At 70.5% G+C, this 55,206-nt stretch carries 58 protein-coding genes (1 of these 58 only partly in view); 26 read left to right on the top strand and 32 right to left on the bottom strand.

The window, feature by feature from the left end; translation table 11 throughout:
• Positions 1–126: 126 nt before the first annotated feature.
• The 3 genes from HJC40_RS21640 (at position 127) to HJC40_RS45390 (ending at position 1,864) form a co-directional block, all read left to right on the top strand.
• Positions 127–945, top strand: a complete 819-nt coding sequence (locus HJC40_RS21640; protein WP_250003094.1) for a hypothetical protein — start codon at positions 127–129, stop codon at positions 943–945.
• Between the two features lies 1 nt (position 946).
• Positions 947–1,387, top strand: coding sequence for a type II toxin-antitoxin system VapC family toxin (locus tag HJC40_RS21635; protein ID WP_250003093.1), 441 nt, complete (start codon positions 947–949; stop codon positions 1,385–1,387).
• 348 nt (positions 1,388–1,735) lie between these two features.
• Positions 1,736–1,864, top strand: a complete 129-nt coding sequence (locus tag HJC40_RS45390) for a hypothetical protein (RefSeq protein ID WP_284043527.1) — start codon at positions 1,736–1,738, stop codon at positions 1,862–1,864.
• Between the two features lie 98 nt (positions 1,865–1,962).
• Here HJC40_RS45390 and HJC40_RS21630 read toward each other — a convergent pair whose 3' ends face one another.
• The 3 genes from HJC40_RS21630 to HJC40_RS21620 are packed head-to-tail and all read right to left on the bottom strand — an operon-like array spanning position 1,963 to position 3,539.
• A complete protein-coding gene (locus HJC40_RS21630) occupies positions 1,963–2,541 on the bottom strand; it encodes a Uma2 family endonuclease (RefSeq protein ID WP_250003092.1) in 579 nt (192 codons plus the stop codon).
• Positions 2,542–2,601: 60 nt separating this feature from the next.
• Positions 2,602–3,054 (bottom strand): GNAT family N-acetyltransferase, encoded by a 453-nt coding sequence (locus tag HJC40_RS21625; protein WP_250003091.1) that lies wholly within the window; start codon positions 3,052–3,054, stop codon positions 2,602–2,604.
• The gene (locus tag HJC40_RS21620; protein WP_250003090.1) at positions 3,051–3,539 is read right to left on the bottom strand and encodes a MarR family winged helix-turn-helix transcriptional regulator; all 489 of its coding nucleotides are present in this window, start codon (positions 3,537–3,539) and stop codon (positions 3,051–3,053) included. Before HJC40_RS21620 ends, HJC40_RS21625 begins: the two co-directional genes overlap by 4 nt.
• A gap of 131 nt (positions 3,540–3,670) precedes the next feature.
• On the opposite strand from HJC40_RS21620, the gene HJC40_RS21615 reads away from it, so the two are divergent.
• The 5 genes from HJC40_RS21615 (at position 3,671) to HJC40_RS21595 (ending at position 7,808) form a co-directional block, all read left to right on the top strand.
• On the top strand, positions 3,671–4,234 hold the full coding sequence (locus HJC40_RS21615; RefSeq protein WP_250003089.1) for an NADPH-dependent FMN reductase: 564 nt from the start codon (positions 3,671–3,673) through the stop codon (positions 4,232–4,234).
• Between the two features lie 118 nt (positions 4,235–4,352).
• The gene (locus tag HJC40_RS21610) at positions 4,353–5,519 is read left to right on the top strand and encodes a G5 domain-containing protein (RefSeq protein WP_250003088.1); all 1,167 of its coding nucleotides are present in this window, start codon (positions 4,353–4,355) and stop codon (positions 5,517–5,519) included.
• Entirely contained in the window at positions 5,516–6,250 is a 735-nt protein-coding gene (locus HJC40_RS21605) for a class I SAM-dependent methyltransferase (RefSeq protein WP_250003087.1), read from the top strand. The genes HJC40_RS21610 and HJC40_RS21605 overlap by 4 nt, the downstream gene beginning before the upstream one ends.
• Complete coding sequence (locus tag HJC40_RS21600; protein WP_250003086.1) at positions 6,247–7,080, top strand: nucleotidyltransferase domain-containing protein; 834 nt, start codon at positions 6,247–6,249, stop codon at positions 7,078–7,080. Before HJC40_RS21605 ends, HJC40_RS21600 begins: the two co-directional genes overlap by 4 nt.
• Positions 7,077–7,808 carry a Type 1 glutamine amidotransferase-like domain-containing protein gene (locus HJC40_RS21595; RefSeq protein ID WP_374272374.1) on the top strand — a complete coding sequence of 244 codons (732 nt, stop codon included), beginning with the start codon at positions 7,077–7,079 and terminating at the stop codon, positions 7,806–7,808. The genes HJC40_RS21600 and HJC40_RS21595 overlap by 4 nt, the downstream gene beginning before the upstream one ends.
• Positions 7,809–7,848: 40 nt before the next feature.
• On the opposite strand, the gene HJC40_RS21590 is transcribed toward HJC40_RS21595, so the two are convergent.
• Entirely contained in the window at positions 7,849–8,211 is a 363-nt protein-coding gene (locus tag HJC40_RS21590) for a PH domain-containing protein (protein WP_250003084.1), read from the bottom strand.
• Positions 8,212–8,228: 17 nt separating this feature from the next.
• Positions 8,229–8,546, bottom strand: coding sequence for a 4a-hydroxytetrahydrobiopterin dehydratase (locus tag HJC40_RS21585; protein WP_250003083.1), 318 nt, complete (start codon positions 8,544–8,546; stop codon positions 8,229–8,231).
• A gap of 183 nt (positions 8,547–8,729) precedes the next feature.
• On the opposite strand from HJC40_RS21585, the gene HJC40_RS21580 reads away from it, so the two are divergent.
• On the top strand, positions 8,730–9,164 hold the full coding sequence (locus HJC40_RS21580) for a (deoxy)nucleoside triphosphate pyrophosphohydrolase (RefSeq protein ID WP_250003082.1): 435 nt from the start codon (positions 8,730–8,732) through the stop codon (positions 9,162–9,164).
• On the opposite strand, the gene HJC40_RS21575 is transcribed toward HJC40_RS21580, so the two are convergent.
• Together HJC40_RS21575 and HJC40_RS21570 are read right to left on the bottom strand one after the other, a co-directional pair.
• Positions 9,132–10,688, bottom strand: coding sequence for a long-chain fatty acid--CoA ligase (locus HJC40_RS21575; protein ID WP_250003081.1), 1,557 nt, complete (start codon positions 10,686–10,688; stop codon positions 9,132–9,134). The genes HJC40_RS21580 and HJC40_RS21575 overlap by 33 nt on opposite strands.
• 46 nt (positions 10,689–10,734) lie before the next feature.
• Positions 10,735–11,907 carry an acyl-CoA dehydrogenase family protein gene (locus tag HJC40_RS21570; protein WP_250003080.1) on the bottom strand — a complete coding sequence of 391 codons (1,173 nt, stop codon included), beginning with the start codon at positions 11,905–11,907 and terminating at the stop codon, positions 10,735–10,737.
• A 63-nt stretch (positions 11,908–11,970) separates the two neighbouring features.
• Between HJC40_RS21570 and HJC40_RS21565 the strand changes: the two genes are divergently transcribed.
• From HJC40_RS21565 to HJC40_RS21550, 4 genes are read left to right on the top strand one after another with little or no spacing between them, the layout of a single operon-like run.
• Entirely contained in the window at positions 11,971–12,597 is a 627-nt protein-coding gene (locus HJC40_RS21565; RefSeq protein WP_250003079.1) for a TetR/AcrR family transcriptional regulator, read from the top strand.
• Complete coding sequence (locus HJC40_RS21560) at positions 12,597–13,994, top strand: aldehyde dehydrogenase family protein (protein ID WP_250003078.1); 1,398 nt, start codon at positions 12,597–12,599, stop codon at positions 13,992–13,994. Before HJC40_RS21565 ends, HJC40_RS21560 begins: the two co-directional genes overlap by 1 nt.
• On the top strand, positions 13,991–15,082 hold the full coding sequence (locus tag HJC40_RS21555; protein WP_250003077.1) for an alcohol dehydrogenase catalytic domain-containing protein: 1,092 nt from the start codon (positions 13,991–13,993) through the stop codon (positions 15,080–15,082). The genes HJC40_RS21560 and HJC40_RS21555 overlap by 4 nt, the downstream gene beginning before the upstream one ends.
• 59 nt (positions 15,083–15,141) lie before the next feature.
• Entirely contained in the window at positions 15,142–15,750 is a 609-nt protein-coding gene (locus tag HJC40_RS21550) for a DUF6886 family protein (RefSeq protein WP_250003076.1), read from the top strand.
• 106 nt (positions 15,751–15,856) lie between these two features.
• Here the strand turns inward: HJC40_RS21550 and HJC40_RS21545 are convergent, their stop codons facing one another.
• From HJC40_RS21545 to HJC40_RS21490, 12 genes are all read right to left on the bottom strand, one after another.
• Complete coding sequence (locus HJC40_RS21545) at positions 15,857–16,441, bottom strand: TetR/AcrR family transcriptional regulator (RefSeq protein WP_250003075.1); 585 nt, start codon at positions 16,439–16,441, stop codon at positions 15,857–15,859.
• On the bottom strand, positions 16,438–17,640 hold the full coding sequence (locus HJC40_RS21540; protein ID WP_250003074.1) for an acyl-CoA dehydrogenase family protein: 1,203 nt from the start codon (positions 17,638–17,640) through the stop codon (positions 16,438–16,440). The genes HJC40_RS21545 and HJC40_RS21540 overlap by 4 nt, the downstream gene beginning before the upstream one ends.
• Positions 17,640–18,635: a phosphotransferase family protein gene (locus HJC40_RS21535; RefSeq protein ID WP_250003073.1), complete on the bottom strand. Its 996-nt coding sequence runs from the start codon at positions 18,633–18,635 to the stop codon at positions 17,640–17,642. The genes HJC40_RS21540 and HJC40_RS21535 overlap by 1 nt, the downstream gene beginning before the upstream one ends.
• Positions 18,632–19,408: an SDR family oxidoreductase gene (locus HJC40_RS21530; protein ID WP_250003072.1), complete on the bottom strand. Its 777-nt coding sequence runs from the start codon at positions 19,406–19,408 to the stop codon at positions 18,632–18,634. Before HJC40_RS21530 ends, HJC40_RS21535 begins: the two co-directional genes overlap by 4 nt.
• Positions 19,405–20,148 (bottom strand): SDR family oxidoreductase, encoded by a 744-nt coding sequence (locus HJC40_RS21525; RefSeq protein WP_250003071.1) that lies wholly within the window; start codon positions 20,146–20,148, stop codon positions 19,405–19,407. The genes HJC40_RS21530 and HJC40_RS21525 overlap by 4 nt, the downstream gene beginning before the upstream one ends.
• A 45-nt stretch (positions 20,149–20,193) precedes the next feature.
• Positions 20,194–21,459 (bottom strand): ABC transporter substrate-binding protein, encoded by a 1,266-nt coding sequence (locus HJC40_RS21520; RefSeq protein WP_250003070.1) that lies wholly within the window; start codon positions 21,457–21,459, stop codon positions 20,194–20,196.
• Entirely contained in the window at positions 21,456–22,466 is a 1,011-nt protein-coding gene (locus HJC40_RS21515; RefSeq protein WP_250003069.1) for a branched-chain amino acid ABC transporter permease, read from the bottom strand. Before HJC40_RS21515 ends, HJC40_RS21520 begins: the two co-directional genes overlap by 4 nt.
• Positions 22,467–22,509: 43 nt before the next feature.
• The gene (locus HJC40_RS21510; RefSeq protein ID WP_250003068.1) at positions 22,510–23,388 is read right to left on the bottom strand and encodes a branched-chain amino acid ABC transporter permease; all 879 of its coding nucleotides are present in this window, start codon (positions 23,386–23,388) and stop codon (positions 22,510–22,512) included.
• A gap of 1 nt (position 23,389) precedes the next feature.
• Positions 23,390–24,094, bottom strand: a complete 705-nt coding sequence (locus tag HJC40_RS21505; RefSeq protein ID WP_250003067.1) for an ABC transporter ATP-binding protein — start codon at positions 24,092–24,094, stop codon at positions 23,390–23,392.
• Positions 24,091–24,816, bottom strand: a complete 726-nt coding sequence (locus HJC40_RS21500) for an ABC transporter ATP-binding protein (protein ID WP_250003066.1) — start codon at positions 24,814–24,816, stop codon at positions 24,091–24,093. The genes HJC40_RS21505 and HJC40_RS21500 overlap by 4 nt, the downstream gene beginning before the upstream one ends.
• 465 nt (positions 24,817–25,281) lie before the next feature.
• The gene (locus HJC40_RS21495; RefSeq protein ID WP_250003065.1) at positions 25,282–25,929 is read right to left on the bottom strand and encodes an alpha-ketoglutarate-dependent dioxygenase AlkB; all 648 of its coding nucleotides are present in this window, start codon (positions 25,927–25,929) and stop codon (positions 25,282–25,284) included.
• Between the two features lie 81 nt (positions 25,930–26,010).
• A complete protein-coding gene (locus HJC40_RS21490) occupies positions 26,011–27,522 on the bottom strand; it encodes an MFS transporter (protein WP_250003064.1) in 1,512 nt (503 codons plus the stop codon).
• Between the two features lie 102 nt (positions 27,523–27,624).
• Here HJC40_RS21490 and HJC40_RS21485 point away from each other — a divergent pair, with 102 nt between their 5' ends.
• A complete protein-coding gene (locus HJC40_RS21485) occupies positions 27,625–28,380 on the top strand; it encodes a TetR/AcrR family transcriptional regulator C-terminal domain-containing protein (RefSeq protein WP_250003063.1) in 756 nt (251 codons plus the stop codon).
• An 81-nt stretch (positions 28,381–28,461) separates the two neighbouring features.
• On the opposite strand, the gene HJC40_RS21480 is transcribed toward HJC40_RS21485, so the two are convergent.
• From HJC40_RS21480 to HJC40_RS21445, 8 genes are all read right to left on the bottom strand, one after another.
• Positions 28,462–29,511 (bottom strand): succinate dehydrogenase/fumarate reductase iron-sulfur subunit, encoded by a 1,050-nt coding sequence (locus tag HJC40_RS21480; RefSeq protein ID WP_250003062.1) that lies wholly within the window; start codon positions 29,509–29,511, stop codon positions 28,462–28,464.
• Positions 29,511–31,478: a fumarate reductase/succinate dehydrogenase flavoprotein subunit gene (locus tag HJC40_RS21475; protein WP_250003061.1), complete on the bottom strand. Its 1,968-nt coding sequence runs from the start codon at positions 31,476–31,478 to the stop codon at positions 29,511–29,513. The genes HJC40_RS21480 and HJC40_RS21475 overlap by 1 nt, the downstream gene beginning before the upstream one ends.
• Before the next feature lie 14 nt (positions 31,479–31,492).
• Complete coding sequence (locus HJC40_RS21470; RefSeq protein ID WP_250003060.1) at positions 31,493–32,314, bottom strand: hypothetical protein; 822 nt, start codon at positions 32,312–32,314, stop codon at positions 31,493–31,495.
• Between the two features lie 280 nt (positions 32,315–32,594).
• Entirely contained in the window at positions 32,595–33,482 is an 888-nt protein-coding gene (locus HJC40_RS21465) for a hypothetical protein (protein ID WP_250003059.1), read from the bottom strand.
• Positions 33,483–33,545: 63 nt separating this feature from the next.
• Entirely contained in the window at positions 33,546–35,000 is a 1,455-nt protein-coding gene (locus tag HJC40_RS21460; protein WP_250003058.1) for a TldD/PmbA family protein, read from the bottom strand.
• The gene (locus tag HJC40_RS21455; RefSeq protein WP_250003057.1) at positions 34,997–36,433 is read right to left on the bottom strand and encodes a TldD/PmbA family protein; all 1,437 of its coding nucleotides are present in this window, start codon (positions 36,431–36,433) and stop codon (positions 34,997–34,999) included. The genes HJC40_RS21460 and HJC40_RS21455 overlap by 4 nt, the downstream gene beginning before the upstream one ends.
• Positions 36,434–36,478: 45 nt before the next feature.
• Positions 36,479–37,069 carry a Uma2 family endonuclease gene (locus HJC40_RS21450; RefSeq protein WP_250003056.1) on the bottom strand — a complete coding sequence of 197 codons (591 nt, stop codon included), beginning with the start codon at positions 37,067–37,069 and terminating at the stop codon, positions 36,479–36,481.
• 76 nt (positions 37,070–37,145) lie between these two features.
• Positions 37,146–38,915, bottom strand: coding sequence for a prolyl oligopeptidase family serine peptidase (locus tag HJC40_RS21445; RefSeq protein WP_284043566.1), 1,770 nt, complete (start codon positions 38,913–38,915; stop codon positions 37,146–37,148).
• Positions 38,916–39,042: 127 nt separating this feature from the next.
• Here HJC40_RS21445 and mshB point away from each other — a divergent pair, with 127 nt between their 5' ends.
• From mshB to HJC40_RS21425, 4 genes are all read left to right on the top strand, one after another.
• Positions 39,043–39,969 (top strand): N-acetyl-1-D-myo-inositol-2-amino-2-deoxy-alpha-D-glucopyranoside deacetylase, encoded by a 927-nt coding sequence (gene mshB / locus HJC40_RS21440; RefSeq protein ID WP_250003054.1) that lies wholly within the window; start codon positions 39,043–39,045, stop codon positions 39,967–39,969.
• Positions 39,966–40,550 (top strand): hypothetical protein, encoded by a 585-nt coding sequence (locus HJC40_RS21435; protein ID WP_250003053.1) that lies wholly within the window; start codon positions 39,966–39,968, stop codon positions 40,548–40,550. The genes mshB and HJC40_RS21435 overlap by 4 nt, the downstream gene beginning before the upstream one ends.
• 139 nt (positions 40,551–40,689) lie before the next feature.
• The gene (locus tag HJC40_RS21430) at positions 40,690–42,438 is read left to right on the top strand and encodes a VanW family protein (RefSeq protein WP_284043565.1); all 1,749 of its coding nucleotides are present in this window, start codon (positions 40,690–40,692) and stop codon (positions 42,436–42,438) included.
• A gap of 27 nt (positions 42,439–42,465) precedes the next feature.
• Positions 42,466–42,936, top strand: a complete 471-nt coding sequence (locus HJC40_RS21425; protein ID WP_250003051.1) for a hypothetical protein — start codon at positions 42,466–42,468, stop codon at positions 42,934–42,936.
• Here HJC40_RS21425 and HJC40_RS21420 read toward each other — a convergent pair.
• Positions 42,933–43,898, bottom strand: a complete 966-nt coding sequence (locus HJC40_RS21420) for a GNAT family N-acetyltransferase (protein WP_250003050.1) — start codon at positions 43,896–43,898, stop codon at positions 42,933–42,935. The genes HJC40_RS21425 and HJC40_RS21420 overlap by 4 nt on opposite strands.
• An 83-nt stretch (positions 43,899–43,981) precedes the next feature.
• On the opposite strand from HJC40_RS21420, the gene fdxA reads away from it, so the two are divergent.
• The 8 genes from fdxA to HJC40_RS21380 all read left to right on the top strand — a co-directional run bounded on the left by fdxA (position 43,982) and on the right by HJC40_RS21380 (position 51,677).
• Positions 43,982–44,308 carry a ferredoxin gene (gene fdxA, locus HJC40_RS21415; RefSeq protein WP_250003049.1) on the top strand — a complete coding sequence of 109 codons (327 nt, stop codon included), beginning with the start codon at positions 43,982–43,984 and terminating at the stop codon, positions 44,306–44,308.
• Positions 44,305–45,411 carry a succinyldiaminopimelate transaminase gene (gene dapC / locus HJC40_RS21410; RefSeq protein ID WP_250003439.1) on the top strand — a complete coding sequence of 369 codons (1,107 nt, stop codon included), beginning with the start codon at positions 44,305–44,307 and terminating at the stop codon, positions 45,409–45,411. Before fdxA ends, dapC begins: the two co-directional genes overlap by 4 nt.
• Before the next feature lie 119 nt (positions 45,412–45,530).
• Positions 45,531–45,941 carry a hypothetical protein gene (locus HJC40_RS21405; protein WP_250003048.1) on the top strand — a complete coding sequence of 137 codons (411 nt, stop codon included), beginning with the start codon at positions 45,531–45,533 and terminating at the stop codon, positions 45,939–45,941.
• Positions 45,938–47,860, top strand: coding sequence for a hypothetical protein (locus HJC40_RS21400; protein ID WP_250003047.1), 1,923 nt, complete (start codon positions 45,938–45,940; stop codon positions 47,858–47,860). Before HJC40_RS21405 ends, HJC40_RS21400 begins: the two co-directional genes overlap by 4 nt.
• 158 nt (positions 47,861–48,018) lie before the next feature.
• Entirely contained in the window at positions 48,019–49,050 is a 1,032-nt protein-coding gene (locus HJC40_RS21395) for a S8 family serine peptidase (RefSeq protein WP_250003046.1), read from the top strand.
• A 77-nt stretch (positions 49,051–49,127) separates the two neighbouring features.
• Complete coding sequence (locus HJC40_RS21390) at positions 49,128–49,595, top strand: hypothetical protein (RefSeq protein ID WP_250003045.1); 468 nt, start codon at positions 49,128–49,130, stop codon at positions 49,593–49,595.
• 52 nt (positions 49,596–49,647) lie between these two features.
• On the top strand, positions 49,648–50,292 hold the full coding sequence (locus HJC40_RS21385; protein WP_250003044.1) for an SIMPL domain-containing protein: 645 nt from the start codon (positions 49,648–49,650) through the stop codon (positions 50,290–50,292).
• A gap of 71 nt (positions 50,293–50,363) precedes the next feature.
• Complete coding sequence (locus HJC40_RS21380; RefSeq protein WP_250003043.1) at positions 50,364–51,677, top strand: DUF4407 domain-containing protein; 1,314 nt, start codon at positions 50,364–50,366, stop codon at positions 51,675–51,677.
• A 4-nt stretch (positions 51,678–51,681) separates the two neighbouring features.
• Here the strand turns inward: HJC40_RS21380 and HJC40_RS21375 are convergent, their stop codons facing one another.
• From HJC40_RS21375 to HJC40_RS21360, 4 genes are all read right to left on the bottom strand, one after another.
• The gene (locus HJC40_RS21375) at positions 51,682–52,356 is read right to left on the bottom strand and encodes a hypothetical protein (protein WP_250003042.1); all 675 of its coding nucleotides are present in this window, start codon (positions 52,354–52,356) and stop codon (positions 51,682–51,684) included.
• Positions 52,357–53,463: 1,107 nt separating this feature from the next.
• Entirely contained in the window at positions 53,464–53,811 is a 348-nt protein-coding gene (locus tag HJC40_RS21370) for a hypothetical protein (RefSeq protein WP_250003041.1), read from the bottom strand.
• An 89-nt stretch (positions 53,812–53,900) separates the two neighbouring features.
• Positions 53,901–54,404, bottom strand: a complete 504-nt coding sequence (locus HJC40_RS21365; protein ID WP_250003040.1) for a hypothetical protein — start codon at positions 54,402–54,404, stop codon at positions 53,901–53,903.
• A gap of 516 nt (positions 54,405–54,920) precedes the next feature.
• Positions 54,921–55,206, bottom strand: partial view of a RidA family protein gene (locus HJC40_RS21360; RefSeq protein WP_250003039.1) — the 3' portion only. It continues 107 nt past the right edge of the window; the window shows 286 of its 393 coding nt (coding positions 108–393); the start codon falls outside the window, past its right edge; the stop codon is at positions 54,921–54,923.

The raw sequence follows: 55,206 nt of genomic DNA, 5'->3' as shown, positions 1-55,206 counted from the left end.
TCGCAGGCTTCGGCGATCGAGTAGAGATACCCGCGTGCGCGTCGGGACGGGCTCGAAACCAAGCACCGCTTGGCTTCGGTTGAGTTGCTGTTCCCCTGGGCAGATTGAGTGTGCGAAGGTGGTGCGGTGGGGGACGGTCTTCGTGTGATCCTGCCCGGGCCGGAGGGCTCGGGTGATGCGCGTCGCGCCTTCACCGTCATGGGGCAGATTCTTGAGCTGCTTGGAGAGCTGGAGGACAAGGCCCTCAATAAGCAGTCTGGTCGAGCGGACGATCGGACCAGTTGGGGTCTTACGGAGCTCAGCTTGGGGAGCATCGTCACCACGCTGGCACCGAATATGCCCAGGCGAGGAGCAACGTCGAAGACGCTCTCCGGCGTGCTGGCCAGTGCCGTTGACGGCTTCGCGCAGGCGGAGGAGCACGAGGGTCTGCCCGAAGGGTGGGACATCCGGTCCGCGCGAACAGCTGCCGACTTGACCCGGCTGCTCGGCCTGATCTCGTCCGATGGTATGCAGATCCAACTCTTGAGAGACGATCACCCGGTCCGCGCCGTCACGGTCACTCATCGTTCCGCTGAAAATCTGAGCGCCACTCTCAAGACGAGGAGGGAGTCCATCGGCTCCGTCATCGGTCGTCTCGACAGTCTGTCGCTTCATGATCGACGCGAGGCCGGCCTGTGGCCTGAGCGAAACGGCCCTCGGGTGGCTGTTCGATTCGAGGTCGGCCAGGTTGATGAGTTGAAAGCAGCCTGGGGTAGGCGTGTCGAGGTTTCTGGACTCATTGTCAGAGACATCGAGGACACAGTTCTTACGGTACGGATGCGCAGAATCGAACTGTTGCCGGATGCGGCCGATGCGCCGGCTGTTGCACTATCCGGATTAAGTTTGGACATGGCCGGCGATCGGGCGCCAGGGGAGCATCTGGAGGACATTCGCGGTGCGTCCTAAGATGCCCAAGTCGGTCTACCTTGAGTCCAACGCTCTTATTACTGTTGTTACCAAAAGTCCGGGTCACGAGCCTATCGCAGAAGCTCTCCGACTCGCCGACGCCAAGAAGCTGACCGTGCTCATCAGCATGCTGGCGTACGTCGAGGTTCGTGGATGGAGCCTGAGGGACCCGTACCCTCAAGACCTTGACGATGAATGCGTTCGCCTGCTCGACAGCCCAAATCTTCTGAGGGTAGAACTCTCACGCGGTGTAGCCGTTCGCGCCCGGCGCTGTGCACACGCCTACGGACTGAAGAACTATGACGCGATCCATCTCGCAAGCGCTCTTGAGTATCCGGCTGATGTGATGATGACGTCAGACAAGGGCTTCAAAGGTCCCCGAAGCATCGAGGGTGTCTGGATCGATGAGCCTTACGAGCTTGGCGATCCGACGTTGATCTAGGAACGATCGAGACCTGCCTGGGAATTATGCAGGCGGATGCCTATCTGTTTGGCTTTCAGTCAATAGGCTACAGCATCATGCGACGCGATGAAGTTCCGATTCAACTTCTGACCTGCTCTGCTGAGTCACGCGATGCTGTGCCGGTTCGCAATGACGCGGTGGCGTTTTCCTATTCGTTTGACACACTGGGTTGGTGGGCGACGCGGTGTACAACATTGGGGAAGGGCTGGCGACGCGGGTGACTCTGTCGATGCCCGAGGGAACGATGGAGGTTATCCGCGCACGGGTGCGCAAGCGTGAGTTCTCCGCGTTGATCGCCGATGCGGTCGAGCAGGAGTTACGCGGCAGGTGCTCGATGAGTATCTGGCCGATTACGAGAGCCGCAAGGGGCTGGTCTCGGAGCGCGCTCGTCAGCAGGCGCGGCAGGTCTTCGACGAGGTATCTGCCGACGAGGGCGAATGGCCCGCTGCAGGCTGATCCATGAAGGGACGCCGGTCCTCGACAGCCAGGGGCTGGCCAAGCTGCTCGCTGGCGATGAGTGGGTGGTGAGTCTGCTGCGCGATCGCCGGCCGAAACTAGCTCTTGCGGCCGGGCACGAGGCCATCGAGGTCGAGCTCGATCGGAAATGGGGTAGTAGTGCGGAGCTCGCGTCGGTGGATTCCGGTCGGCACGTACGACCGGGTGGGTCCGTCCAGTTCGTAGGCGTGGACCACCGGTGATCCGTCCGCTTCCTCGACGCGCCAGTAGTTCGCGATGCCGGCCTCCGCGTACTTGCGAACTTTGACGTCGCGGTCACGGTGGGCCGACTCCGGTGAGACCACCTCCACGACCAGAAGGGTCTCTTCGGGCAGGTAGAACGTGCGGGACGGGTCGTAGGGCGCCGTCGTGGCCAGGAGATCAGGCTCGGGCCGGTTCCACCTGTCGAGCCGGATCGTAATCTCCCGGTCGACCTCGATGCCTTCCGGCGCCTGGGTCGTCAACGCGTTCACCAGAGCGGTGATCATCCGGGCGTGCCAGACCCGCTGGGGAGGCACGAAGACGAGCGCTCCGTCGATCAGTTCGGTGTGGCGGGGTGCTTCGGCAAGCTCGTCGAGGTCCTCGGAGTACCAGCCTTCGGGCCGAGGCGGTCGTATCCACTCGGGCACCGCAGTCATGTCATCACGGTAATACCGGGGTAACGGCGTCGTCCTGGGCGTCGTTTCTGTCTCGTATGTCTAGAGGGTGCGCTCGTAGCAGCGTGAGATCTCCGACCCCACGTACGGGCCGTAGAGAGGGATCTCCCGGTAACCCTCGCGCTCGTAGAAGCGGATCGCTTCCGGCTGCTCAGTGCCGGTCTCCAGGCGCAGGGTCGTCCAGCCGCGGGTGACGGCGGCTGACTCCAGCGCCCGCAGCACGGCCGTGGCGATGCCCTTGCCGCGGAGGTCGGGCAGGACGTACATGCGCTTGATCTCGGCGCTTCGGTCGTCCAGGCGGCGTAGGGCCCCGCAGCCCAGGGCGGCGCCGTCGGGGCCGAGGGCGACCAGGAACAGGTCGATGTCGGCCGCCGAGGGGGCGGCGCCGGGCTCGTGGTCGTCGCTGCCGTAGCGCTCGTCCAGCTCGGCCCGCTGGGCGGCTCGCAGGGCGGCGCCGGCCGGGTCGTCCCAGGAGCGTTGCTCGATGGTGGTCATCGCAGGTCCGAGTCGGTGGCCATCTTGTTCAGGGCGGTGGCCAGGTCTTCCAGGTCGATCTGGCCCAGGTGGTCGAAGATGTGGCGGCGGACGCTGGACAGGTGGGTGACCCAGGCCTGGCGCAGCCGGGCCAGGCCGTCCGCGGTCAGCACGGCGTTCCAGCCGCGGGCGTCCTGCTCGCACTTGACCCGGTTGAGGTAGCCGAGGGACTCGAGCTTGGCGGCCAGCCGGGTCATGCCGCTGAGCGACATGTCGCAACTCTGTGCGAGCTCGCTCATGCGCATGCGACCGTGGGGGGACTCGGACAAGTGCCGCAGAACGCTGTATTCGCTCAGCGTCATGCGTTGCTCGGTCTCCAGGTCGGCGTTCATCGCCCGTGGCAGCACGAGCAGGATCCGGCCGAGCGCCCGCATGACCGCTTCTTCCTTAGCGGAGAGCGCGGTGAGGTCCGGCGGGAGGACCGGTTCGGGTGATGTGGCGGACATGGGGTTGATCGTAGGCCCGCGTCGCAGGAATAGTTGCTTGACGTAGCAAGTTAAGGCGCAAGGACGCACCGACAGCGCAATGGGTTACCACGGCGCGAGAGCACACCACCAGCGCAGGCGAGGAAAACGCAATGACCAAGATCGGAATTATTCTCGGCAGCACCCGCCCGGGCCGTAACGGCGAGGCCGTGGCCAAGTGGGTTCTCGACGTCGCCGCCAAGCGCGACGATGCCGAGTTCGAGCTCGTCGACCTACTCGACTACAACCTGCCCCACCTCGACGAGGCGATCCCGCCGTCGATGGGCCAGTACAGCAAGCCGCACACCATCGAGTGGGCCAAGAAGATCGACTCCTTCGACGGCTTCATCTTCGTGACCCCGGAGTACAACCACTCCACCTCGGGCGCGCTGAAGAACGCGATCGACTTCCTGTTCAAGGAGTGGAACAACAAGGCCGTCGGTTTCGTCGGCTACGGCGCGGTCGGTGGCGCCCGCGCGGTCGAGCACCTGCGGCTGATCGCCGGCGAGCTCATGATGGCCGACGTGCGCGCCCAGGTCCTGCTGTCGCTCGCGACCGACTTCGAGAACTGGAGCACGTTCCTGCCCAGCGAGCGCCAGGAGCAGGCTCTCACCACGGTTCTCGACCAGACCGTGACCTGGAGCAAGGCCCTCGAGCCGATCCGTCAGGCCGCCTGAGGCAGCAACTGATCAAAAACGCCACGAGGCCCCGGATGTTGGCGTCCGGGGCCTCGCGCCGCACAATGCTTAGGTGCAAAACCAGACAACTAGTGACTCTTTGCAGCAATTGCTCGAAATGCCACGAAAGTCTTGGTGGGCCCGGCTGCCGTTCGGCGTACGAATGACGGCCGGGACGAGCGCGCTGCTCATCGCGATCGGCGGGGCCGTGGTCGGCATCGCCACGCTGACCGGGGACAGCCCCGATGCCCCGCGCATCGTCACCGCGATCGGCCAGGCCGACCCGCAGGCCGGGATGCCGGTGCCATCAGCGCCTACGCCGGCCCGGCCCGACCTGGAGCCGGCGGCGACCCTGTCCCGTACGGCGGGTCAGGCCGACCACACCGTCCCGCGTCAGCCGACGCAGGCGATGGGTCAGGCGCACGCTCCTCACCAGCCCGCGCCCGGCTCGAAGACGCTACAGGGCCCCGGAGCAGCCGCCCGAGGAGCAGCCGCCCGAGGAGCAGCCGCCCCCGGAGCAGCCGCCCCCGGAGCAGCCGCCCCCGGAGCAGCCGCCCCCGGAAAGGCCGCCGCCGGAGCAGCCGCCCCCGGAAAGGCCGCCGGAGCAGCCGCGCCAGGAAAAGCTGCGCCCGCACGGCCGGCGCCCGGAAAAGCGGCCCAGCCGATCCGTCCCGCTCGGCCGGCCCGCCCTGCTCGGCCCGCCCGTCCCGCCCCGCCGGTTCAGCCGGCGAAACCGGCTGAGCCCGCGAGCCAGTCGCCCTCCAAGCCGTCCGTCACCACGCGCACTGAGTACGAGAAGCGCGAGATCCCCTTCCAGACCCAGTTCGTGCGGGACGCCGCGCTGCCCCGCGGTTTCCGCAAGGTCCGGACCGCCGGGGTGCCCGGTGAGGAGACGCTGCGCTACCTGGTCACCGTGACCGACGGCCAGGAGACCGGGCGCAAGCTGATCGACACCACGGTCTCTCGCCAGCCCCGGGACCGGGTGATCGTGATCGGTGCCTGGCGTGGCTTCGACCGTCTCCGCGGCGACGGGGACGGGGGCTGCCGCAGGCTCAGGGTCTGCGTGCCGCTGGGGCGCCAGGCCCAGGCGTACTGCCCCGACGACCGCGAGGGCCGGGACGAGCACCACGACCGCGACGTCCGCGACGGACTGACCCTGGCCGGCCAGGACATCGACGTGCTCGACCCGGAGGCCCCGGAGCCCCCGGAGGCCCCGGGCGCCCCGGCCGAGCTGCCGCAAATCGATTGCGCCGAGATCCCGGAACTCCCCAAACTGCCGCAGTGAAGGACTTCGACGCGCTGCTCGACGAGGCCGCGGCCGTCCCGCTCGAAGGCTGGGACTTCTCCTGGTTCGAGGGCCGGGCGACCGAGGCCCGGCCCTCCTGGGGTTACGCCGGCCTGGTCGCCGAACGGCTCACCCACGCCGGAGCGGCGCTCGACCTGCAGACCGGTGGCGGTGAAGTCTTCGCCTACGCGATCGCGAAGGCCGGGTTCACCGGGATGACCGTGGCCACCGAGTCCTGGCCGCCGAACCTCCCGGTGGCCCGGTCCAGGCTGGGCGCCGTCGTCGCGACCGACCGGCTGCCGTTCCGTGACGGCGCGTTCGACCTGGTGGTGAGCCGTCACCCGACCGTCACGGACTGGACCGGGATCGCCCGCATCCTGAAGGAGCGCGGCGTCTTCCTGTCCCAGCAGATCGGAGCGGGCAGCAACCGGGAGTTGTCCGAGGCCATGCTGGGCCCGTTGCCGCCGCCGGTTCGCCAGCACCCCGGGCAGATCGCCGCGGCCGCCGAGTCCGCCGGGTTCGAAGTCCTCCGGGTACGTGGTGAGCGCCTGCGAGCCGAGTTCTACGACATCGCCGCGGTGGCGCACTTCCTGCGCAAGGTCGTCTGGACTGTGCCGGGCTTCACGATCGAGAAATACCGGGACCAGTTGCGGGCCGTGCACGAGGAGATCACCGTGAAGGGCATGTTCGTCTCGTACGCCACCCGGGTCCTGATCGAGGCCCGACGGTGAGCGTGACCGACGCCCGGCTCGCCGAGATCGCCGCCGAGCTCGCGCGGGTGCCCGGCGTGGTCGGCGTCGTGCTGGGAGGCAGCCGGGCCCGGGGCACCCACACTCCGGAGTCCGACACCGACGTGGGCATCTATTACCGCGCGCCGCTCGACGTCGACCGGCTGGGCGCGGTCGCGCGGGCCCTGGCCGGTCCGTCCGCGCGAGTGACCGAGCCGGGCGGCTGGGGACCCTGGGTCGACGGCGGCGGCTGGCTCCAGGTCGACGGCGGTGCGCTCGACTTCATCTATCGGGACCTCGATCGCGTACGGGCCGTGTGCGCCGATGTCGAGCAGGGTCACTACGCCTTCCACCAGCAGGGCGGGCACCCGCTCGGGTTCGCCGATCACGCGTACGCCGGGGAACTGGCTCTCGGCCGGGTCCTGGCCGACCCGACGGGGGAGCTGGGAGCGCTGCGGGACAGCTTGCGGACCTATCCGCCGGCGCTGTCGCAGGCCCTCATCGCCGGGCTGTGGGAGGCGGACTTCCTGGTGGCGATCGCGCGCAAGGGGATCCCCCGGGTCGACACCGCCTTCGTCGCAGGCTGCCTGTTCCGGCTGGTCGGCGTGTGCGCGCACGCCCTGCACGGCGCGGCCGGCCGCTGGCTGATCAACGAGAAGGGCGCCGTGGCCGCCTCCGCCGCCCTGCCCGGCGCCCCCGAGCGCTTCGCCGAGCGGGTCGACCGGGCCTACGCCGCGCTCGAGGGTGATCCGCTGCGGTTGCGGCTGGCCATCGACATCGCCGCCGACCTGGCGCTGGACACCACCGACGCATGCACCATGATGGTGCGGTGACCGCCGACCAGCCCACCATCCTGGCCACCAGCGCGTTCCTCGAGGTCGGCCGGCGTGGCCGCTTCGACTTGCGGCCGGGCAAGATCCATCGGTTCGCCGCCGAGCTCGCGAACGCTACGGCCAAGCCGCGCATCTGTGTGCTGAACCAGGCCTCCGGCGATCTGGAGGAACTCATCGGCGGCTACTACCGGGCCTTCGCCGGCAGCGAGTTCGTGGTCTCCCACCTGCAGCTCTTCCCGTTTCCGAACGTCGCCGACATCCGCGCACACCTGCTCGAGCAGGACATCATCTGGGTGCACGGCGGCAGCGTGGCCAACCTGTGCGCGTTGTGGCGGGCGCACGGCGTCGATGAGGTCCTGCACGAGGCCTGGCAGTCGGGTGTCGTGCTCAGCGGCGTCTCGGCCGGCTCCATCTGCTGGCACCAGGGCGGCACCACCGACAGCTTCGGGCCCGACCTGCAGGCCTTCACCGACGGGCTGGGCTGGCTGCCGTACAGCAATGGGGTGCACTACGACGCCGAGGAGCAGCGGCGGCCCAAGATGCACGAGTACGTCGGCGACGGCACGCTCGGCGACGGCTACGCGACCGACGACGGGGCCGGTCTGGTCTATCACGGCACCACGCTGGTCGAGGCCGTGGCCGACCGCCCCGGCCCGCTGGGGTACGAGCTGAGGCGCGCGGCGGACGGCTCGGTGACCGAGACGCCGCTGCCGACCCGGGTGCTGTGAAACGGGCTTGCTGTGAAACCGGCTCAGCCGTGAAACCGGCTCAGCTGGCGTAATGCAGGATCACGTTGTGCACGTGGTGCGTCTTCTCGGAGCCGCGGAACTCGACCTCGTAGGTGTGCGTGCCGACAGTGATCGCGATGATGCCGGTGGAGAAGAACTGCCCGGCCCAGCTCTTGTTGCTCACCACGCTGACGCTGCTGACCTTCGAGTACGGGATGCTCGTGATCGCGACGCGTTTCCCGGCGAACGACTTGTCCTGGATGATGACGCGCCGGTTGGTCAGCCCGATGAAGCCGGTGCCCGCGCCCACCGCGTCGTAGACGGCGATGATCTGCTCGCCGTCCAGCAGGCCGCTCTCGATCTGCTGAAGCTGACCCTTGTTGTCGTAGATCACTTCGCTCATGGTCCCGAGGGTAGCGATCAAGGGCTATGCGGAGCCGTCACCGTACGGTAGAAGTCCTCGATCCGGGCTGCCAGCGCGACATCACCGTCGGTGAGAGTGTCGCCGTCGCGGTCGCCCAGACAGATCTGAGTGTGACCATCAGCGCGCCGGATGCTGGGGCGTATGCGCAGTGTGTCCGCCGCCACCTTGATCCGCTCCGTCAAGGCGGCATGCTGACTCTCGTCGCACACCAGCTCGCGCTTGATCTGGACGCCGTCGCGCGTCCAGCCGCTGAGCAACGTCAGCGCGTCGCTCAGGTAGTCGGACCGGTTCACACGCTGTCTTCTGGCCCGCATCGCCGCACCCCCTAGGCGTCGTTGCCGGCTTGTGGCCAAACTGTCGCCGTGTCGTCATGGTCGGTGCCCACAAGTCTTGCTTCCCGCGACAATCATGTCCACGCCCACATATACGTGTTTGCGTGACGATCGGGACGCCTCGGGCAACCTGAACGGTAAACTTTTGTGGGAAGCTCTTGATTCATGCCGCCGAAACAGCATGTCAAGGACACGCGGTCACGCAAAGTCATCGTGGCTGCGGTGATCATCACCGATGGACGGGTGCTGGCGTGCGAACGATCCGCGCCGGCCGAGGTGGCCGGCCGGTGGGAATTTCCCGGCGGAAAGGTCGAACCCGGCGAAACCGACCAGCAGGCGCTGGCTCGCGAGTGCGCCGAGGAGCTGGGAGTCCGCGTCGAGGTCGGCGAGCGGGTCGGACCCGACGTCCCGCTCGCGCACGGCCGGGCCGTGCTCCGGGTCTTCGCCGTCCGGCTGCTGGACGGCGACGTGCCGCGGGCGCTGGAGCACACCTCCATGCGCTGGCTCGCGGAGAACGAGCTGGACAGCGTGCACTGGCTGCCCGCGGACAAGCCGATCGTCGCCGAACTACCCGCCCTGCTCGCCGTCCGGCCCACCTGAGGCGTACGTCTTGCGCAGCTCCCGCTTGAGCACCTTGAAGCTCGGGCCGAGCGGCAGCTGCTCGGCGAACCGGATCTGCCGCGGGTACTTGTGCTTGCCGAGCTTCTCGCGGGACCACTCGATCAGCTCTTCGGCCGTGATGCCGCCGGGGTCGGGCACCACCACCGCGCAGATCTCCTCGCCGTGCACCGGGTCGGGCACGCCGATCACCGCCACCTGCAGCACAGCCGGGTGGCGGGCCAGCGCCTCCTCGACCTCGCGGGGATAGACGTTGAAGCCGCCCCGGATCACCAGGTCCTTCTTGCGGTCGACGATCGTGATGAAGCCGGCCCCGTCCTTGGTGCCGAGGTCGCCGGTGCGGAACCAGCCGTCGACCACGGCCTCACGGGTGGCCTCGGGGTTGTTGAGATAGCCGGCGAAGACGTTGTGGCCGCGGATCACGATCTCGCCCAGTTCGCCGTCGTCCATCAGCTCGATCCGGTCGTCGATCTCCGGCCGGGCGATCTCGACGTCGACCCCCCAGATCGCGTGGCCGACGGTGCCCGGCCGGGCGCCGAACGCGGGCTGGTTGGTCGTGGCGGTCGGTGAGGTCTCCGACAGGCCGTAGCCCTCGAAGATCGTCGCGTGGAACGTCTCGTTGAACTTCTCGAGCACCGCCACCGGCAGGGAGGCGCCACCCGAGACGCAGAGCTTGAGGCTGGGCAGCGTGTCGGCCTTGGCCGCGGCCTCGAGCAGCCCGATGTACATCGTCGGCACGCCGTGGAAGATCGTGACGTTCTCACGGACCATCAGCTGGATCGCGGCCTCGCCGGTGAACCGGGCCATCAGCACGATCGTGCCGCCCAGACGGAACGTGCCGTTCATGCCCACGGTCTGGCCGAACGTGTGGAAGAGCGGCAGGCAGCCCATCACGATGTCGTTCTCGTTCAGGTCATGGATGTCGAAGACGTTGACCATCGTGTTCATGACCAGGTTGAGGTGGGTCAGCAGGGCGCCCTTGGGCTTGCCGGTCGTGCCGCTCGTGTAGAAGACGACCGCCACGTCCTCGGCCTCGCGGCTCTCGTAGGTGCGCAGCGGCTTGCCGGCGGCGGCCGCGTCCTCGAGGCGGGTCACCCCCGGGACGGCCGGGCCGACCGAGGCGACGGGGATGCTCGCCAGCTTGGCCGCGGCGGCCGCGTTCTCCAGCTGGCTGGAATGGGCGACCAGCAGTTTGGCGCCGCTGTCGCGCAGGACGTACGCGTTCTCCTCCGGGGTGAGGAGCAGGTGCATCGGGACGATCGTGGCCCCGGCCGCCAGCACGGCGTAGTAGACCCGCGGGAAGTCGGCCAGGTTGGGGATCTGGACCGCGACCACGTCACCGGGCCGGATGCCCAGTTCGCGCAGGCCACCCGCGTACGCGAGGGTCTGCTGCCAGAGGTCGCGGTAGCTGATCCGCTCGGTGGTCAGGCTGTCGATCACCGCGATCTTCTCGGGATGTTTCCGGGCTGACTCCGCCAGGACGGTGGCGAGCGACAGTTGCGTCATGCTGAGCCTCCCGTGGATCGCACTTCGCTGACTCCGGTGCAGTCGGTCATGCCAGGTGCCCTCCGATTTTGGTGTAACCGCGAAGCAGGTCGCGCGAGATGATGAGGCGCTGCATCTCGTCGGTCCCTTCATAGATACGCATCAAACGCACCTGGCGGTACCACCGTTCGATCGGAAGCTCGCGGGTGTAGCCCATCCCGCCGTGGATCTGCATGACCCGGTCCACCACGTTGTTGACCATATTGGCGCCGTAGAGCTTGGCCATCGACGACGAGTGCCGGGGGTCCTCGCCCTGGTCGACCGTCCAGGCGGCGCGCAGGATCAGCCAGCGGGCCGCCTCGAGCTCGACCTCGGAATCGGCGATCATCCACTGGATGGCCTGGTTCTCACCGATCCTGCGCCCGAAGGTCTCGCGCGTGTTGGCGTACTCGATGGCCATGCCCAGCGACCGCTCGGCGATGCCCAGGGCGTTGGAGGGGATGAGGTAGCGGCCCTTGCCGATCCACTTCATACCCAGCTCGAACCCCTGGCCGACCTCGCCCAGGATGTTGCGGCCGGGCACCCGGACCTCGTCGAAGACCAGCGCGGCCGGGCCGCCCTCGCCCATGGTCTGGATGAACTCGGAGCGCCAGCCCATCTCCCGGTCGACCAGGAACGCCGTGGTGCCGCCGCCGCGCACGCCCTTCTCCTTGTCGGTGACCGCGACGACGATGGCGAAGTCGGCCTCGTTGCCGTTGGTGATGAACGTCTTCTCGCCGTTCAGGATCCAGTCGTCGCCGTCCTGCCGGGCGCTGAGCTTGATGTTCGCCGCGTCGGAGCCGGCGCCGGGCTCGGTGATCGCGAAGCAGGAGATCCGGTCGCCCTCGATCGTGGGCACCAGGTATTCCTGCTTCTGCTGCTCATTGGCGTAGTAGAGGATGTTGTCGGCCTCGCCGCCGAACTTGAACTGCACGAAGGTGCGGCCCACCTCGGTCCAGATCAGCGACTGCAGCACGGCCGGCAGGTCCATCCCGCCGTACTCCTCCGGTGTGGACAGACCCCAGAAGCCGAACTTCTTGGCCCTCTGTTGAAGCTCGCGCAGTTCGCTGCGGTCGAGGCCGGGCTCGTGGCGGCGCTCGCGCAGCAGCGCCTCCTGTTCGAGCGGCATGACCTCGCGGGTGATGAACTGGCGGGCGGTGTCGCGAATCGCGCGTTCCTCGTCGGTGAGCGAGAAGTCCATGCCGTTAAACTAGCGGTGTAAGTTTTTACACGTCCAGTGCTTCTTTTCGCGTCAGGAGCTCGCATGGCCCGTCCCCGGCAGACGCTGCTGACCCGGCAGCGGATCGTCGAGGCGGCGTCGGCCCTGGTCGACGCGGAGGGTCTGGAGGCGCTCTCGACGCGCCGGCTCGCCACCGAGCTGGGCGTCCAGGGGCCCTCGCTCTACAACCACTTCGCCACCAAGGCCGAGATCGTCGACGCGGTGGCCGACGCGGTGATCGAGCAGGTCGACGTGTCGGCCTTCGGCTGTTCTCCCTGGGCCGAGGCGTTGCGGCACTGGGCCCACTCCTATCGGGGCGTGCTCAGCGAGCACCCGAATGTCGTGCCGGTGCTCGCCCGGGGCCCCGGCCGCCGGCCCGCGTCGCTGGCGATGGCCGAGGCCGTGTACGGGGCCCTGGTCGACGCCGGGTGGAGTTATGCACAGGCCACGCACATCGGCGCGCTCATGAGATACCTGGTCACGGGCTCGTCGCTCGGGTCGTTCGCGCTCGGCTTCGACGTCGACCCCGATCTGTACGACCGTTATCCACACCTTCGGCACGCACCCCGTCTGGCGGAGCATCATGAAGCCGTGGACGAGGGCGCCTTCGAACTCGGACTGGACCTGCTGATCACCGGCCTCACGGCCCGATACGAGATGGGGACCCGCTGATGACATCGTTCGACCGGCCACACCTCTACATCGGCGGAGAGTGGGTCACACCCGCCTCCACCGAGACGATCGCGGTGGAAAATCCCGCCACCGAAGAGGTGCTGGGCCACGTGCCGGCGGGCACGGCGGCCGACGTCGATCGCGCGGTCGCGGCCGCCCGGGCGGCCTTCGACGGCTGGGCCGCGTCCACCCGGCGGGCCGAGGTGCTCGACCGCCTGCACACCGCTCTGGCCGCCCGCGCGGGCGACATCGCCCGGGTCGTCGGGCTCGAGCTGGGCGCGCCACTCAAGATCGCCAAGGCGGTCCAGGCCGGCCTTCCGCTTGCGGTCCTTCGTTCGTACGCTGACCTGGCGGCGCGGCCGGCCCCGGAGACCACCGTCGGCAACTCGCTCATCGAGCACGAGCCGATCGGCGTCGTCGGCGCGATCACCCCGTGGAACTACCCGCTGCACCAGGTCGTGGCCAAGGTCGCCGCGGCGCTGGCGGCCGGGTGCACGGTCGTGCTCAAGCCCAGCGAGCTGACGCCGCTCGTGGCCTTCCTGCTGATCGACGCGGCCGACGAGGCGGGCGTCCCGGCCGGCGTGCTCAACGTGGTGACCGGCACCGGCCCGGTGGTCGGCGCGGCCCTCGCCGGGCATCCCGACGTCGACATGGTGTCGTTCACCGGTTCCACGGCGACCGGTCGGGCGATCACCCACGCCGCCGCCGACCGCATCGCCAAGGTGGCACTGGAGCTGGGCGGCAAGTCGGCCAACGTCATCCTCGAGGACGCCGACCTGACCCGGGCGGTCAAGGTCGGGGTGGGCAACGCCTTCCTCAACTCGGGCCAGACCTGTACGGCCTGGACCAGGATGCTCGTGCACCGCAGCCACTACGACGAGGCCGTCGCGCTGGCCGCCAAGACCGCCGACGGCTATCCGGTCGGCGATCCCTTCGACGCGAACACCCGGCTCGGCCCCCTGGTCTCCCGGGCCCAGCGTGACCGGGTGCTCGGCTTCATCGAGCGGGCGACGGCCCGGCGCGTCACCGGCGAGCCGTCCCTGCCCGCCAAGGGGCATTTCGTCGCGCCGACCGTCTTCGCCGACGTCGACCCGTCCAGCGAGCTCGCCCAGGAGGAGATCTTCGGGCCGGTGCTGTCGATCATCCCGTTCTCGTCCGACGACGAGGCGGTCGCGATCGCCAACAACTCGAAGTACGGGCTGGCCGGCGGCGTCTGGGGGTCCGACGACCGTGCGCTCGCGGTCGCCCGGCGGCTGCGCACGGGTCAGGTCGACGTCAACGGCGGCTCGTTCAACCCGGTCGCGCCGTTCGGCGGCTACAAGCAGTCCGGTGTCGGGCGTGAACTGGGCGAGTTCGGTCTGTCGGAGTTCCAGCAAGTGAAGGCGATCCAGCGATGACGGCTTACTTCAACGGACTGGTGCTGCGGGAGGGCGGCAGCCCGCCCGCCGTGGCCGAGCTGCGCCTGCCCGAGGTCGGGCCGGGCCAGGTCCGGGTCCGGGTGCGCGCGGCCGGCGTGTGCCATTCCGATCTGTCCATGGTGAACGGCACCATCCGCCCGTCGTATCCGCTGGTGCTCGGTCACGAGGCGGCCGGCGAGGTGGTCGAGGTGGGCGAGCACGTGACCCGGGCCGCGGTCGGCGACCACGTGGTGCTCAACTGGCAGCCGGCCTGCCGCTCATGCTGGTTCTGTGAGAACGGTGAGCCGTGGCTGTGCTCGACGTCGTCGGGCGTGGCCTCGCTCGAGAACGGCGTGACCCTCGACGACGTGCCGGTGCACGTGGCGCTCGGTCTGGGCGCCTTCGCCGACCAGGTGGTCGCCCCGCAGAACGCGGTGATCAAGGTGCCTTCGGCGCTCGAGTTCGAGACCGCGGCCCTGCTCAGCTGTGGGGTGCTGACCGGGGCGGGCGCGGTGCGCAACACGGCCCAGGTGCGCCCGGGCGAGTCGGTCGTGGTGATCGGGCTCGGCGGCGTCGGGTTGTCGGTCGTCGCGGCGGCCCGGGCCGCCGGCGCGTCCGACGTGATCGCGGTCGACGTGTCCGAGGCGAAGAAGGGTCTGGCCGAGGCGGCCGGCGCGTCCGATTTCGTGGTCTCGTCCGACGCGTTGTCCAAGGACATCCGGGGGCGCACCTCGGGCCGCGGGGCCGACCACGCCTTCGAGTGCGTGGGCCGCGCCGTGACGATCCGGGCCGCGTGGCGGGCCACCCGCCGCGGCGGCAAGGTGACCGTGGTCGGCATGGGCTCGAACGACGACCAGGTCATGCTGTCCGCATTGGACATCTTCTCGTCGGCGCGCACGTTGCGCTCCTCGGTCTACGGCTCGGCCGACTTCGACGTCGAGATCCCGGCCCTGGCCGACGAGGTGCTGTCCGGCCGTCTGTCGCTCGGCCACCTCATCACCGACCGCATCGGGCTGGCCGACGTGCCGGCCGCCTTCGACCGCATGGCCCGGGGAGAGGGCGCTCGCTCAGTGGTGACGCTGGCCTGATGGCGGGATGATCGAGGAGGGCGCTGCCCCGCTCACTTGCTTCCGGTAGAAAGAGTGGAATGCGTCCCCGGCCCGGCGAAGTGCTGCACTTCAGCGAAGACCCGACGATCACCCGGTTCGTGCCGCACGTCGCGCCGACGTCGAGAGAGGCCGAGGCGTACGTGTGGGCGGTCGGCCACGACCGTGCGCCCGACTACTGGTTTCCGCGCCAGTGTCCGCGGGCCATGGCCTGGGTGATCGACGGTACCTCCGATGTGGACCGGGATCGCATCGTCGGGGCGGGGTGTGGAGACCGGGTCCATGCCGTCGAGTACGGGTGGCTGGATGCGCTGCGCACGACCAGGCTCTACGCCTATCGGCTCCCAGCGGGGCTGTTCCGGCCCATCGCCTCGCCGGGGTCCCAGCCGCACGCGATGGTCGCCACCGAGCCGGTCGAGCCGCTGGGCCCGGCCGAGGAGGTCGGCGACCTGCTCGCGTGCCACGCCGCGGCCGGCATCCAGCTGCGCGTGCTCGACAACCTGTGGCCCTTCTGGGACGAGGTCGTCCGGAGCACGCTTGGCCACAGCGGCATCCGCCTGGCCAACGCGAAGCCCCGCCCCGCGGTGCCGACCTCATTCCCGCGGCCCGCGGTGCCGACCTCATTCCCGCGGCCCGCGGTGCCGACCTAAATCCCGCGGCCCGCAGTACCGACCTCATTCCCGCGGCCCGCGGCGCCGTCCTGATCCCGCGCGCGAGTCGGCGCACAGCTCGGTTCGGCGCGGGGGACGGCTTGGTTCAGCGCGCTGCCAGCAGGGCGGTGATGGTGCGGGCCAGCGCGGCCCGGGCGGCGGCGACCGACAGGTCCATGTTCTCGCGCCACGTCGACCAGGTGGGCCACATGCTGATGGCGGTCAGCGCGTCGAGCAGCTCTTCGTTGCCGTCGATCTCGGCCGCGAAGAGGGTGGCGAGCTCGTCCCGCACCCGCTTGACGTGCATGCGGCGATAGCGGCGCAGCGTCTCGCTGAACGGCTCCTTGATCGCGGCTGCCTTGGCCGTCGGGCCTATCTGTTCGAGCAGCCGGGCCCGCTGGCGGCAGTACGCGTCGATGCGTTCGGTCAGGGGCAGGTCGGGTGAGATCGGCCGGTGGGCGGCGTCGCGCAGCTCGAGCACCCGTTTGCCGCTCGCCGTGAACAGCGCCTCCATGTCGGCGAAGTGACTCCACAGCGCGCGCAGCGACACGCCGGCCGTCTTGGCGATGCGGTCGGCCGTGGGCCGCAGGTCACCCTCGCGGATGAGCTGCAGCTGGGCGTCGACGATGGCGTTGCGGGTGCGTTCGGAACGGGCTGTGCGCCCGTCGACCCGGGGTTGGGCGGGGGTCATGAGGCTGCGCTCCGGTAGCGGTTCAACTCCCGCCGGGCCAGCGAGCGCTTGTGCACCTCGTCCGGTCCGTCGGCGAGCCGCAGCGTGCGCGCGGCCGCCCACAACGCCGCCAGCGGCGTGTCCTGGCCGACCCCTGCGGCGCCGTGGGTCTGGATGGCCTTGTCGACGATCCACTCGACTGTGGCCGGCAGAATGATCTTAATGGCCTGGATCTCGGTGTGCGCTCCCTTGTTGCCGACCGTGTCCATCAGCCAGGCCGCCTTGAGCACCAGCAGCCGGGCTTGCTCGATGCGCACCCGCGACTCGGCGATCCAGTCCTGCACGACGCCCTGCTCGGCCAGCGGCTTGCCGAACGGGGTGCGGCTCAACGCTCGCATGCACATCAGCTCGAGGGCCCGCTCGGCCATCCCGATCAGCCGCATGCAGTGGTGGATGCGACCCGGGCCGAGCCGCGCCTGCGAGATCGCGAAGCCGCCGCCCTCCTCGCCGATCAGGTTCGACACCGGCACCCGTACGCCCTCGAACAGCACCTCGGCGTGGCCGCCGTGATCACCGTCGGTGTAGCCGAAGACCGTCATGCCGCGCTTGACGGTCACGCCCGGGGTGTCGCGGGGGACCAGCACCATGCTCTGCTGCACGTGCCGGGCCGCGTCGGGGTCGGTCTTGCCCATCACGATGAAGATGCGGCAGTTCGGGTTCATCGCGCCGGTGATGTAGAACTTGCGTCCCGTGATGACGTAGTCGTCGCCGTCGCGCTCGATGCGGGTGCCGATGTTGGTCGCGTCGGACGAGGCGACCTGCGGCTCGGTCATCGCGAAGGCCGAGCGGATCGTGCCGTCGAGCAACGGCAGGAGCCACTGCTGCTTCTGCTCGTCGGTGCCGAACTCGGCCAGCACCTCCATGTTGCCGGTGTCGGGCGCGGCGCAGTTGAGCGCGGGCGGCGCCAGGTGCGGGCTGCGACCTGTGATCTCGGCGAGCGGCGCGTACTGCAGGTTGGTCAGTCCGGCGCCGTGCTCGCCGGGCAGGAAGAGGTTCCACAGCCCGGCCGATTTGGCCTGGGCCTGCAACCGGGCCAGGATCGGCGGCGGTTCCCATCCTTCGCTGTGGAACTCGGCCTCGGCCGGATAGATGTGGTCGTCCATGAACCCGAGAAGCCGCTTGCGGTAGTCCTCGGTCCGCTCGTCGAAGGCGAACTCCATCAGTGTCCCTCCAGCGCCTCGTGGCCGCGCATGACCAGGGGGCCGACCATGGCGCCGATCGTCTCGAAACCCGCGCCGACGGTCTGGCCCTGAACGTAGCGGTAGTGCACGCCTTCCAGGATGACCGCCAGCTTGAAGGCGGCGAATCCCACGTACCAATGCAGGTCGCTGACGTCCCGCCGGCTGCGCTCGGCGTAGCGCGTGCCCAGCTCGGCCAGGCTCGGATGCCCGGGCACCCGCAGCGGCGCGGTGGGCGTGCCGTCGGCGCCGGGGTTGAGCGGCAGGTCGGCGTAGACGAACATCAGGGCGACGTCGCTGAGCGGGTCGCCCAGCGTCGACATCTCCCAGTCCAGCACCGCGTTGACCTGCAGCTGCTCGCCGATCAGCACGTTGTCGAGACGGAAGTCGCCGTGCACGACCGTCCCGGGCCCGCCGTCCGGGATGTGGACCGCGAGACGGGCGTGCAGCTCCTCGATGCCGGCCACCTCCCGGCTGCGGGACGCGTCGAGCTGCTTCTTCCACCGGCGGACCTGGCGCTGGTTGAACCCCTCGGGGCGGCCGAAGTCGGCCAGCCCGATCGCCGCCGGGTCGAGCGCGTGCAGGTCGGCCAGGGTGTCCACGAGCGACAGGCTCAGCGCCCGCATCGATTCCGGGCCGAGGTGCTCGAGCTGAGACACGTCGCGGTAGATCGTCCCGTCGACGTGCTCCATCAGATAGAACGGCGCCCCGATCACCTCGGTGTCGGTGCAGAGCAGCACCGGCCGCGGCGCGGGGAAACCGGCCTTCGACAGGGCTTCGAGGACGCGGTGTTCGCGCGTCATGTCATGCGCCGTCGGCAGCACATGGCCGAGCGGCGGCCGGCGCAACACCCAGCGCTGCTCGCCGTCGGTGATCGCGTACGTGAGATTCGACCGGCCACCGGCGAACATGCTCCCGGTCAACGGGCGCGTACTTCCCAGGTACGCCTGCAGGTGCTCGAGATCGAGCCCCTTCATCGGGCGCCGCTCTCGAACGCGCGCTGCATCTTGTTCATGCCGCCCAGCCAGCGGTCGGGGTCACCGGCGCGCAGGCGATAGAACTCGGCCACCTCGGGGTGCGGCAGGATCAGGAAGCTGTCGCCCAGCAGGGCCTCGCCCACCTTGGCCGCGACCACGTCGGGCTCCAGGGCGCTTTCGGCCAGCAGCGCGGCGCTGGCGCTGCCCCGCTCGCTGCCCCGGGTCAGCATGTCGGTGCGGACACCCTGTGGGCACAGCGCCTGCACGGTGATGCCGCGGTGGTGGTAGGTCGCGCGCAGCCATTCCGCGTACGCGAGGGCGGCGTGCTTGGTGACCGCGTAGGGGGCGCTGCCCAGCAGGGTGAGCAAGCCGGCCGCGCTGACCGTCATGAGCAGGCGCTTGGGCTGGTCGTCCTGCAGCCAGCGGGGCAGCAACGCGCGGGTGACGTAGACGTGGGACATCACGTTGACGTTCCAGTCGCGGGTCCACACGTCGTCCGGCGTGCTCTCGTCGCCCGCGGTCAGCACACCGGCGTTGGCGCAGAACAGATCGATGCCGCCGAGCTCGGCCCAGGCGGTGTCGATCAGGCGGCGGGTGTCGTCCTCGTTCGCCGCGTCGCCCGGCACCGGCAGGCCGCCGATGTCGCTGGCCACCGCCTCGGCCGCGGCCGGATCGAGGTCGTTGACGATGACCTCGGCCCCCTCGCTCGCGAACCGGCGGGCCAGGGCCGCGCCGATCCCGCCGCCGGCGCCCGTCACGACGACGCGCTTCACTGCATCTTCCCGGTCAGCGTGACGCCGCCGTCGATGACGATGGTCTGCCCGGTGATCCAGCCCGCGTCGGCCGAGCTGAGGAACGCGACCGCGCCGGCCACGTCCTCGGGGACGCCCAGCCGGGCCAGCGGATAGCCGGCCGACACCTGATCCTCCCGTCCCTCGAAGAGCGCCGACGCGAACTTGGTCTTGACCACGGCGGGAGCGACCGCGTTGACCCGCACCTTGGGCGCCAGCTCGACGGCCAGCTCCTCGGTGAGGTGGATCAGCGCGGCCTTGGTGACGCCGTAGAAGCCGATGCCGGGCGCCGGGCGCACGCCCGAGACCGAGGAGATGTTGACGATCGAGCCGCCCTCGGCCAGCCCGCCGCGCAGGGCTTCCTGCACCCAGCCGAGCGTGCCGAGGACGTTGACCTCGAAGATCTTGCGGGCCGCGCCCAGGTCGATCGAGCCCAGCGGGCCGTAGACCGGGTTGATGCCGATGTTGTTGACCAGCGCGGTGACCGGCCCGAACTGGCCGAGCACGGTGTCGACGACCGCGGCCCGGTGGTCGGGGTCGTCGCCCTTGCCGGCCACACCGATCGCCACGTCGGCGCCGCCCAGGTCCTTGGCCGCCGAGTCGAGCGCGGCCGCGTCCCGGCCGGTGATGCAGACCTTGTACCCGTCGGCCACGAAGCGTTGCGCGATGGCGAACCCGATCCCTCTGCTGGCTCCCGTCACGATCGCCACTTGGTCCGCCATCGCCGCTCCCTCGTCAGTTTCGATCATTTGATCCCGCAGCCCACCTTAGGCAGCCGGGATGCCGTTCGCTGGCGGGGCCACCGCCGCGGTCTTGTAGACCTCGACCGCGCCGTCCGCGTCGTCGGTGCGGTAGGCGTCGCCGAAGTACTCGGCCTTGCCGCCCTTGATGGTCGTGAGCTGCTCGCCGCCGTACCCGGAGTGGTCGCTCGCCGAATAGCGGACCGGCACCAGGCCGGGGCCGGTGAAGCCGCCCTTCTTGACCGCCTCGATGACGCCGTCACGGGTCAGATCCTTGCCGGCCGACTGCAGCGACTGGACGAACAGGTACGCGACGGACATGCCGTACACGACGTTGTTGTCCAGCTCGGCATTGGCGTTGTACTGGGTGTTGACCTTGGAGTAGAGCTGGATCCACGGGTTCGCCGTGTCGGTGGCCAGCGGCAGGTAGTTCGCCGCCACGACGCCCTCGAGCAGCGGCGCGGCCGCGCCCAGCGTCTTGGCCAGCGTGGTCGGGTCGGACCCCACGTTGCTGACCACGAACTGCGGCTTGAAGCCGATCTTGGCGGCGGTGCCGATCGAGAGCGCGGTGAAGCCGGGGACGGTGGCGAGCATGACGACCTGGCAGCCGGCCGCCTTGAGCGCGCCCATCTGCGGCCCGACGTTGGGGTTGCTGGTCACGTACGACTGCTTGGCCGCGACCGGGCCGAGGATCTTCTCGATACCGGCCAGGCTGTCGCGCCCGAAGTCGTCGTCCTGGCCGAGGAAGCACACCTTCTTGCCGGAGTGCTTCTCCTTCACGTGGGTGGCCAGGATCTTGCCCTCGACGGTGTAGTCGGGGTTGAAGCCGAACGTGCCGGGATATTTGTCGGGCTGGTTCCAGCTGCGGCTGCCGCTGGCCACGAAGAGGTCGGGCACCCGGTTGGTCTTGAGGAAGTCGAGCACGCCGCTGTGGGTGGGCGTGCCCAGGCCGTTGAGGATGGCGAAGACCTTGTCCTGCAGCACCAGCTGGCGTACGACCTGCTGGGTGTTGGCCGGGTTGTAGCCGTCGTCCATGATCTTGTATGTGATCTTGCGGCCGTGGACGCCACCGTTCGCGTTCACATAGTCGAAGTAGGCCTTGGTGGCTGGGGCGATCTTGGAGTAACCGGCGGCGGCCGGACCGGTGAGCGGCATGTGCGTGCCCACCACGATCTCGGAGTCGGTCACCCCCGGAGTGTCGGCACTGCTGCCACCACCGTTGCTGTTGCCGGAATTGCTGCAGCCGGCCGCGGCCAGGAGCACGGCGGCGAGGACGATCGCGGTGCGTTTCATCGTTGGCCCTTCTTTTTGAGCGGGATTCGCAGCGAAGCAAGGCCGCCGGGGGCGGCGAGCATGACGACGACGAGGACGACGCCGAAGAAGGTGAGCGCGAGGTTGCCCTCCAGCCGCTGCGAGCCGGCCGCCTCGCCGATCTCGTGCGCCACCGCGGGCAGCGCGACCAGCAGCAGGGCGCCGATCAGGGCGCCGGTGAGCCGGCCGAGACCGCCGATGACGATGGCCATCACCAGGAACAGCGACAGGGTGAGCGGGAACGCGCCGGGGGAGACGCTCTGGGCGATCACCGCGAACAGGGCGCCGGCCAGACCGGCGCAGGCGGCCGAGACGACGAACGCCGTGACCTGGGTGCGGGCGATGCTGATGCCGGCGAGACGGGCTGCTGTCTCGTCATCGCGCACGGCCCGCATGTCGCGTCCGAACCGGCCCCGAGTCAGCAGCGCCAGCGCGAGCACGGTGAGCAGGGCGCCGCCCCAGCAGACCCAGGCCTGCCACTGCTCGACGGTCATGGTGTCGGGAGGTGGGTTCAGGATCACCGACAGGCCCTGGTCGCTGTTGAAGGTCCCGTCGAACGTGCTGGCGATCGAGGGGACGACCACGGCGACGGCCAGCGTGAGGCCGGCCAGGTAGGGCCCGCGCAGTCTCGCCGCCGCCAGCCCGATGACCGCGCCGACGGCCGTGGTGACCAGGATTGCGACGACGATGCCGACGGCGAGCAGGTTGAACTTGTTCTGCCAGAGCGCCAGCGTGTACGCGCCGGTCGCCATCAGCGCGCCGTGGCCCAGCGAGAGCTGGCCGTTGAGTCCGGTGAGGACGGTCAGCCCCGCGGTGACGCACAGGTAGGCCCCGACGGTGGCGAGCTGGTAGGTGCGGAACGGCGGCAGCGTGTAGGTCAGGGCCACGACGATGGCAGCGCCGATCACCACCACGAGCAGCGGGCTCAACCGCCGGTGCATCGGGGGTGAGGCGATTCTCGTGGCGACCCGGTCACGGACGACGGTCATGCTGTCCTCGCCTTCCTGCGGTCGCTCGGGCGCGGTCCCGGCCTCATGCGGTCCTCGCTTTCGATCGGGCGAACAGTCCGTCGGGGCGGCTCAGGAGGACGACCACAAGCAGGGCCAGGACGGCCATCGGGGCGACCGTCGCGCCGAGATAACCGCTGATGTACGACAGCAGCAGCCCCACCATCAGGCCGCCGAGCACCGAACCGATCGGGCTGTCGAGCCCGCCGACCACGGCCGCCGTGAACGCCGAGATGAAGACGATGTCCATCGCTGTCGGGTGCAGGCCCAGCTCGGTGGGCAGGACGAGCATGCCGGCCAGCGAGCCCACGGCGGCGGCGAGCGCCCAGCCGAGGGTCAGCATGCCGCCGACCGGGACGCCGAGCAGCCGCGAGACGTCCGGTGCGAAGGCCGCCGCCCGCATGCGCAGGCCGGTGGACGTACGGGTGAAAAGGAGCGTCAGAAGGACGACCACCGCGCCCACCGCGGCGAAGACGAACAGGTCGTAGCGGGAGAGCAGGGCGACGCCGCCGATGTCGAAGGCGTCACGGCTGAACGGGGCCGTGGCCGGCCGGAACTCGTTGCCGTAGATCATGCCGAGCACGCCCTGGATGATGAGCACCAGCCCGAGCGCGACGACGACGCCGTTGAGCGGCGACGAATGGTCGACGAAACGCATGACCACGCGTTCGACACCGGCCCCGAGCAGCAGGCCGGCTACGAGCGCGACGATGAACCCCAGCCAGTAGGAACCGGTCGCGTCGGCCACCGAATAGGCCACGTAGGCCGTCGCGACCGCCATCGCGCCCTGCGCGAAGTTGACGATGCGCGTGGCCCGCCAGATGAGCACCAGGGCCAGCGCGAACGCCGCGTAGACGGCGCCCCGGCTGAGCCCGTCGAAGGTCAGGAAGAGAAAACGGTCCATGTCAGAACCCCAGGTAGGCGTGCCGGAGGTCGGCGTCGTCGACGAGCGTCGCGGCGTCGTGGCGGGTCACGATGCGACCGAGCGACAGCACGACGCCCTCGTCGGCGATCGAGAGCGCGCTGCGGACGTTCTGCTCGACCAGCAGGACGGCCAGACCGGTGCGATCACGCAGGTCACGCAGCAACGCCATGATGTGGGCGGTGATCTTGGGAGCGAGGCCGAGGGACGGCTCGTCCAGCAGCAGCAGGCGGGGCTGGGCGACCAGGGCGCGGCCAAGTGCGAGCATCTGGCGCTCGCCGCCGGAGAGCTGGTGGCCCAGGTGACTCTTGCGTTCGGCGAGCCGGGGGAACAGCTCGTAGATCGGCTCGAGCGGGGGCTGCGGCTTGCGCCAGAGGCCACCGAGGCGAAGGTTCTCGTCGACGGTCAGCTCGGTGACGACGCCGCGGCCCTCGGGCACATGGGCTATGCCGTGGTGCACCATCCGCTCGACCTTGATGCCGCTCAGATCCTTGCCGTCGAAGAGGATGCGTCCCTGCTGAGCCGGCAGCAGGCCGGACAGCGTGCGCAGGAGCGTCGACTTGCCGGCGCCGTTGGCCCCGAGGACCGCGACAATCTGTCCAGGCTGGACGGTCAGGCTGACCTCGTGCAGCACCGGGGCGGCGCCGTAGCCGGCCGTGAGCCCCTCGACGTCGAGCAGCGCGGTCATGCGGCAGCCCCCAGATAGGCCTCGGCGACCTGGTCGTTCGTGCGGATCTCGGCCGGGCTGCCCAGGGCGATGGGTTTGCCGAAGTCGAGAACGAGGATCTCGTCGCACACCGACATGACCAGTTCCATGTGGTGCTCGACGAGCAGCACGGTGGTCTCGGCCCCCTGGATGAGGTCGGCCAGCCAGCGGATCTCGTCGGCGTCCAGGCCGCCGGCCGGCTCGTCGAGCATGAGGATGCGTGGCTTGGCGGCCAGGGCGCGGGCCAGCTCGACGCGTTTGCGTTTCGCGTAGGGCAGCGAGCCCGGCAGGGCGCGGGCGTGCTCGGCGACGCCGCAGCGTTCCAAGGCCTCCCAGGCGTCGGTCTCGGGCCGGCGGGAGCGGGCGCCGACCAGCACGTTCTCCAGGACGGTCATGCCGCTGAACTGGCCGACCCCCTGCAGCGTGCGGGCGATGCCGTGCCGGTTGAGGTGGTGGGGCCGGGGACGGAAGGGCTTCCCGTCGAGGGCGAGGGTGCCCGACTGCGGCGGGACGAAGCCGCAGATCACGTTGAAGAGGGTGGTCTTGCCCGCGCCGTTGGGCCCGATGATGCCGACGATGCGTCCCGGCGCGACCCGCAGGGAGACGTCGTCGAGGGCGAGCAGCCCCCCGAAGCGAACGGTGATGTGGTGCAGGGACAGTCCCTGATCGGCGTCGGTCGAGTCGTCTCGCGGATCCGTTGACATGGTCACCTCGGCTCGGAGCGGCGGAGTGGCCGGACGAACGGAAGCGCCGGAAGGCACGGCCCGTCCTCTGTGGAGCGTGAAGGTCAACTATTTACACTCGCAGTGTAACTTTCTCTCCGCGCACGTCAACCGCCTGTTTCCAAGTTGTTTCCATCGAGATTTATCGCACGGTATGGGGTCGCTCGGGGCTTCCGACGGCGAGCTTTGCGCCAGGGCGCAGAACCGGGCGTTCGGGTCTGGCGGTCGGGCGTCGGGTGTCGGTAGCGGGGCACCGGAGGCACAGTGGCCCGACGGGGCGGCGGCTCGGAGCCGGGTGCGCCCGGCCGGCGGCGAGGTGCGGCCCGCTCAGTAGCGGCGGCGGCCCGGCAGGCGTGGTGGCGCGGCGTGGTGGCGCGGCGGCGCGGGGCGGTGGCGCGGCGGCTTGGTGCCGGTGATGCGGCTGCGGTCGATGGGTGCCGGGTCGGCTCAGGCCACGTTGACGGGGCGGAACTGGATGCTGATGCGCGGGCCGACGGGCCGGGCCGTCTTGAGGATCGCGTGCTCCCAGGTGCGTTGGCAGGAGCCGCCCATGACGATCAGGTCGCCGTGGCCGAGCGGGAAGCGCAGCGTCTCGTGGCCGCCCGCCCGCGGGCGCAGCGAGAGGTGGCGCGGCGAGCCGACGGACACGATGGCCACCATCGTGTCGTGCCGGGCCGAGCGGCCGATCGTGTCACCGTGCCAGGCGACGCTGTCGCGGCCGTCCCGATAGAGGCACATGCCTGCGGTGACGAACTCCTCGCCCAGCTCGTCGGCGTAGTGGGCGTTGAGCGAGGACCGAGCCTCGGTGAGGGCGGGATGGGGCAGCTGCTCATCGCCGCCGAACCAGCGCAGCAGCCTGGGCACGTCGACGACGTTGTCGTACATCTGGCGGCGGTCGGCGCGCCAGTCGATGCCCAGCAGGGACTCGAAGACGTCGTCCGACCCGTGCAGCCAGCCGGGCAGCACGTCGACCCAGGCACCGGCCGTGAGGCGATGACGGGTGACGCGGCCGGCGAGCTCGCCGACGCCGGAGGCGGGGCCGCCCCCGGCGTCGCCGGGCAGGTCGAACATCGACGGCTGGTAGGTGCTGGTCATGCCGCCATGTTAGTACGGTTGTTCGAGGATCGTTTCGTTGTCCACAGCCCTTTTCGTCCGGGCCCGAGTTGTCCACAGGCCTCAGCCGGCCAGTTGCGACTCCGGCTCGGCGGCGGCATCGTCTGGTACGCCCTTCGGCGACGGACGCAGGACGGCCACCGCGACCACCGCTGCTACGACTCCGCCGACGAGACCGATCAGAGAGGTTGATGCGATCGCCGAGACGAACGAATCCTGCGCGGCCCGGGCGAGCGCCGCATCACCGGTCGCCGTCGCGATCCGCAGCGCCTCGCCGATCGAGTCGCGGGCCTGGTCGGCCGCGTCGGTGGGCATGGCCGCGCGATAGGTGGCGGTGAGCACGCTGCCGAGCACGGCAACGCTCAGCGCGGTGCCGACCTGCTGCACGGTGTCGTTCACCGCCGAGCCGACGCCGACCCGCTCGGGCGGAAGCGCGCTCATCAGCGTGCCGTAGGCGGCCGGCCCGGCTGTGCCGCTGCCCATGCCCATGACGACGAGGGCGAACGCCAGCTTGAGATAGCCGTCTCCCGGAGAGAGCGAGGTGAGGATCCCGAAGCCGCCGGCCATGAGCAGCAGCCCGGCGGCCAGGGCCGTACGGGTGCCGAATCTCTTGTCGACGACGACGCCCACGCCGTTGAAGACCATGGCGGTGACGATCATCGGAATGAAGGCCGTGCCGGCTTTCAGGGGTTCGTAGCCGAGCACGAACTGGAGGTACTGCGTCAGCGCGACCAGCACCCCGCCCGCGGAGAACGAGAGGAGGACGATCGAGAGGCTGGCGCCCGCGAAGTTGCGGTTGCGGAAGAGCTTGAGTGGCAGCATCGGCTCGGCGACTTTGCGCTCCCACAGGGCGAAGGCGGTGAGTCCGAGGGCCGCGACGACGAAACCGCCGAGGGTGGAGATCGAGCTCCAGCCGTCCTGGGCCGACGAGATCACGGCCCAGACCAGGGCGGTCATGCCGATCATCGACAACAGCGCGCCGAGGAGGTCGGGCCGGCTCGCCGTGCCGCGGGACTCGGGGATGACGGCCAGCGCGGCGAGGATGCCGAGGATCGCGATCGGCACGTTGAGCAGGAAGATCGAGCCCCACCAGAAGTGCTCGAGGAGCAGGCCGCCGAGGCTGGGCCCGCCCAGCGCGCCGAGCATGAGCACCGAGCTCCAGATGGCGATGGCCTTCTTGCGCTCGTCCTCGGCGAAGACCGTGGTGAGGATCGAGAGGGTGCCCGGCATGAGGAACGCGGCCCCGACCCCCATCAGGCCGCGTGCGGCGATGAGCTGCTCCGGGGTCCGGCAGAGGGTCGCCAGCACCGAGGCGCCGCCAAAGACGACCAGGCCGATGACCAGTCCGCGGCGACGGCCGTGGCGGTCCGACAGGCTGCCCGCCGTGAGCAGCAGGCCGGCGAAGACCAGGATGTACGCGTCGATGATCCACTGAATCTGGGCGGTGCTCGCGCCGAGGTCGCGGATGAGCGACGGGATCGCGATGTTCAGCACCATGTTGTCGACGACGACCACCAGCAGGCTCAGACACAGCACACCGAGGATCAACCAACGCCGAGGGTTGCGCTCCGTCATGACGGCCTCTCTCGTACGGTGTTCGATTGGCTCGCACACCGTACCAGTGGGCTCGAACACTGTGCGAGTGGCTTTAGGATGGGCAGGTCGAGAGGAATGTGCATGCCGCCGAGGTCCGACTCGTTCACCGGCTCCGTCTGGTTGCGCCCACCGCGTGCCCAGACCGGCCAGCCGACCCTGAGCCGTGAGCAGATCGTCCGCGCGGCGATGGAGTTGCTCGACGCCGAGGGCCCGGCCGGGCTCAGCATGCGCCGGCTGGGCACCAAGCTCGGCTCGGGGGCGACGTCGCTCTACTGGCATGTGGCCAACAAGGACGAGCTGCTCGAGCTGGCCGTCGACGAGGTGCTCGGCGAGATCTACGTGCCCGAGCCGGGTGACACCGGCTGGCGGATCGGCGCCTCGATCAGCGCCAACGGGATGCGGTCGGCGCTGCTCCGGCACCCGTGGGCGATCGGCCTGCTCGGTCTGCATCCCACCATCGGGCCCAACGCGATGCGTCTCGGTGAGCGGTTGGTGGCGCTCTTCATCGCGGCGGGCTTCCGAGGCATGGCGTTGTCACACGCGACCGCGGTGCTCAACTCACACGCGATCGGGGCGGCCACGTCCGAGTCGGCGATCAAGTCGGCCCTCAAGCGCACCGGCCAGACATACGAGCAGATCGCCGAGGACGTCGAGCCCTACCTGCAGCGGCTCGCCTCGGACAACCCCAACTACGAGAAGTGGCGCCAGGAGACCGGCCCGATGCCCAACGACCCCGATCAGGTGCTGGAAGAGACGTACGCCTTCGGCCTGGAACGCCTGCTCGACGGCCTGGAGCTCTGGCTGGAAAACAACACCGGCAAGCCGTCCGGCCCCTGAGCCGAGGGCGCAACAGCCACGGACACGACCGGCCGCCGACGTGGCGTCGGCGGCCGGGTGTTCGGGGTCTGGGCGGGCTGATCAGTGGGTCTGGTGGTGGCCGTCTTCGCTGCGGTTGCCGTCCTCGCCGAGGCTGCCGTGCCGCGGGCCGGGCTGCTGGTAGCTCACCTTGTCGGGCGGCAGCGGGAACGTCTGATCGCCGAACGGGGACGGGCCGCCCGGGTTGGGCAGGGTCACTTCGGTGACGTCCATGCGGCCGTCCTCGCGGACCGGCGGGTTCTCCGGCAGGCGATTGGTCGTGTAGGGCGCGCCCTTGGCCACGTCGGTGACGCCGACCGAGGTGCTCGGCGCCATCGACTCGCCGTCGGAGCCGTTGAGCTGGTCGCGGCGGAAGATCTTGCGGCCGAGCCAGACCAGCGGGTCGTAGCGGCGGTCGACCACGCGTTCCTTCATCGGGATGATCGCGTTGTCGGTGATCTTGATGTGCTCGGGGCAGACCTCGGTGCAGCACTTGGTGATGTTGCACAAGCCCATGCCCTGGTGAGCCTGCGCGTACTCCTTGCGGTCCTCACGGTCGTCGAGCGGGTGCATGTCGAGCTCGGCGGCCCGGATGAAGGAGCGCGGGCCGGAGAACGCCGCCTTGTTGTCCTCGTGGTCGCGTACGACATGGCACGTGTTCTGGCAGAGGAAGCACTCGATGCACTTGCGGAACTCCTGGCTCCGCTCGACGTCGATCTGCTGCATCCGGTAGTCACCCGGCGCCACCCCGGGGGGCGGCGCGAAGGCCGGTGTCTCGCGCGCCTTGTCGTAGTTGAACGACACGTCGGTGACGAGATCGCGGATGACCGGGAAGGTGCGCAGCGGCGTGATTGTGACCGTCTCGTCCTCTTCGAACGTCGACATGCGGGTCATGCAACCCAGCCGCGGCTTGCCGTTGATCTCCATCGAGCACGAGCCGCACTTGCCGGCCTTACAGTTCCACCGGCACGCGAGATCGGGGGTCTGCGTCGCCTGCAGCCGGTGGATGATGTCGAGCACGACCTCGCCGTCGTTGACCTCGACATCGAAATCCTGGATGTCGCCGCCGGCCGAGTCGCCCCGCCAGACGCGGAAGTGGCGCTTGGTGCCCATTACTTCGCCTCCGTCTTGCTCTGCCCGTCGGTGCGGACGCCGGGGATGCGGGCGTCGCCCTTCGGGCCCTCGATCGCGTCGAACTGGGACAGCTCGTCCTCGGTCAGGTATTTCGACAGCTCGGTGCGCTCGAACAGCTGGATCAGCTCGTCGCGCATGCGGGGCAGCGACTTGCGCTCGAGGTGCACGTCGCCCGAGCGGTCCAGCGAGCAGACCAGGTTGACCAGCCGCCACTGCGGGTTCATCTGCGGGAAGTCCTCGCGGGTGTGACCGCCGCGGGACTCCTCACGCTCGAGCGCCGCCTTGGCCGTGCACTCCGAGACGATCAGCATGTTGCGCAGGTCGAGCGCAAGGTGCCAGCCCGGGTTGTAACGGCGGCCACCGGCCGCGCCGACCTGGGCGACGCGCGCCTTGAGCTCCTGGAGCCGCTTGAGCGCGTCGGTCAGCTCGCTCTCGCGCCGGATGATGCCGACCAGGTCGCCCATCACCGCCTGGAGATCCTGCTGCAGGGTGTACGGGTTTTCGCCGCCCTGCCTCTCCAGCGGCGCGAGCGCCGTGAGCACCGCAGCCTCCACGTCGGACGTGTCGACCTTGGGCCGCTTGGGCAGCGACTCGGCATACGCGGCGGCGTGCTCACCGGCGCGCTTGCCGAACACCAGCAGGTCGGACAGCGAGTTGCCGCCGAGACGGTTGGAGCCGTGCATGCCGCCGGACACCTCGCCCGCGGCGAACAGGCCCTCGACCGAGCCCATCGCGGCCGCGCTGTCGGGCTCGACCTCGACGCCGCCCATCACGTAGTGACAGGTCGGTCCGACCTCCATCGGCTCCTTGGTGATGTCGACATCGGCCAGCTCCTTGAACTGGTGATACATCGACGGGAGCCGCCGGGTGATGGTCTCGGCCGGCATCCGGGTGGACACGTCGAGGTAGACGCCGCCGGCCGGGGTGCCGCGCCCGGCCTTGACCTCGGAGTTGATCGCCCGGGCGACCTCGTCACGAGGCAGCAGCTCGGGTGGGCGGCGGTTGTTGTCGGCGTCGTTGTACCACCGGTCGGCCTCCTCCTCGGTGTCCGCGTACTGCTTGCGGAACACGTCGGGGACGTAGTCGAACATGAAGCGCTTGCCCTCGCTGTTGCGCAGCACGCCACCGTCGCCCCGGACCGACTCGGTGACCAGGATGCCCTTGACGCTGGGCGGCCAGACCATGCCGGTCGGGTGGAACTGGAGGAACTCCATGTTGATCAGCGTCGCGCCGGCTCGCAGCGCGAGGGCGTGGCCGTCGCCGGTGTACTCCCACGAATTCGACGTGACCTTGTAGCTGCGGCCGACACCGCCGGTCGCCAGGATCACGGCGGGCGCCTCGAGCAGCAGGAACTCGCCCGACTCGCGGTAGTAGCCGAAGGCGCCGGCCACCCGGTTGCCGTCGAGCAGCAGCTCGGTGATCGTGGTCTCGGAGAAGACCCGGATGCGCGCGTCGTAGTTGCCGGTCTCGGCGAAGTCCTCCTGCTGCAGCGAGACGATCTTCTGCTGCAGGGTGCGGATCAGCTCGAGGCCGGTGCGGTCGCCGACGTGCGCCAGCCGGGGGTACTCGTGGCCGCCGAAGTTCCGCTGGGAGATCTTGCCGTCCTTCGTACGGTCGAAGAGCGCGCCGTACGTCTCCAGCTCCCAGATGCGTTCCGGGGCTTCCTTGGCGTGCAGCTCGGCCATGCGGAAGTTGTTGAGGAACTTGCCGCCGCGCATGGTGTCGCGGAAGTGGACCATCCAGTTGTCGCGCGAGTTGACGTTGCCCATGGCCGCCGCGGCGCCGCCCTCGGCCATCACCGTGTGGGCCTTGCCGAACAGCGATTTCGAGATGATGGCGGTGCGCTTGCCGGCCAGCCGGGCCTCGATCGCCGCGCGCAGCCCGGCGCCGCCGGCCCCGATCACGACGACGTCGTAGTGGTGTCGTTCGATCCTTGCAGTGCTCATGTGTGCGCCGCCCCCTAGCCGACGAACCGAAGATCGGAGAACCAGCCGGCGGACACGGCCATGACGTAGAAGTCGGTCAGCGCCAGGGTGCCCAGGGTGATCCAGGCCAGCTGCATGTGGCGGACGTTCAGCTTCGACACGAAGGTCCAGACGCGGTAGCGCACGGGGTGCTTGGAGAAGTGCTTGAGGCGGCCGCCGGCGATGTGGCGGCACGAGTGGCAGGACAACGTGTACAGCCAGAGCATGACCACGTTGCCGACCAGAATGATGTTGCCTAGCCCGAAGCCGAACGAGTCGCCGCTGCGGAACGCGATGATCGCGTCGTAGGTGTTGATCAGCGAGATGATCACGGCGGCGTAGAAGGCGTAGCGGTGAGCGTTCTGGAAGATCAGCGGGAACCGCGTCTCGCCGGTGTATTTCTCGTGGCCGTCGGGAACCGCGCAGGCCGGCGGGGAGAGCCAGAAGGCCCGGTAGTAGGCCTTGCGGTAGTAGTAGCAGGTCAACCGGAAGAGCAGTAGGAACGGCAGGGTGAAGGCGGCCTCGGGCAGCAGCCAGAAGCTCGGCAGCGGCGTGCCGAACAGGGCCGAGCCTTCCACGCACCGGTCGGTCAGACACGGCGAGTAGAACGGTGTGAGGTAGTGGTAGGCCTCCACGAAATACCACTTGTGCATGAAGACGCGAACGGTCGCGTAGGCGACCCATGCCCCCAGCCCGACGAAGGTGATGAGTGGGGCTAGCCACCACCGGTCGGTGCGCAGCGTCTTGGCCGTGATCGCCGCGCGTGGTCGATCGGGACCGGAGGGTCCCACGCCCGGCCTCGTTGCCGTCGTCGTCATTCGATCTCCTGACGTGCCAAAGTGACCCGGCCGGCGAGCGAGGGGGAGCCCGGCAGCCGCCATGCTTGCGTGATGTGGGGCACACGTTACGCCGAGGGCCGGACACTTTCGCGCCGAGGGATGGGGTCTGGATCACAAATCTCGACCCCCATCACATCGACACGCTCCCACGTATTAATGGATCTTGCGCCGCCTGATCCGAAACGGACGGTCGGGCGGCGGCCGGACAAGACGCCGGGGCGCCCCCTCGTGTCGGCCGCCGAGCGGTGGTCAGGGCCGGTCAGAGGTCCGGAGCGGCCAGGCGGCGGATGGGGCCGGCGCAGGGCGCGGGGGACCAGTCGACCAGGTCGCCGGCGAGAGGCTCGTCGTCCACGTTCCGCGGCGGGACGTAGAAGGCCGGCGTCCGCGCTTTCGCCTGACGGTCGAGCGCGTCCGCGTAGACGGCCCGGGCGTCCAGGAGCTGCCGCCAGCCGTCCTGGGCGCGGGCCTCGTTGATCTCGCCGACGTAGATTCGGACAGCCGCGTTCTCGTCGCGGATCGCCACGGCCCGAGCGGGCGGAGCGGGCGCGGCGCCGGGCGGGTTCAGGCGGTTGAGGCGGCGTTCGAGTTCGAGGCAGCTCTGGTCGCGTATCTCCCGCGTCTCGCGGGCCTCGGAGGCGCTGTCCTTGACGTCGGAGACGGCGTCGACGACGGCGAGCGCCCCGGCGCAGAGCGCGATCACCACGAGCGCCGCCCCGATCGAGATGCCCGCCACGAACCATTGGCGCCGGCGCCGCTGCCGCCCGGCGGGCGCCCCCGACGCATCGCCGACGCCGGCCAGCCGCTGCCACGCCGGCCTGGACCCACCGGGGCCACCGGCGGCCGCCGTTCCCGGGCCGTTGCGGCCGGAAGCAGAACTGTCCCCGCCGGCGGAAGCAGAGGCCGCACCGGCACCGGCCGAGCCTGCGCCGGCGGTCGAGTCGATGTCGGAGCTGTCACCCGGACCGCTGTCGGCCGGCCCGGCGCCGATCGAAGCGAAGGGCGGACTCCCCGGCTCGGCCGGGACGGCCGCCGGACGGTCCGGAGGGGAGCCGGTCGGCCGGAACACGGGCGAGCCGGCACGATCGGATCTGGGCAGACGCGCGGTGGCGTCGTCGTCCTCGTCAGGGTCGCGCCGCATGTCGCTCACCGGCCCAGTGAAGCACGCCGGTCAATGCGCCGCCGGTCGATGGGAACGGGTGGGCCGGGCCGGTCAGCCGGAGGCGTTGCCGGTCAGGTTCCAGCTGGCCAGATGCAGGGCGGGAGCCGCGTACCGCGTGCCGGACCAGCGGTCGGGCAGCAGCACCGACTCGCCTCCGATGCCCAGCACCCTGCCCACGCCGAGGGCCTGCGGGTAGGACTGGGTGAAGCGCATGTTGCCGACCGCCGCGGTCACCTCGCCGTTCTCCACCAGCCAGACGCCGTTGCGGGTCAGCCCGGTGATGACCAGCGCCTTCTGGTCGAGGACGCGGGTGTACCAGAGGTCGGTGATCAGCAGGCCGCGTTTCATGCGGGCCACGAGCGGGCTCGCCGACGCGGCCGCGGGGCCGATCGGGTCGGTGGCCGGCAGGGTGCCGGCCGGGGAGGCTTCCAGGCGCAGATGGGTCGGATAGGGCCCCCACGTGCGGGAGGCGCCCGAAGCGTGGCCCGTCGACACCGCCCCGGCCTCGGCGGCCGACGTGCGGTCGTGGGCCACCGCCTTGGTCACGCCCTCGCGCACGAGCACCAGCGACTCGCGCGGTGTGCCCTCGTCGTCGAACGGCAGACCCGGCGCGTGCTCGTCACGGCTGCCCAGCGGCTCGTCGACCAGGGTCACCGAAGGGTCGAACTGTTCGGCGCCGAGCTCGGCGAACGACTGTTTCTGGGCGTACGCCTTGCCGTTGAACCCGAACACCGCGAAGTTGTCGAGCAGGTCGGCGACCGCCTCGGGCTCGAGCACCACCTCGTAGCGGCCGGGCGGCAACTCGACCGGGCTCTGCCCGGCCCGCGCCTTGGCGGCCGCCCGGGCGCCGAGCGCCGCCCCGTCGAGATCGGCCAGCCGGCCGCCGGCCAACCGGGCCACGCCGTCGGCGCCGGACAGCCGGGCGATGCCGTCCATCGCCGCCTCGGCCGTACGCCCCTCGGCCGCCTGCCCGGCCGTGTTGGCGAAAGCCGCGGACGTGTACGTCGTACGGCAGAAGCCGGCCGTCTCGAGACCGTCGGCTGCCCGGACGAAGTCGCGGACGCGCTCGGCCCGCTCGGCCGGGGTCGCGCGGGCGGTCGCCTCGTCGAAGCCGAAGTCGAGCCGGGAGTGCTCGCCCGAGCCGTGATAGCCGGCCGAATGGTGCAGCGGGCTGGGCGGCGTGAGACCGGGCCAGGTGACGTCGGGCGGGCTCAGCCGGGCCGCCGCGACCGTACGCTCGACCAGCCCGCGGAGCCCGTCGGCGTCGACGACCGTGGTGGCGCCGGATGCCGTCCGGCCGTCGAGGTGCAATCTCAGGCCGACGGTCGTGACCGCGCTCGCCACGTTCTGATGGATCATCGAGACGGCGAACCGGGTCAGTGCCTCGGCGTCGTGCCGCACCATGACCTCGGCCTCGGCGGACTGCCCGGCCGCCCGCCGCACCAGCTCGACGACCCGGGCGGCGAGCTCGAGCTCCGCCCCGGGCCGGATGGACTCGAGACTCATCCCCGCACCCCCACGCGTACGTCGGTGAACCTGGCCGGAGCGGCCGGATGGCCGGTGTGACCGACCTGGCCGGGCTGGCCCTTGCCGCAGTTGGGCGTGCCCCAGGCGATGGACTCGGAGGAGAGCATGTCCATCGACTGCCAGAACTTGGGGCCGATGCCGGTGTAGGTCGGGTTGCGCAGCATGCGGCCGAGCTTGCCGTTCTTGATCTCGTAGCCGATCTCGCAGCCGAACTGGAAGTTGAGCCGCCGGTCGTCGATCGACCAGGACCGGTTGATGTCCATGAAGACGCCGTCGTCGGTGTTGGCGATGATCTCGTCGAGCGTGTGCGGCCCCGGCTCGAGGCCCACATTGGTCATCCGGACCATCGGCAGCCGGGCCCAGCCGTCGGAGCGCACGCTGCCCGCGTAGTCGAGCCCGGCCACGGCGGCCGAGTCACGCCCGGCCAGCACGCCCACCCAGATGCCGTCGCGCACCGCGTCGCGCTTGGTGGCCGGGGTGCCCTCGTCGTCGTAACCGAAGCTGCCCAGCGCGCCCGGGAGACCGGGGTCGATGGTGATGTTCATCAGGTCGGAGCCGTAGCGCAGCGAGCCCAGCTGGGCCAGGTCGAGCCAGCTGGTGCCGGCGAAGGCCGCCTCCCAGCCGAGAATGCGGTCGAGCTCGATGGCATGGCCGACCGACTCGTGGATCTGCAACGCGAGCTGCTCGCCGCCGAGCACCAGGGTGGTCTCGCCGGTGGGGCAGAGCGGCGCGGTGAGCAGGGCACGCGCCTCCTCGGCCATGCGGGGCGCGTGGCCGACCAGATCGAGGCTGTCGACGAGCTCCCAGCCGCTCGTGCCGTACTGCCCCCGGTGCGACGGCCAGGACCGGCGCTGGATCTCGCCGTCGCCGAAGGCGCTGGCCGTGACGCCGGCGCCGCACTCCCGCAGGTGCTGATCGATGCGATGGCCCTCGCTCGACACGAACCACTTGCGGGTGTCCCAGATCTGGTAGATGCCCTCGGCCAGGTCGGCGCCGGCCTCCTTGGCGGCGGCCGTGGCCATCACGAGCAGGTCGCCCTTGACCGAGGGCGAGACCCCCAGCGGGTCGACCTCGCAGGCGCTGGCCCAGCTGGCCTCGACCGCCGTGCTGGGCACCAGCTCGATCGGCGGGCCCGGCACTGTCGCGCTGGCCAGGGCGATCTGGGCCGCGCGCCGCCCGGCGGCCCGGGCGGCCGAGTCGGAGAGGTCGGGAACGGCGTAGAAGCCCCAGCTCGACCCGACGAGGGCCCGCACGCCCAGGCCGGCGCTCTCACCGGAACCCAGCTCCTCGACGTCACCGTCGCGCGCGGTCATCGACTCGGTGCGGCGCACCATGACGCGGCAGTCGGCGTAGCGCGCCCCGGCCTCCAGGGCGGCCTGCACCGCCGCCGAAGCCTCATCGAAGTGACTCATGGCCCGACCCTATGGGACGGGTACGACAATCGGCACACCCCGTGATCAACTCCGGCGGGCGACCAGAGCCTCCGGGTCGAGACGAGTGGTCACCGGCTCGGTCAGGTGGAGGACCTCACCGGGGCCGGCGGTCGAGTGTTCCTGGTAGGCGGCCCCGGCCAGTTCGTAGAGACGCAGTGTCGGGCCTCGAGGATCGACCATCAGATACCACGGGATGCCTGCCTCCGCGTAGACGTGCATCTTCAGGACTTTGTCGGTGGTCGGGTTGGACGGGGACAGAATCTCGCAGATCAGGACCACCGCCTCGGCGTCGACGAACACCACCTCCCCGACGTCGGCCGAGTAGACCGCGACGTCGGGGATGAAGAACCGGTCGGGACCGAGCCGGACGTTCACGGCCTCGTCGACCTGAACGATCGCGGGGTCCGCGTCCTTGTCCAGCGTGTTGGCGAGGTGCCGAGCCAGCCGTTGATGCTTGTTGGTGGGGTTGGCCGTCACGAGCAGGCAGCCGTCGAGAAGTTCGACCCGGGGGGAGGTCACGCCGAGGGCCAGATAGTCGTCGCCGGTCATCGGCCGGCCATCGCGGAAGACCGTCGCGTTCGCGGGCGGACGATCCGCGATGAACACCGTGGCCATGGCGTCTCCCGAGATGTCGGGGGTGAAAACCTGCCGACCAGACTAGTCTTATGACAGCTGTCGCACGACTACCGCTTCACTGTGGGCCCGAAAGGAAGGCCAGCTCCTCATCGAGGGTGGCGGCCTCGACCGATCGCAGGCCGGGGGCGGTGGCGCCGATCAGCAGCACGGCGTCGGTGGGGTCGGCGTCGTGCAGGCTGTGGTGGGCGTAGACGTCGGCCGAGTCGCGGCGGTCGCCCAGGTAGCGCTCGGCCAGCGGCGCCGGCGCGTCGTGCCAGTCGACGATCGGGTCGCGGGCCGCCGCCCGGTGGAAGACGTCCGGGCGGCGCAGCACGGCCATCGCGGCCAGCCAGCCGCCCAGTCCCGTCCCGCGGACGGCCACCGACGACAGGTCCAGGTCGGGGTGCTTGCCGACCAGGGCCTGCAGGGCGTCCGCCTGGTCGGCCAGCGACACGTCGACCAGCCGGCGGTGCACCACCTTCTCGAAGCTGGGCGCCACCCCGGGCGTGCCGCGGCCGTCGATGCTCACGACCGCGAAGCCGGCGTCGGCCCACCACTGCCTTTCCTGCCAGGCCGCCCGGTCGTTGACCACCTGCTGGTGGCCCGGCCCCTCGCCCAGCGTGACCAGGACCGGAAGCTTGGTGCCGGCGACGAAGCCGTTTGGGTAGAGGACCGCGGCGGGCAGCCGCCGGTCGGTGACCCGCTCGAAGGCCGGCTTCGGGTGGTACGGCAGCGGCGCCGACAGGTTGCCCAGCGCGGTCACCCGGGCCGTGCCACGCCACACGACGTCGTCGACGACCAGCACGTCCCCGCCGCTCGCGGCGTGATGCCAGCCGGGGTCGGCGGTGACCGGGCGCGCCTCCGCGCCGCCGCCGCCGAGCGACGTGCGTACCCGGAAGACCGATTGGGTGGCCGGGTCGCCCTGGCTTCCTTCGACGATCAGATCCGGGGCGGGGGAACCGGGGCGGGCGGCGACCCCGACCACGCGCCGCACGTACAGGCCGGGCGGGGTCAGCAGGCTGCCGTCGGCGAACAGGCACCTCGCGTCGAAGCCGTCGTGCGCCAGTTCGCCGCCGACCAGCACCCGGCCGTCGGGCAGGTGGCGGGGCGTGCCGGGCACGGGCTCGACCCAGCGGGCGTCGGCCAGCTCGGCGTGCACCTGGGTCTCCCCGGTACGCGGGTCGACCGCCAGCACCAGGCCGTGCTGCTGCATGCGGCGCAGCACGGTGATCAGCGGCCCGCCGCCGTCGGCCCAGCGCACGCTGACCACGTGCGGGTAGGTCTCGCGGTCCCAGTGCACGTCGACCCAGCCGTAGTCGAGGTCGAGCAGGTGCAGGCTGGTCGACGCGGCCGTGCGCGCGGCCAGGATCTGACTGCCGTCGGGGGACCACCACCAGCCGCGGTCGCGCCCGAACCGCAGCGCCGTCTCGTCGGGCTGGCCCCAGCCGATCGTGCCGCCGCGCTCCCGCCAGGTGTTGCCCGACTCGCCGGCGAGCAGGCGGTCGCCGTCCGGCCCGACCACGCGCAGCGACGGTGATCCACCCGTCCGGCTGAGGTAGCCGATGGTGACGCCGTCCGGACCGGGGCGCGGGTCCTCGGCGGGCTCCTCGGTCGGCACCCCGGTCACCGTGCCGCGGACCAGGTCGGCCCGGAACAGCCGGCCGTCCCGGCTGAAGGCGGCCACCCGGGCGTCGCGATCCACCGCGTACGACCGCAGGGGCCCGGCCGCGACCAGGGACTCGGTCGCCGTGGCGACGTTGAGCACCCAGAGGGAGGAGATCGGGTCCTCGGGGCCGGTGGAGCGCAGGAACACCACCCGCCGGCCGTCCGCGCCGACCGTCACCATGTGCGGAGCGCCGTGCCGGAAGTGACCTGTGCGCTCCGCGAGTCCGGGGAAGTCCACCCGGACAGCATCGCCGATCAGACCGCTCCCGCGCGCCCCAAACCGGGCACGGCGTCGCGGAAGCCGCACAATGATCCCGCGTAGAGTTGCGCGCGTGACTGACGCCCTGCCCGCCCGCCGGCTCCTGCTGGTGCACGCTCACCCGGATGACGAGGTCACCGGCACCGGCGCCACCATGGCCCACTACGCCGCCTCGGGCGCCCACGTGACGCTTGTGACCTGCACTCTCGGTGAGGAGGGGGAGATCCACGTTCCCGAGCTGGCCCAGCTCGAGGCCGCCCAGGCCGACCAGCTCGGCGGTTACCGCCTGGTCGAGCTCTCCCGTGCCTGCGCCGCGCTCGGCGTCACCGACCACCGGTTTCTCGGCGGCGCGGGCCGCTTCCGCGACTCCGGCATGATGGGCCTGCCGACCAACGACCATGAGCGCGCGTTCTGGCGGGCCGACGTCGACGCCGCCGCGGCCCTGCTCGTCGAGGTGATCCGCGAGATCCGGCCGCAGGTCATGATCACGTACGACCCGAACGGCTTCTACGGTCATCCCGACCACATCCAGGCGCACCGGGTCGCCATGCGCGCGGCCGAGCTGGCCGGGGCGGACGGGCCCCGCAAGATCTACTGGACGGCGATGCCGCTGAGCGTGCTGCGCGACGGCATGGAGGCCTTCCGCGAGCTCGCCGACAATCCGTTCGCCGATGTGCAGAAGGTCGAGGACCTGCCGTTCGGCCACCCGGACGACGAGATCGCCGCGCGGATCGACGGCACCGACCATTACCAGGAGAAGGTCGCCGCGATGAAGGCGCACGCCACGCAGATCCCCGACGACTCGTGGCTCTACGGCATCGCCGGCGACTTCGGCGGCGAGTTCATGGGCGTCGAGTACTTCACGATCGCCAAGGGGTCGCGCGGCCCGGGCGAGGGCCCGCACAACTGGGAGAGCGACCTGTTCGGCGGCCTCGACCTGGAACAGCCGGCGATATCCGACTCGGCCGCGCAATGAAGACCGACCCGGCGAAGACCGACTCGACGAAGACGGAACCGGCGAGGACCGACCCGACGAAGATCGACCCGATGACGATCGGCGACGCGGGGAACACCGCCGGGGCGCAGGCGTTCGAGCCCACCCCGGAGACGGACGAGCAGACCAGGCCACCGTGGGCGGGCTGGGACCAGGTCGTCCGGGTCGCCGGCGTCGTCGTCGCGGTCGTCGCCGCCCTGGTCACCGGCTTCCTCGAGATCCTGCTCAGCACGCTGCGGGCCGGTGACGTGGTCTCGATCTGGCGTGGCGACGCGATCGGCTCGGGCGGCGGTCCGCTGCTCTGGCTCTCCGTCGTGCTGGCCGTGGTGCTCAACTACGCGATCGCCTGGTTCTCGGTCACCACGACCCGCCGTCGCTGGTCGCTGGCCCCGCCCTGGGCCCTGTGGACGCTGATCATGCTCTTCGCCGCGGGCGTGCGCACGAGCGAGGGCGACTACCTGCTGGGCGGCGAGAACTGGGTCGCTCTCGTGACCATTCTGGCCGGGAGCCTGACCTATGCTGTCTACTCCTATCGCCTGATCTTGAAGCGCCGGCTGCCGTAAGGCGCCCCCCGACCGGTGAGGTGAGCACGTGACTTCCAGGAGCGAGGGCGCGAGGCCGGACGACACCGTCATCCTCAACGAGGCGGCGGACGGCAGCGTTGTGGTTCCCGATGGGGCCGACGCCACAGTGCCGTTGCCGATGAGCTCGGAGACGGTCGTGATGCCGGCCCAGCGCGACGCCCCGCGCGAGGAGCAGCTTCCGCCGGTCGAGCCGCCCCCGGAGGAACGGCAACGTTCCGGTAAGCGGTGGCTGGTGGTGTCCGGCCTGGCCGCCTTGCTGGTGGTCGGGGCCGGGGGTGCCGGGGCCTATTTCACGGTCGGCGACATCCCGCGCGGCACCGAGGTGCTCGGACTCGATCTGGGCGCGCTGAGCCGGGCCGAGGCCGAGAAGGCGCTCGGCGACCACGTCGCGTCGCGGGCGTCCCAGCCGGCCCGGGTCCGCATCGACGGCAAGGACGTGACGGTCGAGCCGCAGGCGGTCGGGCTGGCGGTCGACGTGCCGGCGACGGTCGACGCCGCCGCCCGGAGCGGCTTCCGCCTGGTGGGCACCAAGGACATCACCCCGGTCGTACGGGTGGAGCCGGCCCGGCTCGAGGCGGCACTCCGCAAGCACGTGTCGACCGAGCGCGTCACCGTGCGGAAACCGGCGATCACCTTCCGGGGTGTCGCGCCCGTGGCCACGTACCCGAAGGCGGGTCTCGATCTCGACGGGGCCGTCGCGGCCGAGCGGGTGCGCGGCGCGTGGCCGGCCGGGCAGGTCGCCGACGTGCCGCTGACCACGCGCGCCCCGGCGATGACCAGGGAGCAGGTCGACGCGCTGATCTCCGATGTCGCCGAGCCGGCCGTGGCCGCTCCGGTGACCGTCACCGTGGGCGACCGGTCGTTCCGGCTCAGCCCCGCCGCGCTGGCCAAGGGTCTGGTCTTCCGATCCGACGCCGCGGGCCGGCTGAAGCCCGCGATCGACGGCGCCAAGCTGCGCGCGGCCGGCCGGGCCGAGTTCGGCAAGGTCGAGACCGCGGCCAAGCCCGCCACCGTGCGCCTGACCGGTGGCAAGCCGCGGATCGTGCCGGGCGCGCCCGGCCGCCAGGTCGACGTGACCAAGCTGGCTCCCGAGCTGCTCACCGCGCTGGCCGGGCCGGCGCCCCGGGCGGTTGCCGGGGTGCTCACCTCGACCGGCTCCGGCACCGGCGAGGCCGAGGTGGCCAAGCTCGGCATCAAGCAGCGGGTCTCGACCTTCACCACCTACTTCACCGGCGGCCGCAGCTCGCCGCGCAGCCAGAACATCATCACCGTGGCCAAGGCCGTGGACGGCGCGATCGTGCGGCCGGGCGCCACCTTCTCGCTCAACGGGCACACCGGCGACCGGAACTACGCGAAGGGCTACAAGGACGCCCCGGTGATCGTGAACGGCGTGCTCGAGCCGGGCGTGGGCGGGGGCGCCTCGCAGTTCACCACGACGCTGTTCAACGCCGCCTACTACGCGGGCCTCGAGGACGTCGAGCACAAGCCGCACTCGTTCTACTTCTCGCGCTATCCGTCGGTCATCGAGTCGACGATCTTCTACCCGACCCTGGATCTGAAGTTCAAGAACACCACGCCGTACGGGATCCTGATCGACACAGCCACGACCGGGCGCTCGGTGACCGTCTCGATGTGGAGCACCAAGGTCTACGACAGCGTCAAGACCGTGTACGGGCCCCGGCGCAACGTGACAAGCCCGCCCACCGTGCAACGGGAAGCCGGTCCCAAGTGCATCACTTCCAGCGGATTGCCAGGCTTCACCCAGGACGCGTGGCGCGTCATCCGCAAGGATGGCCGGGAGGTCGAGCGCGAGAAGTTCAGTTGGCGCTACGATCCCGAGCCACGGTTCATCTGCGGCGGTGATTGAGTCGCCGGCAAGGCCCCGGGAGGGGAAATGAGGCAGCAGCGCTGGTTCCCGATCGCGGCTCTCGCGGTCGGCCTGTTCGCGATCAACGTGGTGGCCCGCCTGGTCACCCGCTTCGCCTTCGACGACAACGACGCGGCCGAGACCCGCACCACGATCGTCATGTTCTCGGTGATCGGCCTGGTGCTCGCGGTCTACGCGTTCATGGCCTCGCACAACCGGCGCCCGGCGGACTGGCTCGTCCCCGACTGGGCGCTCGGCGTGGGCGCCGCGATGCTGCTGACCCTCCTGGTCGGACCGTTCATCAGCGGTGATCAGCCGTTCGCCGGCGGTTCCGACAACTTCTTCGCGCAGTTGGCCCTCTACCTTGCCTTCGCCGGCGGTGGCACGCTCGTCGGCTACTGGATTTCGGTGGCCATGGCCCACGACTACCGGTCGCGTTCGCTGCAGGCCTACACACAGCAACGCCAGGCCAAGCCCCGCCGGATCGTCCGGCGCTAGCGCACGGGTGCTTCCCGGGTCAGATAGGTGTGGTGGGTCGTGAAGCCCACCCGGCCGTAGAGCGCGACCGCGCCGGTGTTGCGCTCCTCGACCTGCAGATAGGCCCGGTTGCTGCCGTGCTGGGCGCCCCACTGCACGAGCTCGCGCAGCACGTGCTGGGCCAGGCCCTGCCGCCGGGCGTGCGGGGCCGTCTGCAGCAACGCGACGCCCAGCCAGCGGTCGGGGCCGGTGACCGCGCCCCGGCCGACCGCCAGTAGCCGGCCGTCGGCGTCGCGCACCTGGGCGAAGGCCACCTCGGCCGGCCCGGTGAGGATGCGGGCGGCAGCGGCCGGCAGCGTGCCCTTGTGCTCGGCGACCATCGCGAACCAGTCGTCGCCGGGGCTGTCGGCCAGCTCGACGGGTGGCCGGTCGTGACGGGTCGGCAACACGCCGAGCAGGGCGGCGACCGACGCCGTCTGCACCAGCGTGAGCGGGCGGGCGCCCCAGCCGCGGGCGTCGAGCGTGGCGTTGACCGGGGCGGCGAGCGGGAGCGGCGCGTTGATCAGCGCGCGCTGGCCGTGTGCCGCATACCACTCCTCGACGGCGTCGATGGCCGCCTCGAGCGGACGGTCCGGATCGCCGACGGCCAGAGCCGAGTTGGCCCGGCCGGTCCAGTTGTCGGCGGCGCGCAGGATCCATTGGCCGAGCCGGGCCTGCGTGGGAGCCGGCCAGGCGTCGTTCGCGGCCAGTTCGAGCGCGATGACCTCGGCCGCGGGCGGGCGGCGCGCGGCCGGCACCCGCTTGGCCCGGTGGACCTCGCGCAGCGGCACCCGCACGGTGCCCTTGGCGGTCGCGATGGTGAGATCGGTCTCGGTGAGGTCGACCAGCTCACCGAGGGCGTCCGTGTAGAGCGTCCGATTCTGGGAAACGCCTACAATTCGGCGCACCACCACCCGGTGTCCCACATCCTGCCGACGGAGCACGTGTCACCTCCTCCGGCGGAGATACTAGGCTCTGCAACTGTCGCCGGCGGTCCCCGCAGGCGTGGCTTTGGAGGGAAAGACCCGTGACCTACATCATCGCTGAGCCATGCGTCGATGTGCTCGACAAGGCATGCATCGAGGAATGCCCGGTCGACTGCATCTACGAGGGCAACCGGATGCTCTACATCCACCCCGATGAGTGTGTCGACTGCGGGGCATGCGAGCCGGTCTGCCCGGTGGAGGCCATCTTCTACGAGGATGACGTGCCCGAGCAGTGGAAGGACTACACGACCGCGAACTACGAGTTCTTCGAGGACCTCGGTTCGCCCGGCGGCGCCGCCAAGGTCGGCAAGATCGACAAGGACACGCCGTTCATCGTCGGTCAGCCGCCCCGGGGTGACGCCCACTGAGCGCGCTCTCCGCCGCTCTGCCGGACTTCCCGTGGGATCTGCTGGAGCCGGCCAAGGCCCGGGCCGCCGCCCACCCGGACGGGATCGTCGACCTGTCGGTCGGCACCCCGGTCGATCCGGTGCCGCCGCTGGTCCGGCGCGCGCTCGCGGAGACGTCCGACACGCCCGGCTACCCGCTGACCGCGGGAACGCCGGCACTGCGGTCGGCGATCGCGCAGTGGCTCACCCGGGCCGGCAACGCCTCGGGTGAGCTCGGTGTGCTGCCCACGATCGGCTCCAAGGAGCTGGTCGCCTGGCTGCCCACGCTGCTCGGCGTCGGCCGCGGCGACACGGTGGTGATCCCGTCCGTCTGCTACCCGACCTACGAGGTCGGGGTGCGGCTGGCCGGGGCCACGGTGGTGCGTTCCGACTCGCTCACCGCGATCGGGCCGACGCCGCTGACCGGGCCGGGGCGCGTACGCCTGCTCTGGATCAACTCGCCGTCCAACCCCACCGGCAAGGTGCTGCCCGTCGAGCACCTGCGCAAGGTCGTGGCCTGGGCCCGGGAGCGGGACGTGACCGTGGTCAGCGACGAGTGCTACCTGTCGCTGGGGTGGGAGACACAGCCGGTCTCGATCCTCGACGACGCGGTCACCGGCGGCGACTACACCGGCGTACTCGCCGTGCACTCGCTCTCCAAGCGGTCCAACCTGGCCGGGTATCGCGCGGGCTTCGTCGGCGGCGACCCCGCTCTGGTGCGCGAGCTGCTGGCGGTGCGCAAGCATGCCGGCATGATCGTGCCCGCCCCGGTGCAGGCGGCGATGATCGCCGCGCTGGGCGACGAGGAGCACGTGACCGCTCAGCGCGCTCTCTACGCCGCGCGGCGCGAGCAGCTGCGGGTCGCGCTGACCGGGGCCGGGTTCGAGATCAGCCACTCCGAGGCCGGCCTCTACCTGTGGTCGACGCGCGGCGAGGACTGCTGGAAGACCGTCGACTGGCTCGCCGACCGCGGCATCCTGGCCGCTCCGGGCGCCTTCTACGGCCCGGCGGCCGAGCAGCACGTGCGCGTCGCCCTCACCGCCACCGACGAGAGGGTCGCCGCCGCGGTCGCCCGATTGTCCTGAATCCTCGGTATTGCCCCGGACCCTTGGTGATCATGCGGTCGCTCACGGCTCCCTCCGTTCGACAACGGTCAGTACCCTCGGCTGCGTTGCGAGACGACGTAGCTGACGGGGAGGCGGTCGTGAGTGACGGCATTCGGGTCGATACCGACGGGCTGAACACCTTCTCCGAGGCGGTGCGGGACGACACGTCCCGCACCCTCGGGTCGGGCTATGCCGACGCGCGGGTCACGCTCGGGACGGGCGTGCGCTTCGGCGTGAACAACGCGAGCGGCAGCGTCCACGCCGCCAAGGCCCGCTATGCGGCCAGTGTGGAGGCGTCGACCGCCAACGTCGAGGAGTACCTGGCCGCGGCCCGCGTGCTGGCCGACGCGGCGACCAAGGTGGCCGCGGCCCTCGACGCCTCCGACAACCGCTCGGCCGAGCGCACCGACTGGGTCACCGGCGCGCTGGCCGCCGCCGCCCGCGAGGCCCAGGAGCGCCGGCTGGCCGCCGAGCGGCGCATCGCTCCCGGAACGGCCCGGGCGATATGAGCGACCCGGTGCTGACCAGCAGCTACTGCACGGCGTGGGACGCGTTCAACACGCCGCGCATCTGGTCGATGGTGATGAACGAGGATGACGCCCTGGCTCGCGAGCAGGTGCTCGGCTGGCGGCGGCTGGCATCGTCGATCCGCAGCCAGCATCAGGCCCTCGCCACCGCCAAGGCCGACCTGATGGCCGCTTGGCCGCCGGAGGACAACGCATCGGCCGAGGCGTTCCTGAGCGAGCTCGACCGTTTGATGACGCGACTCGAGACGGCCGCGGCCGACGCGGACACGACGGCGACCGGGCTCGACCGGATCCTCAACGCGCTCGACACCGCCAAGAAGGCGGTCCAGCCGCTCTGGGAGAAGTACAAGGACAAGAGCGACGACCTCGTACCGCGCTGGTTCGACAGCGCCGAGGACGAGCTCGACGACGAGGCCCGTAACCACATGATCGCCATGGAGCTGGCCGTGGCCGACGCGGTCGCCGATCTGAGGGTGCCCGAGGCGTTCCAGTTCACCGTCGTGGGCGGGCCGGACGGGTGGCCGCCTCGCCCGGTGCCGGGCGGAGGCGGCCCCGGCTCGGGACAGCTGGGTGACGGCGGGATCAGCGCGGGCGTGCCGCACGATCCGGTGCCACCTCTGCCCGGGCAGAGCCCGATCGCGCCCGACGCCCCTGGCCCGGGCTTTTCGGGGCCCGGCTCATCCGGGCCGGTGCTTCCCGGGCCTGGTCTTTCCGGGGCGGGCAGTGATCCCGGTGCCGTCGGCGGACCCGGCCCGGGTGGCGCCGGCGGTCCCGACCTGGCCGGAGTGATCAATCCACCGGTGACACCGCCGGGGCTCGGCGGGGTCGGCGACGTCCCGGGCGGCGCGGGGCCGCTCCCCGGTGGGCCCGCGCAGTCGCCGCCGGTGACGGGTGCGCCCCCGGTCGTGCCGGGGGTCATCCCGGGCGGCGGCCCGCCGGCCGTTGGCGGGGCGGGACGCCCTCCACTCGGGACGACCGGGCGTGGCCCGGCCGCCGGACGGGCGTTGCCCTCGGGCACCGTCATCGGCGCGCCGGGGTCGATCGGTGGCCCGGGTGCCGGTGCTGGTGGCCGGGTCGGTGGTCCGGCTGCTGGTCGCGGAGTCGGTGGTCCGGGTGCGGGTGTAGGTCGCGGCATCGGTGGTGGCGGGGTCGGTGGGCCCGGCGCGGGCATCGGTCGTGGGATTGGGGGTCCGGGCGCGAGCGCCGGTCGTGGGGTCGGTGGTTCGGGCACGATAGGCGGCCGTGGTCCGGGCAGCCCGGGAGCGGCGAGCGGTCCTGGTGCGGTGAGCGGTCCCGGTGCGAGCGGCTCCGGCGGTGTGGGCGGCCCGGGAGCGACGGGCGGTCGTGGCGCTGGTGGCGTGAATCGTGGCGGTGCTGCATCTCGTCCCGGTGGGGCCACCTTCGAGAGCGAAGCGGGACGAGGCGCCGCAGGCGGACCTCGACTGGGCGGCGTCGGTGGGCCAGGAGCCGGTGCCGGGAGAGACGCGGCCGGTGGCCGGCGAGGCCCCGGTGTTTCGTCGGGGCGAACGCGTGGCCGGCCAGGCTCCAGCGAGGACCGCGACGACATCCGTCCTACCTCCAACCCACCAAACTTCGGAGGAGGAGCAGGTGGGGTGAGCGGGGCAGGCGGAGCCGGACAGGCGGGAGGCCGAAAGGGCGCCGATGGGGGAGCGCGGCCGCCGAGACCGCCCTGGCTTCCCGACGACCCGGTGGGCCGCGACCGTCATCTCGCCCAATCGGGTCGACCCGGCCGGGCCTGGCCGAGCCGTGACGACGAGCCGACCGGCTTCGCGTCCGACACCCCGTGGCGGGTCACCGAGGGCGTCACCCCGGTGATCGCTCCCGGTGTGGACGACGACCGGCACGATCCCGGCCCGAACGTGATCGGCCGGCGCGGGTGATCCGAGCCACCCGCCGAACGAATGCGGCCGTCTGTGCCGCCGGCCGAACTGTTTCGGCCCGCCGGGCGGGTGCGGCCTTCCTTACCGGCCGCCGAGCGGATGCGGCTTTCCTGGCCGCTCGGCGGGGAGGTGCGGCTTTCTTCGCCGCCCTGCTTGTCGTGCTGCTCACCGGCGTGCCCGCGCGGGCCGACACCTGGCGCGACCGGCAGTGGTATCTGGGCCCGATGCGCCTGGAGCGGGCCCAGCAGCTCGGCCGGGGCGGCGCCGGGGTGATCGTCGCGGTCATCGACACCGGTGTGGACAGCGGTCACCGCGACCTGCGCGGCGCCACCGTGCCGGGCTGGGTCGTCACCCGCGAGGAGCCGACCAACAATGTGGACACCGGACCGCACGGCACCGGCATGGCGGCGCTCATCGCCGGCCGCGGGCACGGCGACGGGGCGGGACTGCTGGGCGTCGCCCCGCGCAGCAAGGTCATGCCGATCCGCCCGGTCAACGACGATCTGCTGATCTCCAACGGGATCCGCTGGGCCGTCGACCACGGGGCCAAGGTCGTCAACATGTCGTTCCACCTGGCCAGCGACCAGGTGCTCGCGGACGCGATCGCCGAGGCCTACGCCAACGACGTCGTGCTGGTCGCGTCGGCCGGCAACGGTGGCGGCGCGGTCGGCGAGCCGGGTGCCTTCCCGCACGTGGTCACCGTCGGCTCGGTGGGCCGCGACAACCGCGTGGCGTCGTTCTCCAACCGCGGGCCCCAGGTCGATCTGGTCACCTACGGGGTCGGCATCCCGGTGGCCCGCCCCGGCAACAGGTACGACGTCACGAACGGCACCAGCGTCTCGACCGCCCTGGTCTCGGGCGCGGTGGCGCTGGTCCGGGCGCGCTACCCCGACATGAAGGCCCCCGAGGTCGTCGACCGGCTGCTGTCCACGGCGGTCGACCGGGGACCGAAGGGCCGCGACGACCGGTACGGCGCCGGGCAGCTCGATGTGATCGCCGCCCTGACCGCGCCCCGGGCCGCGCCGAGCACCAGTCCCGCGTCGACCCGGGACCCCGTCGCGGCGCCGGCCGTCGCCCGGTCCACACAGGATGACCGGATGCCGCCGTGGCTGATCGTGACCGTCGGGGTGCTGATGCTGACCGTCGGTCTCTCCGTCCTCATGGTCCTTCGGGCACGACGAAGTTCCTGATCAGGCCGGTCGGCTGGCATTCGGCCGATCGTCGATGTGCGCTACCCTCAGTCGTACCGGAGATCGGGGGAGCGCCGGTGAACACCTATCGAAATTGTCGGATCACCGGATCCGACCGCACCGGAACGGCCTATGCGGTCGTCGATCCGATCGGCCGATTCGTCGACATAGGTCTGCGTCCCGGCTGGTGGCCGGCGCTGGGCCCGGCCCGGGTGGCCGCGGGGCTGCTCGAGGCGCTCGAGTCGGCCCGGATGACGGCGGCGACGGCGCCCCTGGTCGAGCGGGGCGAGGCCCTCGACACTGCCCGGGGCCGCATCGCCGAGGCCTACCGGCTGATCGCCGAGGGCGACGAGCAGCCCGCCATCCGGGTCATCATCGGTCCGCGCGGCCTGTTCCGGGTGCACGTGCGGGGCGGCCGCATCGACCGCGCCGAGACCGGGGCTCTCACCCCGGCCGACACCGAACGGCTCAGCGCCGATGCCCGCGACGCGCTGGCCGAGCTGGCCCGGCCCACGACCGACGCGCAACCGGCCCCGGCCGGGTAGCGCCCGGCTCACCACCCACGCGCAACCCGCCCCGGCCGGGTAGCGTCGGGCCATGGCCGATCAACCCACCATCGCCGTCCGCGGCGAGGCGTTCCGCGAGGTGCCGCCCGAGCAGGCGATCATCTCCGTCACCCTGTCGGCCCGCGACCGCGAGCGCGAGACCGTGGTGTCCCGGCTGCTCGAGCGGTCGGCCGCGCTGCACGCGTTGCTGGCCGAGGCCGGTGACGCGATCGAGCGGCGCGAGACCGGTGGCGTGCGGGTGTTCCCGGAGCTCAAGCGGGGCAGCGAGCGCGTGGTGGCGTACACCGGAAATGTCGACACCACGGTGACCGTGGCCGATTTCGAGCCGCTCGGTCAGCTTCTGCTGCGGCTGGCCGCGCTCGAGCACGCGGCCGTGGCCGGGCCGTGGTGGCAGCTGCGGCCGGGCAGCCGGGCCGGCTCCGACGTGCGCCGCGAGGCCATCACCGACGCGCTGTCCCGCGCCCGTGAGTACGCTGCCGCCGTCGGCGCCCGCATCGACAAGCTGGTCGAGATCGCCGACGAGGGCGCCGGTGGCGGCGGGCCGATGTTCCGGAATCTGTCGATCGACGCGGGCGGGCCGGAATCGGCCGGCTTCGAGATCGACCCGCAGCCCCAGACGGTGCAGGCCTCGGTGACGGTCCGGGTGACGATCACGGAGCCCGAGCTGACGCCCTGAGCTGAGCGGGTTCGTGTCCGAAAAAGGCGTTTCGGGCCCGCTGGGCGGCATGATCAGCCAGACTCGGCACCATGCCGAAGGGCCGCCGAGACGTGCTGCTGCGGGTGGCGAACGTCAACCCGGCCAGCGTGACCACCCACACCGACCGGGTGCTGTACTCCGCGATCGGCGTCTTCATCCTTCTCTACTTCGCGTATGCCACGCTCGGTGGCGCGGCCTTCATCGACGCGAGCTCGAACTACTCGCGTCCGTGGTACCGGTGGCTGGTCGGGCCGCTCGTCGCGGCGGGCGTCGTCGCCTACGACCGGGCGGTCGTCGGACGCGTCGCCATCAGTTACGAGCACCTCGACTCGACCGACCCCGGGCACCTGCTCAAAAGGCCGACCATCGGCCTGTACGCCGGCCGGCTCGGGCTGGCGCTGCTGTTCGCGCTGCTCATCACCGAGCCGCTGATGCTCGCGCGCTACCGGGGTGAGATCGACGCCCGGCTCAACGAGGTGCACAACCAGCAGCTGAGCCGCATCGACCGGACCGGCGTGGTCGGCACCTGGACGGCCCGGCTGGCCCAGCTCGACCGCGAGACGGGCGGGGACGACGCCGCCGTCCGCGGGCTCACCGACCAGGCCGCGCAGAAACGCCGCGACGCCCGCGAGCTCTACCGGCAGGCGGTCGCCGACTCGGCCGGTGACGGCGTGACCAGGGCGGCCGGCTGCCCCGCGGGCGGCTCCTGCGACCAGCTCGTCCGGCGGTCACGCACGCTCGACGACGAAGCCGCTGCTCTCGACGTACGGGCCGGGCGGCTCCTCGACACCCAGCGCACCGCCCGCGAGGCCCGCGCCGATGAGAAGGCCGACCTCACCCGCCAGATCAACGAGCAGCGCGAAGCCAACGAGAAGGCGGTCGAGGCCGACTCCGGCTTCGGCGCGCGCACAGCCGCGATGTGGCACCTGGTGTCCGGCGACTTCTGGGGCGTCGGCGTCTTCTACCTGGGCATCACGCTGCTGCTGGTGGCGCTCGACTGCGCCGCCGTGGGCCTCAAGTTCGCCTCCCGCGGCAACGGCTACGAACGCACCGAGGCCCGCCTCGCCCGCCGCCGCGAACACGAGGCCACCCTCATCCACGAACGCGAGATCCAGGACGCCCGGACGTACGGGGCGGCGCTGGCACGCGTGGTGGCCGACGGCATCGAGGCGGCCAGCCACGACGAGGCGGTCGTGCGCGACTCGGCCGAACGGGCCAGCGCGGTGCTGCGGACGTCGGTCGTGGTCCCGGCCGAAATACGCGAACTCACCGCCCATCCCGGACGGCACCGTCCCGTGCACGCCGAACTGCTCAGCGGCCACCGCGCGCGGCACCTGCGCCCGACGGCCACCGACAACGACTAGCCGGTCAGCTGTCGGTGCGTACGCCGGAGACCCGCACCGGAACCGTGAAGGCGGCACCCCGGCAGTCCGGGTCCGCGGTCGCCCGCATCGTCAGCCCGCCGGGCACGTTGAACGCGCCGATCGAGTTGCGGCCGACGTCCCACACCACGGCGAAGGTGGGCTTGCTCAGCCGTACGCCGGTGGCCGTGCAGCCGTTCTTCTGATGCTCCGGGTCGGCGACGACCGGCCCGGCCGCGGTGATCGAGGTGATCCTGATGGGGAAGCCGTTGTCGTTGGTCACGGTGACGACCAGGTCACCGGTGGCCCCCGGCTGCAGCGCCCGGTCGAGGTCGGAACGCGCCCGCAGCGACATCGCGACCGGTGCCCCGCCGCTCGTGGCCTGAGCCACCTCGGTGTCGGTGATCTGCCAGTACGCCCAGGCGGCGCCCGCGTTCACGACGACGGCGAGGACCGCGGCGATGCCGAGGATCACCCGCGTACGCCGGTCCAGGCGCCGCTTGGCCCCCGCGACCTGCGGGTGCCGGACCTCCCACGTGGGTTCCTCGTGGTCGGCCGGATCCAGCTCGATGTGCATGCCCGTGACCCTGTTGCCGTCCTGCTCGCGATCGTTCAAGCCGCCGCCCTCTCGCAGCCGGCTGAGGACCTCGCGCCGCATCATGACCGTGCCTTCGTCGTACACATGCGGCGCCTTTCTCCTCCAGCGACTGGTGATGCCTCTCGTCTCATAACGGTCGCCGACGACCCGTGGTCGTGTGATCGGGATTCCGTCCGCGCTTCTACGCGCATAAAGCGCACAGGTGCGCCTGTCCGGCTTAATCCCAAAGAGGGAAGCTCAGGGATCACCGAGCATGGCGCTGACCAGCGTTTTTGGCAATCGGGGCGGACGCGGTGACCCTACCGGGACAGATACGCGGGATGCCGAATCCACAGGTATTCCGCGCGGTCCGGCCAGAGGGCCCTCAACCGAATGTCGGCGGCATCGGTGTCTTCCGCCTAACCCGTCCGGGGCACAAAGCGATCGAGCCCGCGGCGTGGGACCCCGCCGCGGGCTCGATCATTTACCCCACCTATTTCGGAATGCCTTCTCCGGGCGAACCGCTGGCGGACGGTTCCGGCGCCGTCGTCGTAGGCTTCGGCTCCGCGGGTGTGGACGCGGGCGGAGGTGCGATCTTTTCTTGGTTCTGCTCAGGCGTCGGCGTCGGCGTCGGGGTCGGCGCCTGAGCCGGCGTAGTGGGGACAGGCGCGGTGGCCGGCTTGCTCGCCGATTCCGAGGTTGTCACTGGCGTCGGTGTGGGATGCGAGGTGGTAGGCGTGACCTTTTTCGGTGCGGGGGCCTCGGGAGGAGCGGTGTTAAGGGTTGGAGCGAAGGCGAGTGCCCCGCTAGGAGGTCCCTCGGCTCCGATCCACCGGCCGAAGCGGGGAAGGATCGTCCACCTCCACTTACCTCCCGCGACCTCGTCAGCGGCGAAGGTGATCGACTCGCTGACACCGCCGGAAGCGACGACGTCACGGACGAGCTTCTGCCTCGCCGGAGAATCCAGGCTATGAGCAGTAACGACATAGCCTTCCATCCTCACGCCCGGTGCGATCTCTTGAGCGCTCCATGTGACCACGGCAGCCCTGGACTGGTTCTCGACGCTTGGCCTCGTGCCGTTGGGCATTCTTTCAATGCGGGCTCTGACCTGGCTGGTGCCGTTGACTCCCCATTCGGCATTCGCTGCCACGGTTCCGGCGCCGATCACTGCGGTGACAGTGGTGGTGATCAAAGCGTAGACAGTTCGCTTCTTCATCGGCCGGCCTTCCTGCCTGAACCGGCGAGAGCGATCAAGAACTTTGTGTCCTCGCAGTCGCTTGGCATGGTGACGGCTATCGAGCCGTGCTGGAGGCTGCGGCCGCAAGGGGCGCTGCGCCACGAAAGCGAGAACTCGAACGGGTTGCCGAAGATGACTCGGATCTGCCGAGCTACCCCAGAGCAAAGACCGTTCACTGGCTGACCCTTCAAGGTGAAGCGCGCGGTGTCGTAGGACTTTTGCTCGTCGTGAGTGAGCGCCATTGCCTTCTCGCCGGACTTACCTTGCTGAGCGCCGGCGGTCACGGCGAACGCCGTCACCAGCGTTGCCGCAGCGGTGATCATCGATCGGCGTGCCTTCAGCAAAGTCCACCCACACCTCAAGAAACGCCTGACATCGGGGTGGACGCGTCGGCGTCCACCCCCGACCGAAGTCAGCTGTCGCCCGTGCCCGTTGAGGCCTCGGCAATCCCGCCCTGAAGGGTTGCGGTGACGACGAGGCTGCCGCCGGCGCAAATCGGGTCGGCCGTCCTGGACATCGTGAGCGTGCCGAGCGGAACGTTGGTGACCGGAGTGGCACTCTTGTCAAACGTCCGGTTCGTCAGGTTGGTGAGGGTGAACCCGGCCTGCTCCTGCGTGCACCCTTCCTTGCCCGAGACCGCGATGTTGGTGAGTCCGGTGAGCTGGACCGGGAAGTCGTTCGGGTTCGTGACGGAGGCGTTGGTGATGTCCACTGCCTTACCCGGGAAGAAGTTGTTGTCGGCATTGCCGCGCAGATTGACGGTGGCGGTCACGTTCTTGATCGTCGAGGTCGTCACCTGCGTCGTGCTGCTGCCCTGGAACCAGCCGCTTGCGTAGGCGAACGCCGCGGTTCCCCCGGCGACGGCGAGAACGGAGCCGGTGACGATGGCGGCGGAACGCTTGGTGAACTGACGCATGGGAAGTTCCTCCTGGAACAGACGACAAACTTTGGTGCTGGGAATTGTTGTGGCCGGGGCTCGAAGCGTTCCGGCGCTGGGACAAAGATGGCGGATGTGACAGGCGAGAGCGATAGTGCTTACGCCCGTCCTATCCAGAACGGCAAGTCAGTCGATTGCCGATGATCGGACGAACCCGGAAGCCTGACGCGGCCACAAGACATCGAGCGCACACCGCACGTTGGCGATCACCAATACCCGCTGGTGACGGCGTCAGGCAGCGGAAACGGTGGCGTATCAGGACCGCGCCCCGGGCGCAAGCGAAGAAAGATCCAAGGCGGGCCGTAACCCCACGAATCGACGGTCGCCGTCGGCCCGAAAGTGAGCATTAATCGCGGCCCTTGCATCACGGCAAGGGCACATTTCCTCTAATGGGTTAAGCGATCCGTCAGCCCACTCACCTGAAAGATGCTTACCGCCGACGCTTCTGTCGGCAGCGTGCTCGGCGGCGTGCTCGGCCGCGAGGGTTGCCGGGGCTCAGCCGGCCGGCAGCGCCGCGACGGCTTCGATCTCGACCCGGAAGCCCGGCTGGACCAGCCCGGCGACCTGGACCAGTGAGCTCGCCGGCGGCCGCTCCGGGTCGATGACCTCGTCGCGGGCGGTCCGGAAGGCCGGCAGATCCGCGATGCTGGTCAGGAACACCGTCAGCTTGACCACGTCGGACATCCGGGCGCCGGCCGGAGCCAGGGCCGCCGCGATGTTCCGGAACACCTGGCGGGTCTGTTCGAGCGTGTCGTCCTCGCCGACCAGGCGGCCCTCCGCG

It is taken from the genome of Actinoplanes sp. M2I2 (assembly GCF_023544445.1).
GTDB lineage: Bacteria > Actinomycetota > Actinomycetes > Mycobacteriales > Micromonosporaceae > Actinoplanes.
Note: the sequence above shows the minus strand (reverse complement) of the source record. Positions and strands in the feature narration are given on the sequence as shown.

Bases quoted from the DNA above. Each gene is read 5' to 3' on its own strand.
- HJC40_RS21635 (WP_250003093.1), top strand. From the start codon at position 947: ATGCCCAAGTCGGTCTACCTTGAGTCCAACGCTCTTATTACTGTTGTT.
- HJC40_RS21630 (WP_250003092.1), bottom strand. From the start codon at position 2,541: ATGACTGCGGTGCCCGAGTGGATACGACCGCCTCGGCCCGAAGGCTGG.
- HJC40_RS21625 (WP_250003091.1), bottom strand. From the start codon at position 3,054: ATGACCACCATCGAGCAACGCTCCTGGGACGACCCGGCCGGCGCCGCC.
- HJC40_RS21620 (WP_250003090.1), bottom strand. From the start codon at position 3,539: ATGTCCGCCACATCACCCGAACCGGTCCTCCCGCCGGACCTCACCGCG.
- HJC40_RS21615 (WP_250003089.1), top strand. From the start codon at position 3,671: ATGACCAAGATCGGAATTATTCTCGGCAGCACCCGCCCGGGCCGTAAC.
- HJC40_RS21610 (WP_250003088.1), top strand. From the start codon at position 4,353: ATGCCACGAAAGTCTTGGTGGGCCCGGCTGCCGTTCGGCGTACGAATG.
- HJC40_RS21590 (WP_250003084.1), bottom strand. From the start codon at position 8,211: ATGAGCGAAGTGATCTACGACAACAAGGGTCAGCTTCAGCAGATCGAG.
- HJC40_RS21585 (WP_250003083.1), bottom strand. From the start codon at position 8,546: ATGCGGGCCAGAAGACAGCGTGTGAACCGGTCCGACTACCTGAGCGAC.
- HJC40_RS21580 (WP_250003082.1), top strand. From the start codon at position 8,730: ATGCCGCCGAAACAGCATGTCAAGGACACGCGGTCACGCAAAGTCATC.
- HJC40_RS21575 (WP_250003081.1), bottom strand. From the start codon at position 10,688: ATGACGCAACTGTCGCTCGCCACCGTCCTGGCGGAGTCAGCCCGGAAA.
- HJC40_RS21570 (WP_250003080.1), bottom strand. From the start codon at position 11,907: ATGGACTTCTCGCTCACCGACGAGGAACGCGCGATTCGCGACACCGCC.
- HJC40_RS21565 (WP_250003079.1), top strand. From the start codon at position 11,971: ATGGCCCGTCCCCGGCAGACGCTGCTGACCCGGCAGCGGATCGTCGAG.
- HJC40_RS21560 (WP_250003078.1), top strand. From the start codon at position 12,597: ATGACATCGTTCGACCGGCCACACCTCTACATCGGCGGAGAGTGGGTC.
- HJC40_RS21555 (WP_250003077.1), top strand. From the start codon at position 13,991: ATGACGGCTTACTTCAACGGACTGGTGCTGCGGGAGGGCGGCAGCCCG.
- HJC40_RS21550 (WP_250003076.1), top strand. From the start codon at position 15,142: ATGCGTCCCCGGCCCGGCGAAGTGCTGCACTTCAGCGAAGACCCGACG.
- HJC40_RS21545 (WP_250003075.1), bottom strand. From the start codon at position 16,441: ATGACCCCCGCCCAACCCCGGGTCGACGGGCGCACAGCCCGTTCCGAA.
- HJC40_RS21540 (WP_250003074.1), bottom strand. From the start codon at position 17,640: ATGGAGTTCGCCTTCGACGAGCGGACCGAGGACTACCGCAAGCGGCTT.
- HJC40_RS21535 (WP_250003073.1), bottom strand. From the start codon at position 18,635: ATGAAGGGGCTCGATCTCGAGCACCTGCAGGCGTACCTGGGAAGTACG.
- HJC40_RS21525 (WP_250003071.1), bottom strand. From the start codon at position 20,148: ATGGCGGACCAAGTGGCGATCGTGACGGGAGCCAGCAGAGGGATCGGG.
- HJC40_RS21520 (WP_250003070.1), bottom strand. From the start codon at position 21,459: ATGAAACGCACCGCGATCGTCCTCGCCGCCGTGCTCCTGGCCGCGGCC.
- HJC40_RS21515 (WP_250003069.1), bottom strand. From the start codon at position 22,466: ATGACCGTCGTCCGTGACCGGGTCGCCACGAGAATCGCCTCACCCCCG.
- HJC40_RS21510 (WP_250003068.1), bottom strand. From the start codon at position 23,388: ATGGACCGTTTTCTCTTCCTGACCTTCGACGGGCTCAGCCGGGGCGCC.
- HJC40_RS21505 (WP_250003067.1), bottom strand. From the start codon at position 24,094: ATGACCGCGCTGCTCGACGTCGAGGGGCTCACGGCCGGCTACGGCGCC.
- HJC40_RS21500 (WP_250003066.1), bottom strand. From the start codon at position 24,816: ATGTCAACGGATCCGCGAGACGACTCGACCGACGCCGATCAGGGACTG.
- HJC40_RS21495 (WP_250003065.1), bottom strand. From the start codon at position 25,929: ATGACCAGCACCTACCAGCCGTCGATGTTCGACCTGCCCGGCGACGCC.
- HJC40_RS21490 (WP_250003064.1), bottom strand. From the start codon at position 27,522: ATGACGGAGCGCAACCCTCGGCGTTGGTTGATCCTCGGTGTGCTGTGT.
- HJC40_RS21485 (WP_250003063.1), top strand. From the start codon at position 27,625: ATGCCGCCGAGGTCCGACTCGTTCACCGGCTCCGTCTGGTTGCGCCCA.
- HJC40_RS21480 (WP_250003062.1), bottom strand. From the start codon at position 29,511: ATGGGCACCAAGCGCCACTTCCGCGTCTGGCGGGGCGACTCGGCCGGC.
- HJC40_RS21475 (WP_250003061.1), bottom strand. From the start codon at position 31,478: ATGAGCACTGCAAGGATCGAACGACACCACTACGACGTCGTCGTGATC.
- HJC40_RS21470 (WP_250003060.1), bottom strand. From the start codon at position 32,314: ATGACGACGACGGCAACGAGGCCGGGCGTGGGACCCTCCGGTCCCGAT.
- HJC40_RS21460 (WP_250003058.1), bottom strand. From the start codon at position 35,000: ATGAGTCTCGAGTCCATCCGGCCCGGGGCGGAGCTCGAGCTCGCCGCC.
- HJC40_RS21455 (WP_250003057.1), bottom strand. From the start codon at position 36,433: ATGAGTCACTTCGATGAGGCTTCGGCGGCGGTGCAGGCCGCCCTGGAG.
- HJC40_RS21450 (WP_250003056.1), bottom strand. From the start codon at position 37,069: ATGGCCACGGTGTTCATCGCGGATCGTCCGCCCGCGAACGCGACGGTC.
- HJC40_RS21445 (WP_284043566.1), bottom strand. From the start codon at position 38,915: ATGGTGACGGTCGGCGCGGACGGCCGGCGGGTGGTGTTCCTGCGCTCC.
- mshB (WP_250003054.1), top strand. From the start codon at position 39,043: ATGATCCCGCGTAGAGTTGCGCGCGTGACTGACGCCCTGCCCGCCCGC.
- HJC40_RS21435 (WP_250003053.1), top strand. From the start codon at position 39,966: ATGAAGACCGACCCGGCGAAGACCGACTCGACGAAGACGGAACCGGCG.
- HJC40_RS21430 (WP_284043565.1), top strand. From the start codon at position 40,690: ATGAGCTCGGAGACGGTCGTGATGCCGGCCCAGCGCGACGCCCCGCGC.
- HJC40_RS21425 (WP_250003051.1), top strand. From the start codon at position 42,466: ATGAGGCAGCAGCGCTGGTTCCCGATCGCGGCTCTCGCGGTCGGCCTG.
- HJC40_RS21400 (WP_250003047.1), top strand. From the start codon at position 45,938: ATGAGCGACCCGGTGCTGACCAGCAGCTACTGCACGGCGTGGGACGCG.
- HJC40_RS21385 (WP_250003044.1), top strand. From the start codon at position 49,648: ATGGCCGATCAACCCACCATCGCCGTCCGCGGCGAGGCGTTCCGCGAG.
- HJC40_RS21380 (WP_250003043.1), top strand. From the start codon at position 50,364: ATGCCGAAGGGCCGCCGAGACGTGCTGCTGCGGGTGGCGAACGTCAAC.
- HJC40_RS21370 (WP_250003041.1), bottom strand. From the start codon at position 53,811: ATGATCACCGCTGCGGCAACGCTGGTGACGGCGTTCGCCGTGACCGCC.
- HJC40_RS21365 (WP_250003040.1), bottom strand. From the start codon at position 54,404: ATGCGTCAGTTCACCAAGCGTTCCGCCGCCATCGTCACCGGCTCCGTT.